This window comes from Ruegeria sp. CDSA033 (assembly GCF_059612305.1).
The window spans coordinates 1-57,671 of sequence record NZ_JBXWQI010000017.1; the positions used below are offsets into that span (position 1 = coordinate 1).

At 53.5% G+C, this 57,671-nt stretch carries 55 protein-coding genes, 2 tRNA genes and 3 pseudogenes (1 of these 60 running past the window's edge); 15 read left to right on the plus strand and 45 right to left on the minus strand.

Annotation, left to right across the window (positions count from 1 at the left end):
- Positions 1–51: 51 nt before the first annotated feature.
- The 4 genes from AC2FLA_RS17950 to dcm form a co-directional block, all read right to left on the minus strand.
- Entirely contained in the window at positions 52–498 is a 447-nt protein-coding gene (locus AC2FLA_RS17950) for a hypothetical protein (protein WP_496724074.1), read from the minus strand.
- Positions 499–805: 307 nt separating this feature from the next.
- Positions 806–2,041, minus strand: a complete 1,236-nt coding sequence (locus AC2FLA_RS17955; protein ID WP_496724076.1) for a type II restriction endonuclease — start codon at positions 2,039–2,041, stop codon at positions 806–808.
- A 16-nt stretch (positions 2,042–2,057) separates the two neighbouring features.
- A complete protein-coding gene (locus AC2FLA_RS17960) occupies positions 2,058–2,561 on the minus strand; it encodes a very short patch repair endonuclease (protein ID WP_496724078.1) in 504 nt (167 codons plus the stop codon).
- On the minus strand, positions 2,506–3,738 hold the full coding sequence (gene dcm, locus AC2FLA_RS17965; protein ID WP_496724080.1) for a DNA (cytosine-5-)-methyltransferase: 1,233 nt from the start codon (positions 3,736–3,738) through the stop codon (positions 2,506–2,508). The genes AC2FLA_RS17960 and dcm overlap by 56 nt, the downstream gene beginning before the upstream one ends.
- A 230-nt stretch (positions 3,739–3,968) precedes the next feature.
- On the opposite strand from dcm, the gene AC2FLA_RS17970 reads away from it, so the two are divergent.
- Entirely contained in the window at positions 3,969–4,223 is a 255-nt protein-coding gene (locus AC2FLA_RS17970; RefSeq protein WP_496724082.1) for a hypothetical protein, read from the plus strand.
- Between the two features lie 777 nt (positions 4,224–5,000).
- A complete protein-coding gene (locus AC2FLA_RS17975) occupies positions 5,001–6,623 on the plus strand; it encodes a DUF6798 domain-containing protein (protein WP_496724084.1) in 1,623 nt (540 codons plus the stop codon).
- Here the strand turns inward: AC2FLA_RS17975 and AC2FLA_RS17980 are convergent.
- The 13 genes and pseudogenes from AC2FLA_RS17980 to AC2FLA_RS18040 form a co-directional block, all read right to left on the minus strand.
- The gene (locus AC2FLA_RS17980; RefSeq protein WP_496724086.1) at positions 6,605–6,994 is read right to left on the minus strand and encodes a GtrA family protein; all 390 of its coding nucleotides are present in this window, start codon (positions 6,992–6,994) and stop codon (positions 6,605–6,607) included. The genes AC2FLA_RS17975 and AC2FLA_RS17980 overlap by 19 nt on opposite strands.
- A complete protein-coding gene (locus AC2FLA_RS17985) occupies positions 6,991–7,731 on the minus strand; it encodes a class I SAM-dependent methyltransferase (protein WP_496724088.1) in 741 nt (246 codons plus the stop codon). The genes AC2FLA_RS17980 and AC2FLA_RS17985 overlap by 4 nt, the downstream gene beginning before the upstream one ends.
- Positions 7,731–8,741, minus strand: a complete 1,011-nt coding sequence (locus tag AC2FLA_RS17990) for a glycosyltransferase family 2 protein (RefSeq protein WP_496724090.1) — start codon at positions 8,739–8,741, stop codon at positions 7,731–7,733. Before AC2FLA_RS17990 ends, AC2FLA_RS17985 begins: the two co-directional genes overlap by 1 nt.
- A gap of 124 nt (positions 8,742–8,865) precedes the next feature.
- Positions 8,866–9,030 (minus strand): annotated as a pseudogene (locus AC2FLA_RS17995) (transposase); the annotation flags it as partial.
- A gap of 469 nt (positions 9,031–9,499) precedes the next feature.
- A pseudogene (locus tag AC2FLA_RS18000) lies at positions 9,500–10,002 on the minus strand (IS5 family transposase); the annotation flags it as partial.
- 358 nt (positions 10,003–10,360) lie between these two features.
- The gene (locus AC2FLA_RS18005) at positions 10,361–11,512 is read right to left on the minus strand and encodes a trypsin-like serine peptidase (protein ID WP_496724092.1); all 1,152 of its coding nucleotides are present in this window, start codon (positions 11,510–11,512) and stop codon (positions 10,361–10,363) included.
- A gap of 35 nt (positions 11,513–11,547) precedes the next feature.
- Complete coding sequence (locus AC2FLA_RS18010; protein WP_496724094.1) at positions 11,548–12,861, minus strand: trypsin-like serine peptidase; 1,314 nt, start codon at positions 12,859–12,861, stop codon at positions 11,548–11,550.
- A complete protein-coding gene (locus AC2FLA_RS18015) occupies positions 12,858–15,077 on the minus strand; it encodes a S8 family serine peptidase (RefSeq protein ID WP_496724096.1) in 2,220 nt (739 codons plus the stop codon). The genes AC2FLA_RS18010 and AC2FLA_RS18015 overlap by 4 nt, the downstream gene beginning before the upstream one ends.
- 47 nt (positions 15,078–15,124) lie before the next feature.
- Positions 15,125–16,981, minus strand: a complete 1,857-nt coding sequence (locus AC2FLA_RS18020) for a di-heme-cytochrome C peroxidase (RefSeq protein ID WP_496724098.1) — start codon at positions 16,979–16,981, stop codon at positions 15,125–15,127.
- 126 nt (positions 16,982–17,107) lie between these two features.
- On the minus strand, positions 17,108–18,271 hold the full coding sequence (locus AC2FLA_RS18025; protein WP_496724100.1) for a helix-turn-helix domain-containing protein: 1,164 nt from the start codon (positions 18,269–18,271) through the stop codon (positions 17,108–17,110).
- Positions 18,255–18,530, minus strand: a complete 276-nt coding sequence (locus AC2FLA_RS18030) for a hypothetical protein (protein WP_496724102.1) — start codon at positions 18,528–18,530, stop codon at positions 18,255–18,257. The genes AC2FLA_RS18025 and AC2FLA_RS18030 overlap by 17 nt, the downstream gene beginning before the upstream one ends.
- Positions 18,531–18,742: 212 nt before the next feature.
- Complete coding sequence (locus AC2FLA_RS18035; protein WP_496724104.1) at positions 18,743–19,165, minus strand: phage integrase SAM-like domain-containing protein; 423 nt, start codon at positions 19,163–19,165, stop codon at positions 18,743–18,745.
- A 507-nt stretch (positions 19,166–19,672) separates the two neighbouring features.
- Positions 19,673–21,778 (minus strand): ATP-binding protein, encoded by a 2,106-nt coding sequence (locus tag AC2FLA_RS18040; RefSeq protein WP_496724106.1) that lies wholly within the window; start codon positions 21,776–21,778, stop codon positions 19,673–19,675.
- A 952-nt stretch (positions 21,779–22,730) separates the two neighbouring features.
- Between AC2FLA_RS18040 and AC2FLA_RS18045 the strand changes: the two genes are divergently transcribed.
- Positions 22,731–23,450: a hypothetical protein gene (locus AC2FLA_RS18045; protein ID WP_496724107.1), complete on the plus strand. Its 720-nt coding sequence runs from the start codon at positions 22,731–22,733 to the stop codon at positions 23,448–23,450.
- 144 nt (positions 23,451–23,594) lie between these two features.
- The gene (locus tag AC2FLA_RS18050) at positions 23,595–24,569 is read left to right on the plus strand and encodes a reverse transcriptase family protein (RefSeq protein WP_496724109.1); all 975 of its coding nucleotides are present in this window, start codon (positions 23,595–23,597) and stop codon (positions 24,567–24,569) included.
- 77 nt (positions 24,570–24,646) lie between these two features.
- Here the strand turns inward: AC2FLA_RS18050 and AC2FLA_RS18055 are convergent, their stop codons facing one another.
- Complete coding sequence (locus AC2FLA_RS18055; RefSeq protein ID WP_496724111.1) at positions 24,647–24,991, minus strand: hypothetical protein; 345 nt, start codon at positions 24,989–24,991, stop codon at positions 24,647–24,649.
- Positions 24,992–25,444: 453 nt separating this feature from the next.
- Complete coding sequence (locus tag AC2FLA_RS18060) at positions 25,445–26,377, minus strand: hypothetical protein (protein ID WP_496724113.1); 933 nt, start codon at positions 26,375–26,377, stop codon at positions 25,445–25,447.
- Positions 26,378–26,724: 347 nt separating this feature from the next.
- On the opposite strand from AC2FLA_RS18060, the gene AC2FLA_RS18065 reads away from it, so the two are divergent.
- Positions 26,725–27,369, plus strand: coding sequence for a recombinase family protein (locus AC2FLA_RS18065; RefSeq protein ID WP_496724115.1), 645 nt, complete (start codon positions 26,725–26,727; stop codon positions 27,367–27,369).
- A gap of 39 nt (positions 27,370–27,408) precedes the next feature.
- Here AC2FLA_RS18065 and AC2FLA_RS18070 read toward each other — a convergent pair whose 3' ends face one another.
- The 4 genes from AC2FLA_RS18070 to AC2FLA_RS18085 form a co-directional block, all read right to left on the minus strand.
- Entirely contained in the window at positions 27,409–28,452 is a 1,044-nt protein-coding gene (locus AC2FLA_RS18070; protein WP_496724117.1) for a hypothetical protein, read from the minus strand.
- Between the two features lie 92 nt (positions 28,453–28,544).
- Positions 28,545–31,223 (minus strand): DNA polymerase, encoded by a 2,679-nt coding sequence (locus AC2FLA_RS18075; protein ID WP_496724119.1) that lies wholly within the window; start codon positions 31,221–31,223, stop codon positions 28,545–28,547.
- 312 nt (positions 31,224–31,535) lie between these two features.
- Entirely contained in the window at positions 31,536–32,429 is an 894-nt protein-coding gene (locus AC2FLA_RS18080) for a hypothetical protein (protein ID WP_496724121.1), read from the minus strand.
- A 1,371-nt stretch (positions 32,430–33,800) separates the two neighbouring features.
- A complete protein-coding gene (locus AC2FLA_RS18085; protein ID WP_496724123.1) occupies positions 33,801–34,292 on the minus strand; it encodes a hypothetical protein in 492 nt (163 codons plus the stop codon).
- A 54-nt stretch (positions 34,293–34,346) separates the two neighbouring features.
- On the opposite strand from AC2FLA_RS18085, the gene AC2FLA_RS18090 reads away from it, so the two are divergent.
- Together AC2FLA_RS18090 and AC2FLA_RS18095 are read left to right on the plus strand one after the other, a co-directional pair.
- Complete coding sequence (locus AC2FLA_RS18090; protein WP_496724125.1) at positions 34,347–35,051, plus strand: ArsR/SmtB family transcription factor; 705 nt, start codon at positions 34,347–34,349, stop codon at positions 35,049–35,051.
- Positions 35,052–35,133: 82 nt separating this feature from the next.
- Positions 35,134–35,577: a YqfO family protein gene (locus AC2FLA_RS18095; RefSeq protein ID WP_496724126.1), complete on the plus strand. Its 444-nt coding sequence runs from the start codon at positions 35,134–35,136 to the stop codon at positions 35,575–35,577.
- Positions 35,578–35,630: 53 nt separating this feature from the next.
- Here the strand turns inward: AC2FLA_RS18095 and AC2FLA_RS18100 are convergent, their stop codons facing one another.
- From AC2FLA_RS18100 to AC2FLA_RS18130, 7 genes are all read right to left on the minus strand, one after another.
- Complete coding sequence (locus AC2FLA_RS18100) at positions 35,631–36,812, minus strand: tyrosine-type recombinase/integrase (RefSeq protein ID WP_480704865.1); 1,182 nt, start codon at positions 36,810–36,812, stop codon at positions 35,631–35,633.
- Between the two features lie 99 nt (positions 36,813–36,911).
- Positions 36,912–36,986 (minus strand) — tRNA-Phe (locus tag AC2FLA_RS18105).
- Between the two features lie 79 nt (positions 36,987–37,065).
- Positions 37,066–37,248, minus strand: coding sequence for a DNA gyrase inhibitor YacG (locus AC2FLA_RS18110; protein WP_496724129.1), 183 nt, complete (start codon positions 37,246–37,248; stop codon positions 37,066–37,068).
- Entirely contained in the window at positions 37,245–38,267 is a 1,023-nt protein-coding gene (locus tag AC2FLA_RS18115) for a ribonuclease E/G (protein ID WP_496724131.1), read from the minus strand. Before AC2FLA_RS18115 ends, AC2FLA_RS18110 begins: the two co-directional genes overlap by 4 nt.
- The gene (locus tag AC2FLA_RS18120) at positions 38,264–38,842 is read right to left on the minus strand and encodes a Maf family protein (RefSeq protein WP_058279387.1); all 579 of its coding nucleotides are present in this window, start codon (positions 38,840–38,842) and stop codon (positions 38,264–38,266) included. Before AC2FLA_RS18120 ends, AC2FLA_RS18115 begins: the two co-directional genes overlap by 4 nt.
- 11 nt (positions 38,843–38,853) lie before the next feature.
- Positions 38,854–39,072, minus strand: coding sequence for a translation initiation factor IF-1 (infA, locus tag AC2FLA_RS18125; RefSeq protein ID WP_005978431.1), 219 nt, complete (start codon positions 39,070–39,072; stop codon positions 38,854–38,856).
- A gap of 91 nt (positions 39,073–39,163) precedes the next feature.
- The gene (locus AC2FLA_RS18130) at positions 39,164–40,039 is read right to left on the minus strand and encodes a carbon-nitrogen hydrolase family protein (RefSeq protein WP_496724133.1); all 876 of its coding nucleotides are present in this window, start codon (positions 40,037–40,039) and stop codon (positions 39,164–39,166) included.
- A gap of 443 nt (positions 40,040–40,482) precedes the next feature.
- Between AC2FLA_RS18130 and AC2FLA_RS18135 the strand changes: the two genes are divergently transcribed.
- A complete protein-coding gene (locus tag AC2FLA_RS18135) occupies positions 40,483–40,896 on the plus strand; it encodes a CHAP domain-containing protein (RefSeq protein ID WP_472723014.1) in 414 nt (137 codons plus the stop codon).
- A 138-nt stretch (positions 40,897–41,034) separates the two neighbouring features.
- On the opposite strand, the gene AC2FLA_RS18140 is transcribed toward AC2FLA_RS18135, so the two are convergent.
- The 10 genes from AC2FLA_RS18140 to AC2FLA_RS18185 all read right to left on the minus strand — a co-directional run bounded on the left by AC2FLA_RS18140 (position 41,035) and on the right by AC2FLA_RS18185 (position 47,740).
- Positions 41,035–41,628 carry a GNAT family N-acetyltransferase gene (locus AC2FLA_RS18140; RefSeq protein WP_496724135.1) on the minus strand — a complete coding sequence of 198 codons (594 nt, stop codon included), beginning with the start codon at positions 41,626–41,628 and terminating at the stop codon, positions 41,035–41,037.
- The gene (locus tag AC2FLA_RS18145) at positions 41,621–42,019 is read right to left on the minus strand and encodes a ketosteroid isomerase-related protein (protein ID WP_496724137.1); all 399 of its coding nucleotides are present in this window, start codon (positions 42,017–42,019) and stop codon (positions 41,621–41,623) included. Before AC2FLA_RS18145 ends, AC2FLA_RS18140 begins: the two co-directional genes overlap by 8 nt.
- Before the next feature lie 2 nt (positions 42,020–42,021).
- Positions 42,022–42,474, minus strand: coding sequence for an arsenate-mycothiol transferase ArsC (locus AC2FLA_RS18150; RefSeq protein WP_058275393.1), 453 nt, complete (start codon positions 42,472–42,474; stop codon positions 42,022–42,024).
- 3 nt (positions 42,475–42,477) lie between these two features.
- Positions 42,478–42,957: a UPF0262 family protein gene (locus tag AC2FLA_RS18155; RefSeq protein ID WP_496724139.1), complete on the minus strand. Its 480-nt coding sequence runs from the start codon at positions 42,955–42,957 to the stop codon at positions 42,478–42,480.
- Positions 42,958–43,042: 85 nt separating this feature from the next.
- Positions 43,043–43,840: a hypothetical protein gene (locus AC2FLA_RS18160; RefSeq protein ID WP_496724141.1), complete on the minus strand. Its 798-nt coding sequence runs from the start codon at positions 43,838–43,840 to the stop codon at positions 43,043–43,045.
- A 123-nt stretch (positions 43,841–43,963) separates the two neighbouring features.
- Positions 43,964–45,265, minus strand: a complete 1,302-nt coding sequence (gene hisD, locus AC2FLA_RS18165; RefSeq protein ID WP_496724143.1) for a histidinol dehydrogenase — start codon at positions 45,263–45,265, stop codon at positions 43,964–43,966.
- Between the two features lie 60 nt (positions 45,266–45,325).
- A complete protein-coding gene (locus AC2FLA_RS18170; protein WP_496724145.1) occupies positions 45,326–45,793 on the minus strand; it encodes a GNAT family N-acetyltransferase in 468 nt (155 codons plus the stop codon).
- 43 nt (positions 45,794–45,836) lie between these two features.
- Positions 45,837–46,313, minus strand: a complete 477-nt coding sequence (locus tag AC2FLA_RS18175; protein ID WP_058275388.1) for a DUF2948 family protein — start codon at positions 46,311–46,313, stop codon at positions 45,837–45,839.
- Positions 46,310–47,578: a UDP-N-acetylglucosamine 1-carboxyvinyltransferase gene (gene murA, locus AC2FLA_RS18180; RefSeq protein WP_496724147.1), complete on the minus strand. Its 1,269-nt coding sequence runs from the start codon at positions 47,576–47,578 to the stop codon at positions 46,310–46,312. The genes AC2FLA_RS18175 and murA overlap by 4 nt, the downstream gene beginning before the upstream one ends.
- 6 nt (positions 47,579–47,584) lie before the next feature.
- Positions 47,585–47,740, minus strand: coding sequence for a hypothetical protein (locus tag AC2FLA_RS18185; protein WP_199520031.1), 156 nt, complete (start codon positions 47,738–47,740; stop codon positions 47,585–47,587).
- 83 nt (positions 47,741–47,823) lie between these two features.
- Between AC2FLA_RS18185 and AC2FLA_RS18190 the strand changes: the two genes are divergently transcribed.
- The 3 genes and pseudogenes from AC2FLA_RS18190 to AC2FLA_RS18200 all read left to right on the plus strand — a co-directional run bounded on the left by AC2FLA_RS18190 (position 47,824) and on the right by AC2FLA_RS18200 (position 48,577).
- Positions 47,824–47,898: transfer RNA gene (locus AC2FLA_RS18190), tRNA-Thr, on the plus strand.
- Positions 47,899–48,022: 124 nt separating this feature from the next.
- A pseudogene (locus tag AC2FLA_RS18195) lies at positions 48,023–48,166 on the plus strand (DUF6538 domain-containing protein); the annotation flags it as partial.
- Positions 48,167–48,199: 33 nt separating this feature from the next.
- Positions 48,200–48,577, plus strand: a complete 378-nt coding sequence (locus AC2FLA_RS18200) for a hypothetical protein (protein ID WP_496724149.1) — start codon at positions 48,200–48,202, stop codon at positions 48,575–48,577.
- A 94-nt stretch (positions 48,578–48,671) separates the two neighbouring features.
- Here AC2FLA_RS18200 and AC2FLA_RS18205 read toward each other — a convergent pair whose 3' ends face one another.
- The 3 genes from AC2FLA_RS18205 to AC2FLA_RS18215 all read right to left on the minus strand — a co-directional run bounded on the left by AC2FLA_RS18205 (position 48,672) and on the right by AC2FLA_RS18215 (position 51,996).
- The gene (locus tag AC2FLA_RS18205; protein ID WP_496724151.1) at positions 48,672–49,229 is read right to left on the minus strand and encodes a VPLPA-CTERM sorting domain-containing protein; all 558 of its coding nucleotides are present in this window, start codon (positions 49,227–49,229) and stop codon (positions 48,672–48,674) included.
- A 926-nt stretch (positions 49,230–50,155) separates the two neighbouring features.
- Entirely contained in the window at positions 50,156–50,659 is a 504-nt protein-coding gene (locus AC2FLA_RS18210; RefSeq protein WP_282153846.1) for a hypothetical protein, read from the minus strand.
- A gap of 386 nt (positions 50,660–51,045) precedes the next feature.
- Positions 51,046–51,996, minus strand: a complete 951-nt coding sequence (locus AC2FLA_RS18215) for a GlxA family transcriptional regulator (RefSeq protein ID WP_108862113.1) — start codon at positions 51,994–51,996, stop codon at positions 51,046–51,048.
- Positions 51,997–52,133: 137 nt separating this feature from the next.
- Here AC2FLA_RS18215 and AC2FLA_RS18220 point away from each other — a divergent pair, with 137 nt between their 5' ends.
- The 4 genes from AC2FLA_RS18220 to AC2FLA_RS18235 are packed head-to-tail and all read left to right on the plus strand — an operon-like array spanning position 52,134 to position 56,606.
- Positions 52,134–52,844, plus strand: coding sequence for a GntR family transcriptional regulator (locus AC2FLA_RS18220; protein WP_282121123.1), 711 nt, complete (start codon positions 52,134–52,136; stop codon positions 52,842–52,844).
- Positions 52,845–52,851: 7 nt separating this feature from the next.
- Entirely contained in the window at positions 52,852–53,769 is a 918-nt protein-coding gene (locus AC2FLA_RS18225) for a dihydrodipicolinate synthase family protein (RefSeq protein WP_496724154.1), read from the plus strand.
- A 3-nt stretch (positions 53,770–53,772) separates the two neighbouring features.
- A complete protein-coding gene (locus AC2FLA_RS18230) occupies positions 53,773–55,269 on the plus strand; it encodes an aldehyde dehydrogenase (RefSeq protein ID WP_496724156.1) in 1,497 nt (498 codons plus the stop codon).
- Entirely contained in the window at positions 55,266–56,606 is a 1,341-nt protein-coding gene (locus tag AC2FLA_RS18235) for an NAD(P)/FAD-dependent oxidoreductase (protein ID WP_496724158.1), read from the plus strand. Before AC2FLA_RS18230 ends, AC2FLA_RS18235 begins: the two co-directional genes overlap by 4 nt.
- 4 nt (positions 56,607–56,610) lie before the next feature.
- Here the strand turns inward: AC2FLA_RS18235 and AC2FLA_RS18240 are convergent, their stop codons facing one another.
- Both AC2FLA_RS18240 and AC2FLA_RS18245 read right to left on the minus strand, forming a co-directional pair.
- Complete coding sequence (locus AC2FLA_RS18240) at positions 56,611–57,345, minus strand: SDR family NAD(P)-dependent oxidoreductase (protein WP_496724160.1); 735 nt, start codon at positions 57,343–57,345, stop codon at positions 56,611–56,613.
- Positions 57,342–57,671, minus strand: partial view of an SDR family NAD(P)-dependent oxidoreductase gene (locus tag AC2FLA_RS18245; protein WP_496724180.1) — the 3' end only. It continues 402 nt past the right edge of the window; the window shows 330 of its 732 coding nt (coding positions 403–732); its start codon lies beyond the right edge, outside the window; it ends in the stop codon at positions 57,342–57,344. The genes AC2FLA_RS18240 and AC2FLA_RS18245 overlap by 4 nt, the downstream gene beginning before the upstream one ends.

A 57,671-nucleotide genomic window follows, 5' to 3' on the forward strand; every position in this document is an offset into this window, starting at 1 on the left:
CAGGTGCCCGAAGGTCTTCCTGTCAGCAATCGCCCTCGCAGCACTCGTTATCTATTGGCTATGAGTCCTGACCCTAGGCCCTCTTTTAGCGGTGCTGGCTGTCGAGGCGCATCCCAATCTTGGAGCCAATCGGTCGACAAAGTATTTACCGTCGCAAAAACTGACGAGATTGAGTGCGCCGGCCAACAGATGCAAAGACATCCCCATCCCAAAATCGTCCGACAAAATGGTTTTTTGGTGCGGGTCCAATTCGGCAAAATCGTGGTGCAGTTCGAAGTTGTCGCTGGCCGACAATGCCCCGAGATACCTGACCCACGCCCACAGCGAGTTGATGGAGTGCTTGGCTGCGTGAGCCGGGACAGTGCAATATCCTATTGTCAGTAGGAACTGGAAGATATCTACGTCATTTGCCCCATTCAGGGCTTTAGTTAGCGTTTTCGGTGGGGTGTTGTTCGGCCAGGTATGCCGGAGGATTTCGCAATTGAGTGTCTTTTGCATTCGTCTTTTCAATCTTCTTTTTTCCCGTGGGAGCAGGTGTAATTGAACGCAAACAAAGTTTTAACGGGTCCTGATTGCTGCCCGGTTAATCTGTGGCAGTATCATCACCCTATTAAGTTGCAATGTTTCCAGACCCTGCTGCCAAAGGTAGAAAAGTGACCCCTTACCCGCCCTGTTTTAAGCGTCGACCATGGGCAATAGAGCGGTTTGAAGCCCTCAGTCAGACCCAAGCTGGCTTCAAGCCGTCTCAGCTCCTGATCCCACTCATCTCTTGTGCGTCCAGCGTTGGGGGCTTCTGGTGAACCCGTCATAGCAATACATCTCCGGATCCGCGTTCCCGCACCAGATCAAGAAAGTCGGTGACACTCAGCAACCAGGGTTGCTGGTCCACGCGATATGTCCCGTGCAAACCTTGGGGCAAAACAAGGCGCAGGTTCTGAGCCTGCATTTCTGTTGTCTGAGCGCGGGAAATCGCGGGCTCGAGCGTCAACAAGTGTTTCTCCTTGATGCGGTCCGCCTCAGCGAGAACCTGACGCCAGCGATCTTTGCAGGTCGTTTTCACGCCCAACATTGTCAGCCCGGTCTCAGGGTAGCCGGTGTTTTCATATTCAGCCTCTCCGGGGAAAAGGAAATCAGCTGCATTGCGTTTTTCAGTGGTGGCTTCCCGAACGTAGCGCACACCCGCGGCTTGGAGAACAGCCTCGGTATGGTGACCGAATGCATAACCGGCACGGGATTTTCTGCGATTTTGTACGCTTAGCGAGAATTTAAGGAAACCATCAACGTCGGCCTGACCCCTTTCCAAAAAGCCTGACGTCAGTCTTTCCGCTACAATCTGCCGTTCCAAATGTCTAAACAAAGCCTCTTCATGTTCCATCCAGGCCATCAAAGCGCTGTCAGGATCATCTGTCGCATTAACTCCTGGTAATGTTTCTCTGGCAAAGGCAGAGAACTCAGAAGTCCCGGGAAAGCTCAGGCCAAACCGGCCAACGAGAGCATCAAAAGCCCCCGGTTGTTCGTCCTCAACTTCGATGCCGAGATCCGCGAGAACCACCTGTGCAGGCAACCCGAGTGCGACTGTATCGTGCCTCGATAGGCGTCTGGCGTCAGGTTGATCATTGAATAAATCCAACCCAAAAAGCCACAGCAACTGCTGGCCGATAGTGGAACCGTTGGGTGTCAGGATCACCATTAGGCTCCCATCACGGCGTTGGGCGACGATTAACTGATCTTTTGCTCTTGCTGAATGCACCAAATTGCGAGCTTTGGCTGAATAATACAGATGAAACTCGGTTTTGCGATTAGGGTTGTTCTTTCTGTATGGCGCCCAAGTGCAACTGGCGTGAAGGGGACCCAAACGCTGGTCCAATTCGTCAGTTATCCAGAAGAAGTCTGCGTCGTAACTTTGCTTTTGGTCCGGTTCGCCGAGAAAAGCGCGAAAACTCTTCACACCCTGAAACTCGTGCTGCTTCTTGAGTTCATTCGCAGTAAGAACCTTGGCTCCTGCGCCCTCAAACAAATCTGAAAGAACACCAAACTTCAAAAGCGCCTCCGCAACCTCAACGGCTACCCTCAATATCAAGCTCCGCGTCGCCACAGGACAACCATTGCGAGAGCGTGTCAATCACATCCACAACTTTTTGCCTGCCTAATCCTTTCAGAGCACATTCCCACACGATTGCTACGCGCCAATCCGCTGTCCGCAGGGCAACATGGTTTTTCTGATCCCGCTCCACGTTCCCGCCGATCTTGCCTCGCCAGAACTCTTCGCGCGTTTTTGGCCATTTGAACAGCGGGCATTGATGACCATGCCAGAAGCACCCGTTTACAAAGATCACGGCCTGATATTTTGGCAGCAGCAGATCCGGCCGTCCCGGCAGTTTGCGGTCGTGCAGGCGATAGCGGAAACCCCTGCCATGAAGCCCACGCCGGATGATCAGTTCCGGTTTGGTATCCACACCCCGGATTGCCGCCATGTTGCGGCTGCGGGTTTGCCGGTCGTGGACGTCAGCCAGTTTTGCGAACAGGTATAGTCCCCTGCCCTTCCAGGATTGCACGGACATGCGGCTCCATAATCCGCGCCACCTCGGCAAATACCGGCACGGCCACCGAGTTCCCAAACTGCTTGTAGGCCTGTGTATCCGAGACCGGGATCCGAAAATCTTCCGGATACCCCATCAGGCGGGCGCATTCACGCGGTGTGAGCCTGCGGGGATTTTTGCCTTCGCCGCGGCTCACGAGGATTTCCGATCCATCCTTGTAGTAGCGGGCGGACAGAGTTCTGGCGATGCTGACGCCGTCTACAAGGCCAAAGCCAAACCCGTTGCCTTTGGCTTTGTGTTTGGCGGCGTAGTCCTGCAGGTATTTCCAAAGCTTGTCGGACAGGGTGTATTTGTCACTGACGGTGGCATCATTGCCGAGCGTGAAATGCCCTTCAGGATTCTCCAGGCCGTTCTCCGGGTGCAGGATATCCCGCATCCGGCGCTCCCGATGGGGTGGCAATAGAAATTCATCAAAGCTGAACGGTACGTTTTCGCGGAAGCCGACAATAACGATCCGCTCCCGGTGTTGAGGCACAAAGTGGGCTGCATCAATCACCCGGGGCTCGGGCACGTAATAGCCCAACTCATCCCGGAGCTTCCGCATGATGACCTCAAAGGTCCGGCCCTTGTCGTGGCTGCGCAGGTTTTTCACATTTTCCAGCATGAAGGCTGCAGGACGGTGATGTTTCAGGATGCGCAGTACATCGAAGAATAGTGTGCCCTGGGTCTCATCGTCAAAGCCATGAGCGCGGCCCAGTGCATTCTTTTTTGACACCCCTGCAATGGAAAACGGCTGGCAGGGAAACCCGGCAACTAGAACGTCGTGCCCCGGGATGTCTTCGGCTTCAATTTTCGTGATGTCGCCGGCGATGGGGCGATTATCCGCGAAGTTGGCGTCGTAGGTTTGCTGAGCGTATTTGTCCCATTCCGACGTAAATACGCAACGCCCGCCCGCGCTCTCCATCGCCTTTCTCAGGCCGCCGATCCCGGCGAACAGGTCAATGAACGAAAATGCGGCGCCGGAGGTATCCGGCTGGCGCGCCTCGGCCTCCATTCGCAGCAGGTTCATGACCCCTTCACGCGGGGTTTCCTCTCCGCGTTTCCAGCGGTAGATGTGACTTTCAGAATAACCTAGGAATTCCGCGGCCTCAGAAACCGAATGGCCGGTTTTCTGCAACAACAATTCAAATTCGGTCATTCTGCTCGCCCTCTGCTCCCGCGTTTCCGATACCCGCGGGGAATTTTTCTGTCACTATGGCGACCGGAGTCCCGCGAAGCAAGAACATTCTGTAAACATTTGAGTGAATCTAATGTTAACGCCGGCTGGGATTTGAATTTCATCAGGATGCTCAGCGCGTTTTGGCGATACACCCAAAGTTGGCGCAGAATTCGCTCGACTTCCATGGCCCGGCAAGCGGTACTGCTGCCATGGACGACGCAACCCGGGAACAGCTCAATTTTGTTTTTGCAGAGCTGACCGGTAATCTAGAGGATGCGACCTCGCTGGCCCTGAAGGGCCAGCACCCGCAGACAGATGCTGAAGATGCCGAAGAACTGATACGGTCCATTCAGGCCCTGCTGAGCCACGCTGACGCCCGCATACGGGCCATAGAGCGACTTGGCTGGCCGGTATCGCTGACATCCGATCGGACACCATACCGTTACCCCTGGCCCTATTTCTGACAGGGGCAGCGGGCACAACAGCGCCGCCCCTGATCCAGGTCGTGTCTGGACGCTAAAATCAGTGGTGTATCCTTTCAGCTGGTATCAGCAGATGCGCGTCGGGCACCACTGACATCGACACCCAGTTATTCCAGCTTTGCCAATATCTCTTCGCGGCGCTGTGTGGCCTGGTTTTCTCTGGCATCCATTTCCCGCTGCACCACCAGCATGATATTGATCGCTTTGATCAGGGACTTCGACAGCACCAAATCGTTTGGCTGTGAACCTCCCCCAAAGAAGTGGTCGTCCCTATGTGACAGAAGCGAAGTGTGCCTGTACTTGGCGATTGAATGTCTCCGAGCCGCTCTTGATCGAATGCAGACTACCGTCGACGAAATCATGGGGACAGAAACCTATGCGAAATAGCCATTTCCTGAATGCCATTGGGTTTTGACTGAAAGGTCGTAAGGTTTTCCCTGTTTATGGGTCTAGGGAACTCCCCCACAGGGCACCGATCTAACTACGCATTTCGGAACCTCAGGCACCAAAAAGCGCAAAAACGATGCGTACCCGCAGGGTGGGATTGTCCCATTGGCGTGGATCAACAGACCTATGCCTGTGTCGTGACAATGGGATGGATCGGTTGCCTGCATCGTGCAAACTCAAACCGCTAAGCCACTGTAACTGGTCCGTTACCCTCAGTATCGCGCAACACTTCGGTTTTCTCCCGGTCTAGCTGGTTGTATCCGGCTGCTTGTCGCGGCAAAAAAGACAAAGAGCATTATCGGTGAGATCAATATGAACACGAGCAGGGTTTTATTCGCGACGTTGCTAGGGCTGTTTATTTCTTGCCTGATTGGATATGAGGCCTTTCCGGTCGGGGACGATTTTGCCTATGGGCCACTTACTGAACACCGGATCGACCCAGCACTCTATGTGAATGACGATCAGCTGCGGCTTTTTAAGAACCACGCCTATGTCTACGAGTGGGTGTATCGGACAGGAAGGGCAACAATTGGAGTCGAGCCCGCCTTTCGATTGGGTGTGTGGCTTTTGGCTATGATAACGACGGTGGTGATTGGGTCGTTGCTGCGCGGGCTTGAAGCGCCGGTGGCGGCGCTACCGATTGTTCTTGGCCTCAGTGTGGTTGTTAAACTCGACGGTATGGGGCGGGGAGATTACGGGGGGCTGACATCCGCATTTTTTCATCACCATAATGTGGCTTTGGCGTTGGTAATCGGAGCCGTCGCAGCGGCATTTTTTCGCAAGAATTGGCTGGCAGGAATTTTCCTGGGGCTGGCAGCCTATGCGCAACCAATGACTGCGTTTCACGGCGCAATCGTGATCGGTCTTGGTTCATTGGTCCGTAATCCACTTGATGCGATGAAGCTGGCCGTTGCCGCGGGTGTTGTGGCATTTCCTGTAGCCGTCTGGCTCTTTGAGGCAATCCTAAAAGCGCCTGACACTATTGTGACGTTTGATCTGATCACGGATGCCTATCGGTTCCGGGCACCAGCGCACTATGACCCGCCGTGGTTCGATATCTTGATCACCACACTTTACTTGTTGGCGGGCTATGCTGGTGCTGCTTTGTTGCATCGCGAGAAATCGAGCATAGCGCGTTTTGCGGTAGGGTTGCTGCTAGGGTTTACGCTACTCCATTTTGTCACACTGGTTGTCTATAAGGTTGCCATTGCTGAGTGGGTTGGGTTTTTCATTCTGGATGCCAACCGCTCTACGCCAGTTCTTTTTGCCGTCAGCACATCTTTGGCCGTTGCGGGCATGTGGTTCGCCAAGACTGGTCGCGGGGTTTGGTTGACAGGGATTCTACTGGCGACGCTTCTGCTCCTCAATATGACGCCGGCCGGGCTTGTTCTCATCGCAATCGGTGTTGCGATGATGGCGGCAGGCAACGTACCGCGGACTCAAACCGCCGCTTTATGCGGCGTTGGGGCTGCGCTCTTAATATGGTTTCCTGCCCAGTCGCGCCCGCCTTATCTGCCTGATTCGACGCTTCTGGCGTTGGAACAGATCCGAACCGAAACACCGGTTGATGCCTTATTCGTCATTCCTGTGAGCTTGATAGAATTTCGTCAATATGCACAGCGGAGTGCTTATGTGGATTTCAAGCTGTTCTCAGTGGCGCAGCCTGATCAAGCCTCATTGACGCGCGCGCGACTCGAACAGGTTGCGCGCCCGGCACCTGAACATATCTCTTTGCAAGGTTGGGGTGCGGCGTACCTTTGGGATTACGAACAAAACCGTCAGGCGACTTGTGCCAATATGGCTGAAATGTTGGCGAAGACGGGCGCGCAATATTATTTGCGCCGCGTGTCATCAGACGAAACAGCGCCCGAGTGCCCTGACTTACCGCGTCCGATCCTGACGAAGACATTGGCGCTTTACGGGTCGGTGGAATGAGGGTGGGCAAAAACCCAGAATTTGCATAGCAAGAAGGTTGAAAAGGGCACGGCTAAGGCAACAATCGCCATTGCGAGAACGAAAGGTCCGCCAAGTTGTACCGCTATCAGCTCGGTAATGGCTGTGGAAAGTACAAGGCCAACACCGGACACGGTCAAAAACCGTGGCGCGTGAAAACGATGCTCGAGTGATGTGTCAAAGGTAATTCTGCCGTGTCCCAGATATGACAGGCTAAAGGCGGCGGCAAATCCGGCACTGTTTGCCAGCAAGGGTGCGATGCCGAAGAATTTCAATGCGACAATTGCAACAACGACATGCAATATGGTTGCCAAAACGCCAACCCCGGCAAAGCGCGAAATCTGCCCAATCATTGAGAGGCTGGATTGGTTGTTAGCACGGCGCAGAGAGAGAGGCCGACGGGCAGGCTGAGACGGCCAACAAGGTGTTTTTCAGCCGCAAAAACAGCGCGGAGTGCCGCATTGACATGTGGCGCAGGCAGTGTGTCATCAGCCTTTTCGATCCGGAACAGTGACTTAATTGCCCGACTGGCTACGGCCAGCGGAAAGAGGGCTGTGTTGAAATAGAACCCATACTCCATTTGCAACCCGGCCTTCGCGGCAACATTTGCGAGATGCGCACGGGTATAGCGGCGGAAATGGTGATGGCGTTCATCGTGGCGCGACCAAAGCCATTGGAAAGCTGGCACTGTCATCACAATACGCCCGTCTGATGTAAGGCGGTTTGCCAAGGCACCCAGAGTGGCTTCGTCGTCTTCGATATGTTCGAGTACGTCGAAAAGCCCAATAAGGTCAAATTTTTCGGAAGCGAAGGGCACCGCGTCAGGTATTGAGCCCTCGGCAATTGCAATACCGCTTTTGGCTTCGGCAGTCCGGCGCGCATCGGCATCAAGTTCGAACGCGCGAATATGGCCGAATTTCGCCAGCATGCCAAGATTTCCACCCGTACCACATCCTGCTTCGAGAATGCAGGCGTCGTCTGGCAGTTTTACGAGCCTAGAGATGACTGCGGATAGGATTTCGCGGCGGGCGACAAACCACCATTGCACTTCTTCGAGTGCAGCCATGCGGTCAAACACAGCACGATCCATTAGCTGTCGTCCTGCCCTTTGTGAACCGATCTAAGCACGTAAAGCGGTCGATCTTGGACTTCTGAGTAAATGCGCCCAATGTATTCGCCGAGAATGCCGATCGCAAAGAGGTTGAGCCCCCCAAAGAGCAGGATCAGAATAAGAGTCGAAGCGTAACCTGGTACAACTACGCCAAAGATCAATGTCTGCACCAAAATGCCGACTGCGTACAGAAACGACAGGGTCGCAAGAATGGCACCTGCATAAGTCCAAATATGAAGCGGGGCCGTCGTTGACGAAAATATCCCATCTAGCGCAAATTTCCAAAGGCTCCAAAAAGACCAAGCGCTTGTTCCATTTTTACGTTGTGGGCGTGTGAAGGTTACTTCGACGGCATCAAAGCCTACCCAGCTGAACATCGCCTTGCTAAAGCGCACCCGTTCACCCATGTCGCGCACCACGTCTACGACCTGGCGATCCATCAGGCGGTAGTCGCCGACATTATGTGGGATTTGGTGATCCGACATGGCGTTGAAGAGGCTATAAAATCCATCTGCTGTTTTACGTTTGAGCCAGGTGTCGCTGTCACGGCAAATACGTTTTGCATTAACCACCTTTGCGCCCTGACGCCAATGATCAAGCATCTGCGGAATAATCTCGGGCGGATCCTGAAGATCGACATCCATTGGTATGCATGCGTCACCTCGAGCGTGTTCAAACCCGGCTGAAATAGCGGCTTCTTTGCCGAAGTTTCGCGAAAGATTCACAAGACTGACCTGGCAGTTTTTCTGCATTCGACTGCGAATGGCAAACTCTGTTGCGTCGCGGCTGCCGTCATTGACAAAAACCACCTCGTAGAGGTGATCGGGCTCAAGCGGGGCGAAAACTTCTTCGATCTTGTCAAGAAAAGGCCCGATGGCTTCTTGCTCATTGCAAACCGGCACCACAAGCGAAACCAATTTTGCTTTGCTGGGTCGGGAGGCGTTTGTTGCTTCTCCCGTAGTCTGCAACGTTTGTCTGTTCGCTACCATTTCGGCTCCTGAGGATATCTGTCGTAAACCCAGATTGATATGGGCAACAATATCGGCGCAATCAGGCAAAACTTAGGCGTATCAAGTGGGAAATTTTTCTTGTTTGCCTGACTAGGGTCAGGATTCATAACCAATAAATGACCAGAGCCGCGAGAATGATTGCTGACAAGAAGACTTTCGGACACCTATCGCAACATGCGGCTACTCGCCTCCAGTCTTTCAGACGTCCGAACGTGATCTCGATTCGATTACGTCGTTTGTAGCGCCTCTTATTGTATTTCACAGGCGTATTGGGGCGCCTTTCCCACCGACTACCAATACAACTCCACCCTTCGATAAACCCTGTTGTCCAAGCATCAATTCGAATAATCAGGTCGGCAGGATAACTCTGTGCTGTATCAGCCTTGGAACGGAATTCTGAAATAAGCCTACCGAAAAGTTCAGGTGGCCTATCCTGACCCATTGCCACCACGATATGATACAGTATTGCCGAGATAAGACTTTCTTCGATGGCGATAGCTTCGAGCGGAAAGTCGGCCTCTAGAGCCTGCTTTGCGCGGTTCATGGCTGCAAGGAAACCTGCGTTGCGGGACTCAACTTGACTTCGCGCAGTGTCTAGGTCTTCACCTTCTTTTTTGGCATAAAACCAAACCTCAAAGTTAGAGTATCCGCTCTGCTTTGAAGCTTTCACATCAATTTCCCTGATCATCGACCAAAACTGATTATGGAACCGGTTCAACAGGATGTTGGTGAGCACCCAGTAGCCAATCAGCCGATGGAAGGCTATTCACCAAAGCTCTGGCCCCCGTGTAATCGCTAACCTGCCCAGCCGATATGAAGAAGCGGATGGGGCGTCCGAGGCTGTCAGTAACGGCGTGCAGTTTGGTATTCATGCCACCCTTGGTGCGCCCTATCAGCCTGCCACTCCCCCCTTTTTCAACCGCAGGCTGGAAGCCGTGCGGTGCGCTTTGAGGTAAGTCGCGTCAATCATGATGGTCTTATGATCGGTTCCCTCCGCAGCAAGCCCTGTCATGATCCGAGCGAACACACCCATGTCGCTCCACCGCTTCCAGCGGTTGTAGAGGGTTTTTGGCGGCCCATATTCACGAGGTGCATCAGACCACCGCAACCCATTGCGATTAATGAAGATAATCCCGCTCAGAACACGCCGGTCATCAACTCTCGGCTTGCCATGGCTCTTCGGAAAGTAAGGCTGAAGACGCTCCATTTGTTCGTCAGTCAGCCAGAATAGATTGCTCATTTCACACCCCTGAAATTCAGGGGCTTGAATCACGCAGTCGAGATCACGGCAACCAATTAATGGGTCCAGAACCTAAGCAGACGCAGCCGCAAAGCGCCCATACAGTGAACCCGGCCGTACCAGAGGTGGCGCGGATACTATCTATTCGGCCACTTACAGCCTTCCGCCATGTCAGGCCAAAGCCCGACCAATATCTTGGCGACCGGTTCTTGCACTCTTCCCCGCCACCCTGACATTTTATTAGGGCCGCAGTTTTTCCAAATGGAAATTGACCGTTCAGAGCGGCGAGGGACCATAGAATTGGAACCCTATGGATAACAGACCACCTGGTCTGACAAGACGGTCCAAAGGATTGATGTCAGCAGTTACCTGCCTGATGGTTGCAGGCAAGGTTCAGAAGATCCAGAAACTCATCGCCAAGCCTGGAGCTTCCCTGAACTTTTGGTGCAGTATCTCGGAATCCATAAGAGGTAACGCCGACTATTCGGTTCGGGCTGTCGTGCATGGCGCCATCTTGCCCTTCGGCTTTGACACCGAAATTCTCAAACCAACCACCGCCAGACGAACCACCACGCATGTCAGATCCGTAAAGAACCGTGTTCTCGGACGCGCTTCTGTGGAAGGCACTATCGACCTGGTGCATCACTTCACCGCTGTCGTGGTTTCCGGGGTAGCCAACCTTTTTTGTGTGGTTCGGGCTGAGCGCGTTGGTGCGGAATCCTGCCCAACCTACCACTTCGCCAATGCGCTTGGTCTCTCCTTCAAAGTCACGGTCCTCTACCTCGATGATTGCAAGATCGCCGGCATTGGGGACTCTGCCATCTGATTGCAGCCACGAGCCCGTCGTTGCAACCCACGTCCAGTTCCAGGCCTGATACGGGGCGTTTCCTCGATGGTACGCGGGTATGAAAATGAAGTTTGAAAAGAACCCACCATTTCCATTGGCCCCCTCGTGAACACAATGGCCCGCTGTAAGGATCAGCCGGGGCCTGATGACAGTCCCCGAACAAATGAAGTCGCCTACACCAGGCTTAGAGAAGAAAATCTTTCCGTTTACGCGATAGGGATAATGCAGCCGCGCATCTTCCGGTATCAATCTTGAGCTCGTGAAATAGGCCCCTTCGGTGCCCGCAGCTTCCGGAACAAATGGTGCTGTCGTGTCGATCGGTTTTGTGTCCGGGAAAAGCATGTCGTTGGCATTGGCCTGAATTTGGTCACTTGCAACCGCGTAACGCCCACTTTCAACAACCTTTGGCAATTCTGCATCGGATTGAATCTCGGCGCCTTCCACCAAGGCCTCGAACGAAGCTTCGGGAATTGGAATGCCTTGGCTTTGAGCATCGGCAAACGCCTGAGGCGTCCAATGTCCCAGCGGATCACGGTCTTCGGTCGGTTCGAAATCCGGGTTTTCTATTCCCAATGGCTCTTCTTGCGCTAAGGCGTCAGAGGAAAAGACAATCAGGGCAACCGAAAAAAATGTACTCAATAGTGGATAAGAATTGTAATGCATGAAAACTCTCCTTTTGTGAAATTCAAAGCGATCAGTTAATCCGTGTCCGGGGCTATCGTGTCAGACCCTCCCGATCCCGGAGAAGAAATACTTGGTGCATCAGATACCGGTGGTTCCTCTGGCGCAGTGGGCTCATCCGGAGCGATCGGCAGAGGTAAGGGAACCGCAGTGCTTGGGATTTCGGAATCCTGCCCGCCGGGAGCAGCTTCGATGCCAACAGGGGCCCCATCTTGCACCAATCCAACCGAGTCAATCCGTAAGAGAGAGCCGAATGTGGCAAGGTTGGGCTTGTCCGTTACATCCGGATTTCGGTGTCCGGCACGCTGTTGCCCGACCACACGCCCGGCGAGGTCAAACACCGGCGCCCCGGAAGAACCTGCTTTGGTGTCACAACTGTGCCCAAAGCCGTGCAGAAACGCCTCAGTTTCTGCGTTGTCAAAAACAGCACAATCTATGATCGAGACTTTCTTGGTTTCCCCGCCCGGGTGCTGAACAATAAAAAGCGGTTCGTCGTCATCGGTATCATGGTCGCGGAAATCTACGATCTCATACTCATCCTTGGGCGCTGGGGTAACGCGCAAAATGGCGGTGTCCGCGCTCTCTTCGCCTTCTTGGGCGACAACTTCGACGCACCGAACACTTTGTCCACGATCAAAGGCGCCGAATGCGTTTTTTTGAAATCCGAACTGGACAATTGTCGTGGCGCACACGTTTTGCGTTGCAACGCAATGTGCACTGGTTTGTACCAGATCGGCACCTATTCTGAACGCCGTGCACGTATCGCCGTGACCACCAACGGCATAGTCGACTTTGGCAACCGATGTTGCAACGGCTTTGATCACATCCGCCTGGTTCCCTTGATATTCTACGATATCCGTCAATTGACCTTCCCCAAAAAATGACTCAACCGCGACGGTTGTGAACGGAAACAGCACCCTGTCGACAACGAAGGTAAATCCGTCAGTTGCGTCCTGACCACGGACGCGAAGGCTCGCCTGTTGCCCTGGGATGAACATGGACCAGATGTCTTCCTGACCCTCTAACCTGTCTCGGTCCAGGACATCATGAACCTGACCGTTGCCGTCGGCGATCTCGATCCTGACGTCATCCCCGTGCGGTAAGTTCACCCCTGAAATTCGAATACGGATCTTTGTGTTCGCTCCGGCACTTATCGCGACCGGCGGTGTGACCGTGTGGGCCCAAACCAGATCACCGGGAGCCAGAGCAATGCCTTCGGGGGGATAGCGTACCAAAACTTCGGCGACACGCCCGCTGACATGCGGTTCAGCGTCTAATTCTGAATTGCCAAGCACAAGGAAAGTTACCAAAACTGTAGTGGCAATCCTCATTGCATTCTTGAGATGAAATCCGCGATCTCCGACAGTTTGATCGTGGCAAGGTCATCTACAGCGAACCTGTCCGCGCATTCATCCGAAAACGACTTAACACTCAGCCGTAACAAGTGCTTTTCAGGATTGTTGGTGAATGTCGCGATTTCCCGTTTAAGTGTCCCGTTCAGGGTGTGAAAGAATATCCCCTTGTTATTTCTGAAAAACATACGCCGAACGTCCCTGAGCCGAAGACTAAGCTGTGGTCCGCTGAGGAATGTTAGGTCGAAACTACCCTGATCCAGATTTCCACCAACCTCTCGCCGTAAGTCCAGTGCAGAACCCGTGATCCGGCAACCGTCAATCAGTTGCACCTGATCCCTGTCCTTCATCAGCGTGGCAGTCGCATCCAGTGCGCCGCCGTTGATTTGATCAATGGTATCAAGCGACAGTCGGGATGAATAAATCAGGCGTTCCCGCACCTTCTTGGGTGAAACATTTCCCCTGCTCATCAACAGGACCGCCGCTGCGGTGACTTGCGGAGCCGCCTGTGAAGTACCGGTTGCGGGCCCGAAAGACGACGTGCCAACGGTTGAGACAATGTTGCGTGCAGGTGCGCCCAACATAAAATTCTTGTCGCCAAAATTCGTCAAGAACTTGCCAGGTTCATCAAGATTTTCCAACAGCGCGACGGTGTCCGGGACAGTTTCCAGACCAACCACGCTGATTACATTTTCAAGCGATTCCGCGAAGCAGGCCGGACGCGTTTCGCACGGCCCTTCGTTGGCATCATCGCCCTCTTTACCGCCCGCTACGACAAATAGCGCGTGATCTTCCCATTTTTTGATGCGGTCACGGATTTCATCTTTCCCTCCGTTCTGGGGGGGGCTGTAACTGAAACTGAGGTTGAAGACTTTGACCTGTTCAAAAATTGCTGCATCGATCGCTTGCGCGATATCGATTGCAAAGTTCGAATCCCCCTGATCGGCGCGAACGCTATCAAAGGGTATGACGACGAAAGACAGGTTGGGCAGACCGCTGAGCAGGCCACTAATACCGCGATTGTTCCGCTCTGCAGCAAGCATGCCAAGAACGTGTGTCCCATGATGCTCGGGCAGCACTTGATGCGGCAAGACGACTGTGCTGCAATCAAAATTCGGATCATCTAATCCGGCCTGATGTTCCAACACAACGCGATCCGACAAGCGGATGATCGAAACCTTTCCAAGATCGCAGTGTGAAAGTATCAGTTCGTCATCAACAATCGGCACCTGATCGACAATTGCGACGGCCATAGACGCCAGCCCATCAGTGTTGATAATCGGGCATTCGCCATGCACGGCACGATTGCAAAACGAGTCAAAGACGTCCTTTGTGTGCGGCGCCAATGGCTCAGATTCAAAACCGGACAAAGCGCCGGTGTCATGTCCGTGCTCCAGACGAAGCTGTACGCCACCGACGATGCCGCGGGACAATGATTGATTCAGCTTCTCGAATTGGTTGTCGTTGAAATCGAACCTGATCGCGCGGTCTTTGACAATTTCCTCGTAATCCGCCAGAGGCGCTTCTGATACGGACACAACCGCATTCAACTGCGGTACAAGGCGCAATGCCAGGCCACTGCCATCTGTTGACCGGGTGGCGACCTTGACGCCGCGAAATCGACCCAAACGGTCGTTGGCCCCCTCTTGGGGCACATAATCATCAATGCAGATCCGATCCGTCAGGCAATTTTGGATAATTTTGATGCCGGTCGCCTCGACCTTGGCGCCTTTGTCGGCAGGTTCCGGTTTCCAGACCTGAGCAATCCTCAAGTCGGGGATACGTACCGTCTCGTCCTTGCCAACCGTCCAGCGCAAATCAGTGCTGCGTGTTCCGCCGACATGCTTAGACTGGTTTGCCAGGGTATTCGCTTCAACTTCTTTGCTGTCCTGATCGCAATGGTCGCGATTTACCTCACACAGCATGCTGGCGACTTGCTCGGTCATCGGTCCGACCCAGGCCCCCTCTGCTCGCATGACCTGTTCGAGTGTCGTTCGGGTGTCCATCGGAACTTCTTTGAAAGGGAGCCGCCCGGTGTTGAACAAAGTCAGCAGAAATTGTTCCTGTGCGAGCTGCGCCTGCACGGTGCTTTCAGCACGTTCGGTCCAGACGATTTCACGATCCTGCGCAGATGCGGAACCACCAAATGTGGCAAGCACCAAAACCAATGCACATGTACCAACCTGCGTTTTCATGTCCAAGCCCTACCTTTCAAGAATGGTAAAGGACTAAAAGAAAGTCATCATAGTCCTTTCAAATATTCAACGATTGCAAGGCGTTGTTCATCTGTAAAGGATGCGTTTCCATAGTCATGCCCTGCATTCGAGTTGCCAGCGATGATGTTTCCGTCTTCATCCCGCACATTGTAAACCCATGGGCTTTGCCCGGTATCGGTCATAAATCCGACGTTCCTGGTATCGAATTCCCGTGAACCGACACCAAAGCTTTCGGGGCGCGTTGGTCCTGTTGGTTCAGGATCCGCAGTGGCGATGTTGCGGGCCTTCGGCGGGAGCAAAAGGTCATATAACGTGGGTACCGAGCCGTTGTGCAAGTATGGCGCTGTAGCCCAAATTCCGTTGAGTGGGCGTGACTTGTAGGCCAAAAGTGGATCGTCCGCCGATAGACATTCCCGGGCCCGGTCCTTTCGGACCCCTTCCGGCACGCCCGGTAAAATCTCTCCGGCGGGCAACGCCATGGCAACCGCTTCGCGCGATGGTTCGATATCGGAAAACAGCGCCACGAGTAACTCGCTTGCCTTACCAAATATAGAGCCGACAGCCGCATTGACCAACATCTTTCGTGTCAGGTCAAATTCGCCAATCCGATCTCCGAAAACTCCGAAAGTCCACTGACCGCTCATGTTGCCTGCATCTGTCGTGCGCAAAAAAGTGTTGCAGGCCAGAAAGACGTCCGTGCCAGATTTAAGAAGGTTGACCATCTGATCACCTGCGGGCGTAGCCAGATCGCTTGACGCGAGATGCGCGTGGCATGCGCGGCAATTCTCTTCGAAAAGTTGCCTTCCTTCGGCGGCCAGGGTCGGATTGATCGGACCAAGAATGTCTTGGGGCCATTCAGGTGACCGGAGTTGGGCCAACAGGCGTTCAAGTCCCACCATCTCGGTGACGCGCACACTGCTATCATATCCCAGCGCAGCCCAACCTCGGTTGGCTTCGACATGGGCGAAAACGCCGATGACTTCGGACACGTTGCGGATCAACGCCCCAATGTCCGTGGTGCGACCAAATATAGGAACATTAAGGATTGCTCCGACAATCCCGTTCCACTGCAACTTCTCTTGCTGATGAGTATTCCAAATAAACGGATAACTCGCCGGCGCATCCGAGGAGAACTCGGCTGAGGGTGATTGCGCGCCGTTAATCATCGAAACTTTGGTAAGGATGTGCCCCTGGGCGTCAAGGCGCGCAGGGCCAGCCGCCACATTGCTGTGATTGAGAAGGCGTAGTTCTTCCATCCAAGCCAGTTGCTCAATGATCTGAAGTTCAAGCGACGCGACTTTGTCGGGGTCGAGTGAACCGCCCAATACTTGTTTGGCAAACAGGCGATACCGCTGGCCGTCCGCTAAGGTGGCGCGCAAAGCGTCCTCGGTCCCATTCACCAAGCCATCAAAATTGGCGAGCGTTGGCGCGCCATCTACCCTGAAACGCGTGTCTTGGAATGTGATTTCGGTAGTGTGACAAGCCGAGCAGTTCAATCCGACCCACGGCTCTCGCATGGTGCGGGACTGGCAGATTTCGGGGAATCTGTCGCACATCAAATCCGCGTGCCTGCTGTCTTCGTGGTCAACAACAAAACCGACGGGAAGGCCGTAGGGATTATCCCGCGAAACCGGGTTCGTCAAATATCCCAGTCCCTCAAGATTGGCCGACCCGTACATCGCCGTAGAACCATCGGCGGTCTTTAGTGCCAATGCCCAGGACAACGGTAGCAGACGCGATCCTTGCGTTGTAGTGTACCACCACGATCTTTGTTCTTCGTTCCATCCCTGCGTGAGACACGTCACTTCACCAGACGTGCAGGCGGTTTCAAATTCTGAGACAGGTTGTGACCAAGCCGGAAAGGCTGCGGCGAGACCACTCACGAGAACTCCGCCCCTCACCAGTTGCGAAAATAACTTGATGCTAAAATAAATCACCTGGCATCTCCCTCCCAACTTGGCCGCTTTGAAAGTGGCACACTTTGGAAATCGGGAAATCACCCAAATGGGTTAACTGGATTTCACGAAATGTGCTCCAACATTTGCCGCGCGTCTAATCAGTTGTGTCCGGTTCGCACAATTTGTCTTTGCAAGCAGGCCCTTGACCTGAGTATTAACTGTTTCGATCGATCTGTCGCGTTTTTTTGCAATTTGGCGATTGCTCAGCCCATCGGCCAGCATTTCGATCAAGGAACCTTCGGCGACACTCAACCCCAACACTTTTCCAATCAATTCGGAATCCATCTGCAGGCCAAGTGCCGTGTCAAGGCTGCATACCATAAAGCCCTCAGCCGCCGAGTCTCCGATCGCGTATTTTCCTTTTATCGGAACGACTTCCACTGCAAGCTGAGGCGGATCGTCAGACGCTGCCGCCATGGCTTCTTTCCTGGGTCTGGCACCAAATTGACCATGTTCGGAGACGCTTGAAGTGAGCTTTTGGAACCAATTGCGGTCCTCGTTGCGTGTCGGTTCCAGCCGTCCACGCGGATTAATCCGAAAAAGATGGTATTGCTGAATTTGTCGCAAAAATTCTTGATTTTGGGTTATGACGGCGCCATCTGCACGCAAAATACAGATTCCAATCGCCATATTTTCCAACGATTCGGCCAGCAAGGCGCCCTTTAAATCAAGTTGTCGGACGGGACGTGCCAGCTCGCAGGCCTTGGCCAAATGCGGCAGAATGGTTCTCAGAATACGGCGTTGGTGCGGACTTAGCGGCCCTTGTTTCTGTGAAAACTGCAGTGAGAATCTGTCACGCAACGGTTGGTCTTTGCTTAAGAGAGCTCCGGCGCGATGAGCGATACCAAAATCCGCCATTGCGCGCGAATTTGGTCGAGCATCAAGAATTTCCTTGGTCTTGGCAAGAACATCGTCACCGACGATATCTACATTGTCTCCCATAACCGAATGACGGGCGAATACTCTTTGGTCCTCCAGCTCAAACTGCTGAAAGTTGTGCAGATAAGTCGATACCTGATCCGGATCGTAATTGGACGACATGTAAGGTGCAAAAAGCCGCGGCAACCCGTCGTCCCCCTCGTCAATTCCAAAAACTATGGCACCTCGGGCATTAACCGATTTGGCAATACGGTCAAGTATAGTAGGCCAAGCATCCGGCACCACCACAAGATCATAAATATCAACAAGTATTTCTGGGTCACTCAACTCCGGCACAAGGGAACTTTAGTTGAAACACGGGGCGCGCGGCAACAACTAATGACGAGGTCTCCAAGTATCCTTCGACGCAATCCCTCAGTAACAGCAACCCATTCTCCGTGCGCACCGGCAGAACCAGATATTGCACGTCGTCCGGAAACTCAAAGTCTACATTGGCAAAGGCCAGGTCTTCGACAGTCAATCCACCGCCAAGCAATTCATCAGTGCCGGAGATGTGCGTGATTGTTGACCAGTCCGGCTCGCCGATAAGTGCCATGGCCGATGGATATGGACGAAGACAATCCCAATAGGTTTTGGAACGGGCAAGCCGAAGAGTGGGTGCCGAAGGAACACCGGTAGCCCAAGAGACAGGGATGCAGTGAAGCCAAAGCTGGGCATTACACCGCCCAGCTTCACTCCCTGTGCTGCAAGTTCTCGATGAGTTCCTTTGTCGGAGCCATGTTCTTCAGATAGAACCGCTCCAACTGGTCAACGGACGTTCCAGCATCCGTGGCAAGGGTGCCTTGGCGTATCAACCGTCTTTTGCTTCGGCATCACCGGCAGCACGTCCAACAGGCCGTCCTCGACTGCCAGCGTCAGGACCTTGCGGATAATGATTGTGTGCTTACCCTTGGTCGATTCCGCTAGCCGCTTTGGCCGGTTCTCATCAAGGTGAATCAGATAATCCCGAACCATTCCCGTAGTGAACTTGCTGACATCGTACTTTCCCAAGTAGCAGATCAGCCCGTCCTTGGAGCGGTTCTGCAGCTTGTTGTCGCCATCTGACCATTTGGACTTGCCCTTCTGCACTCCCATCAGCTTCTTGGCATAGTGCTCAAAGCTGGTGGCTTTCTTCTTGGCATGGTCACTGTTGGCCTTGCTACGGAACGTGTCGGCAAACTCATAAGCCACTTCAATAGCTTCCAGCCGTGATTCTTCCTTGGATGACCGATGGACGTAATTTCCCGCTATCGGGTCTCTGTACCGAATAAACCAATAGGGGCTGCGGCCTGTCCGATAGATCGCCAGACCCTTTCGGAGATGTTTCAGCTTGGAGATTTGGTTTTTTGAATCTTTGGCCAAGGTCAGCCCGTCAGAGGAGTGTATAACTGTGTATAACTTTTACGGCTGAAAATACGAACTCTCAACGACCGAAATTTACCAAGTAATTCAGTGATTTAGTGGTGCCCGGGGGCGGAATCGAACCGCCGACACGAGGATTTTCAATCAAGTTACCAGACGTGATTTCAATGGGTTGCATCAAAGTACATCACTTCGTGTATAACTATTGAAAATAGATGAGGAGATGAGAGTTTAAGATTTTAAAAATATAAATATTTTTACTGCAGTGCACTGCACTTCTAAACAGCCTTGCTGCAACCATTTTGGAAGGCAACGAGAACAGAATACACAAGGCGATCACTGTGGAGGCAGCTTTAACCGCTCTCGGTAAACACCAATACGTTTTCGAGCCCGATCAACAACATCGTCATAATGCAATAGCTCAGAATACAACTGGCCGATCGAATATTGGGTCTTCGGCTCCTTTATATCCGTCGTATCGAACCAACCTTTGGCTCCTGGCAAAGGTTTGTAGTTCCGCAAACGTATTGTGTTTATGGTATCCCCGATCAGGTACCCGTAGAACTTCTTGAGCTTCCCTTTTGACTTTGCAGCCAGAATTGTGGCGTACTCAATTAGGTCGTTGTCGTGTTGATCGAGGCTCACCCCAGGAGCCTTAAACTCCACGATTACAACCGAACCTTCCTCGTGGAACAATGCTATATCTGGTCGACAGGCTCGGTTTTCGTCACTGATCCGTTCGAGTAGTGCGTCGATTTCTTCGTCAATTCCATCTTCGAACAGAGCGCCATCACCCCACTTAATTTGGCTTAAAGGCTTGTCCGAAGCTATGTAGTCGTAATAGTGATACTCCTCACTCAACAACCAGACATCGTGATCTGCGACCTCTTCACTGTCTTTGCGCATCGGGAAAAAGATGTTGTGGATCAGTGCTTCATTTTTTCGCCTTTGACCATCATCCAAGTCCGTTTGAACCTTAAGACCCTCCGTGACGGCGAGATCGAGCACGTCAATCAGATTTGATCGGCGCACTACAAGTTGTGAGAGGTTCGCCATATCTACAGTCTTGAGGGAAGCAGTGAATTGCCACGACAAGTCGTCAATCTTTCGGCGGAAGTCATCACTATCCGGCTCCAATTCAGAAATGGCCTGCTTCATCATGAGAAGGCTAGCCGTTTCGTCTACAACCTTTTCCTGCAATTTCGTCAGAGCTCGCTTAGCGACACTGGTCGGTGTATCGCCAAACTTCACCCGGGTGTTGGAATAGGAGAGCATCTCTTCGGAAACGCCGAAATCTTCTGCAAGGTCCGTGACGATTTTGTCGCGGGACCAATCTGGGGGGGTGATTAATTCCTGAACCTTGTCATCAAGGACGGAGAAGATATCTTCGAATGTTATTTGAATGCCATCAAACAGGTCGTCCGTGCCATTTTCCTCTGGAATCTTGTCGAAGCCATCGCGCTGTTCATTTACTCCTTCGTCAAGAATGTCTCCCTCCACCAATATGATGTGAAAGAACCCATTGATTGCGTTGTTTTCCAGCGTCTTGGTTCTCAAGTAACGGCCTGTGATGAGTTCCGCAATTGCTGACTTTGCGCACAAGCCAACAACGTTACTGGGGAGCGGATAGACCTTTTCGTCAAGCTTGTAGTGTGTGACGGTCAGTGTTGTCGAAATCGTCTTGTCTTGTTCTACGTGTTCAACCTCAAGCGGAGTGACCGACGTGTGTTCAGGTATGTCAGAAGCCTGCAAAATCGACTTTGAAATTTGACCATCTAAGTCACTTTCGAACCTAATGCGGAAGTCACCCAGTTCGCTTTTAAGGCTAACGAAACGTTGAAGCACACTGAACAGAACATATTGCTTCAACGCATCAGCCTGCATCCACTTTAGGACATTAGTGGTTGTGAATACAGACTCGCGAATCTTGGGGAGCACGCTGGAAAGTCTCACCAGCATTCCAACTTCCCCGTCCTCTTGGTGCTCAATTGTAAAATCGCTCTGGTCGATTTCCTTTCGATTGTCTTTTGGGGGAAGGCTTATGTGAAATTTTCTTCCTTCGTCTTCATAGATCGAAGAAACCGAAACTTCACCAAAATGGTGAAAAAACTGAACTCGACCCGTCCCCTTACACCGACCAATCCCCGATATTTTGAGGTCGTCTTTGTATGAAGTGTCTTTGGTGAGGAAGGCCTTTTGTTGCTCCGGACCAAGTCCGCAGCCATTGTCACGGCACTCCACCTGAAGGTCATATTCCTCACCAATCAAGTCAGCTTTCGTTGCCTTTATCGACAACTTAACATCTAGAGACAAGACATCCTGAGTAGTTGCTCGTCTGATCAAAAAGGCGTCGATTGAATTGGCCAACAACTCGTCAATTACGACGTGTGTGTTCTTGCTTTTTCTAGTATTCTTTAAACTGCCTCGAATATCCAGCGTCATGCTTCAACCTTCACTGCGCTGATTATAAATACAAGCACTTATCAGCCCTCTGGAGAGTGACGTCAATGTAGATTGGCGGGTACAGTTCACCAGTGGTTGGCCAGTGAGGCTACTTTTCCGGCCTAACGTCGCAAAAGCACGAACCTCACGTCGTCAATACCAGCACACCAGAGGCTGTGACAACATTCACCGCTTTGAAAGTTGGTTTAGGTCAAGTCGCCAATTATGAAGAAAATCATAGAGTGTAAACTCGGAGAGGGTTGAATGTCATGGTACCATAGGAAAAAATCGGCACCAACCTTAGCGCGAACAATGCAACAGGGCTCTCTCAGAGGTCGCCCCTAAGTTGCTTGCATCTTCGACATTTTGTGCCAATCATCAAGGTATTGACCCGCGGAAGCTTTAGTCTGCAGTTGTTGAGCCCAAGACTCATGTATAGGTAGAACTGAACAAATGGCATTTGAAGGAGGTATCCACGCAGTAGGGCTTCATCTCCAAACTTATGCGCATAACTTTGAAGGGGCGGAGCGGGACGCATATGCTCGCTCTGCGTTCAATAGATATTACTACAGCATATTTCTCAAAACTCGCGAACTCTTCAGATCGTTAGATCCTGCTTGGTCTCGCAAGCCTCATGCTGAGTACCCAATCACCTTAAGAAAGCCAGTGCGAAAACAACTTAAGGCAGGCTGGACACGTGCCCGCAGAGACGATGACACCAAATTGATGAGAGATGTCGAGGCAGCCCTCAGAGCCGTTGATGCGCTGAGTGGTTTGTTGGAGAAGGCTTACGCAATCAGAGTGGTTGCCGACTATGAGCCAGAACGGGAAGTAAAATTTGACGGCGCGGACCGGTTCTCACTCAATGAAGTCGAAATAACGTCCGCACATGGTTGGCGTTCTAAGTGTGATACATTTTGCGCTGAAATAAGTGTAGCTTGGAAACAGGTAAATGTTTGATAAACATAAAATAAATTCGGTCACAATGGAACTTGGTCTTTCGCTCATTGGTGACCCAATCGACGATCCTGACGTGGACGGCGGCGCTATTATTTTCATCCGATCCGATGCGGGCACTTCAGCAGCTACAAACAGGTTGGTCAAAAAGCTAGAAAGCAAGTTGGCGGCCGAAGGGGTATTGGCCAAGATCGTAGCCCCAAATCAAGGTGTTGAGAAGACTGAAGCTTTCCTTGTCGCATCTCTTAAGGCTGCCCTGCCTGAGTTAGAATTAGATGTGACATTGGCAACAGGAACAAACAGCGCCGCCGCTTGGGTAAACCTGCCAGCCGAAGTCGACGAAGACACTAAAAACAAAATCGAAGGTACAGTTCAAAGGTTTCTCAACCAATTGGAAGTCGACGATGCCATTGTCAAATTCAGCGCTGAGAAAAATTACCCTTCGCCAACGGCCTGCTTGCGTGTTTTGCGACGTAACGCGCCATGTAGTGTCGAGGAGCTAACACAACACTTACACCTTCCGGGCTTCGACCCAATCGGCTTAGCAGACGTAAAGAGGTTTCTAGAGACAGCAAGGCGTAAAGGTCAGGTTATTCGTAGAGAGGATGGAAAATATATACTTACATTGCAGTCCCTTATGACCTTGGGGAGCAAGCGGAACCGGTTCAGTCCGGATGTTTCACGGGCACTTGCGTTGCCGCGTCTTGGAACTTAGATTTGTGACGTGGGAACCTCGGGCGAAGGTGTGTATCACACCTGTTTGCCGAGGCTAAACGATAGAAGGTTCCGCCATCTTCGATTGGCGCTCCTTCAGATCGCCAATCGAAGATGGCGGTACTTATGAAAGGTTACTTTGCTAATGAGGTTCCCACACCCCGATTTTTCAGAGCTTTGCCTATTCGCGCAGAATCCCGGCACTTTAATCAAAGCGCTTGGCAGTTATGCGGACGAAGATGAGCGCAAACTAATAAATGAGTACTGCGCAAAAGGGTTGCCACCAGTTACTTCTGTTGCGTCATTGTCAGTTATGACAGGGTTCAATCCGGGATTCATTTGGTCGATAACCTCAAGACCTAACAAGCACTATAGAACTTTTTCGATTCCAAAAGGAAAAGGACTGCCTCCTCGCACGATCAATGCTCCAAAAGTTGGGTTGAAGGCAATTCAAACTTGGCTTTCTAGGAATTGGGTAAAAAAATTTGATCATCACCCAAATTCATTTGGCTTTATTCCAGGAAACTCACACGTTCATGCCGCCAAGTGCCATCTGGGTGCAGAGTGGGTCATATCAGTTGACGTCGAGAATTTTTTCCCTTCGATTCAGAAAGATAGAGTTTTGAATGCTCTACTTAATCTTGGGTATGAAGCGGGCAGCGGACCACAACTTTTGTCCGATATCTTGTGCTTTAATGAAGCATTATCTCAAGGATCACCCGCCAGCCCTGTTTTGTCGAATATTGTGCTCCAACAACTAGACGAACGCCTATCGAACCTCTCTGTGGAAACCGAGACGGTATATACTCGGTACGCGGATGATATAGTGTTTTCGGGCAAAGGGAGCCTTCCCGAGGAATTGTTGGCACGCATAGTCAACGAAGTCGCCAGTGATGGATGGGCTGTATCGAACGACAAAGTTTACTCTGCCACCCTACCTAAAAGGCTAAAAGTTCACGGTCTTTTGGTTCACGGTGATTCAGTCAGGCTCACGAAAGGATATAGAAACAGAATTCGTGCCTATAGACACCTTTTAGCTCAGGGGAAGATTTCAAACGAAGATTTGAAATCAGTACTCGGACACATCTCTTATGCAAACTATGTCGAGAACCTTAAGTGAGGAAACATAGTACCCATCAGATATTGGGCAAATGCAAATCTGTTAAACGAAACCTGAGCTAGACCGCCTAATTTTTCTTAGCGCAGAACCGAAGTCATCTTAGCATAACCATGCTCTTCCGGGGCAGCATCCAGGTAGGCCGTGAGGTCTTCGGAGTTCTGAAAATACCGAGTCATCATTTTGTGCTCTAACTCTTTATTTTTTATTATCTGAGCAGTTTCGGGATCTCGCTTCATCTCTTCTAAAACGGTTAGAGCAGCATCAGTTGGTTTAGTGTGGTAGCTGTAATGTAGCTGTCCCGGTTTTAGTGTTTTTCCAAGAATTAAAAGGTCCCCAGGGGGCTGCCTAATTGCAGGGTAGGTTACAACTAATGTCAAATCTGATATTAGCCCCTGATACTCAAGCCAAGCGTGCGAAATCATTACGTCATCAGTACCGTCATTAACGTAACCAACTATTGGTAGCGTTGGGATACCTAGCCAATTGAAAGGTATCGGTGAAGTGTTGCCGTAATCTGATAACACCCCCCTGAAAATTTATTAGGGAAAACAAAGCGGTCAAATAATTTGATCGCAGTTTCTCCAACAACCCGAGCGTCACCGCTGGTCGTCTCCAAAAAAGCAGCTTTCGCCCTTTCATACGCCTCAGCTCGTCGTTTTGCTTGACCCATTCCTAACCTCAAAAAATCCTGGCATCTCTCCGGAAAGAACATCTAGCCTGATTGTTCAAGCAAAAATAACCCCTAAACATCTTAGATCTATGCTCAGGATTCTTGTGCAGAACCACAGGCTCCAGCCAAGGCCGCAGGACCCGTATTGTCACAAATTACTTGCCAGACCGTCTTATTGCTGGTGATACCAAGAGAACATAAAAACCTAGGCAACCACATCGTCCTCAACCACAAAGCTTCGTTTAACCAGAGCTTTGAGTTCTGGCGTCGCTTTGACCCCAGGTATACCTAACTCGTTAAAAATTGCGGGAATATTCGATGTAGAAATAGCAGGCAGATCGGACCGAACCTTTAATCTGCCAAGAATGTGTTCTTCAGAGTTTCCCCCTCTTGATAATTCGGCATCTAGGGTAGTCACGATCCTCAAGATAACTTCGGTAAAACCCAAAACGCCATTGAAACTTAATCTGACGGGCTCGTCCAAATTTGCACGATGGTAGGTTGGCACAAAATCCATCCCAAGAGACGCTTCGTTTGCGAGTGGGATAAAAACAGATTGAGCGCCGAAAAGCTTTCCTTCACAAAGCTTACCCCGGTGTAACAAGACATTGCGTAGCTCCTTAAAATACCTAAAACATTTCAATAAGTTATCCAATTTTTCGAAGGAGTACTTTTTCGAGCTTACCAGTGATGGATAGATTGCGTCTCGAATAACTGAGCTTTCGTCAAACGCCATTTCGGCCACTGCGTATCGAACACCGCTTGTTTCAGATGGGTTAGTAGGAAATTGAAGTTTGATCGCAAGATCTGGGCGCTCCATTGTTCCCGTTATTCTCTCGCACCAGTATTCATAGATCGAAACTATTCCAATTAAGTATAGCTCTGCGACATTGTGCAGTTGTTCGCTCCAACTTGTTTCCTTAAATGCCTTTAGCAAATCCGCAGAACTCCGCGTGTTAGGAGCATCATTATATTTCTCCCTCAGGTAATTTGGAGAAACATTACAATTTGTTGCAACTTCACCTGAAATCGTCTTTCTGAAGTTCCACAGGGCACTACACATAGGAAGGGCAATGTCGTTCAGCCTGACAATCTCGCTGTGAAGATCGTTTGAGCACTCGAAGAAGTATTTTTGCATAAGACTATGTCGGCCCGTTTCCAAGGATGTCAGTTTTCTTCCACCTAAACGAGATCATCTTTTCACCCTAGGGGGTGTAAAAATAAAGGAAAGGTTGTGTTCTTACAGCTACAACAACCAAAAGTAAGGTAAGTATTTGTGCTCCGTACCTGCGACTTCACGGACAGGGCCGAGAACATCTCCTTTTTTTGACAAGAATACATTGATGAGGATCAACACCAGGCTCGGGTCCCTCGTTTTTTTCCATTCCTAGATTGCCGCACTTTTCCCTTCCGTTGCCCACCGATCCGAAAAATCCGACCCCTTCTACGACAAACCAACGTTTGTCGGTGACGGAGGGATGTGGCATGGCCGAATATGTTGTCTATTATCGGGTTTCGACCGAACGGCAGGGACGCTCCGGTCTCGGGCTGGAAGCACAACGGGCAATGGTCGAGCAATTCCTAACACCCGCCGATCAAGTGATAGCGGAGTTCACCGAAATCCAATCTGGCAAGCGTGACGACCGGGCCGAGTTGTGGAACGCCATCAACCTTGTGAAGAAGACCCGGTCCAAGCTGCTGATCCCGAAACTGGACAGATTTTCCCGGAAGGTGTCGTTCATCTCCGGGATCATCGACCAAGGAATTGAACTGGTCGTCTGCGAACACCCAAACGTCTCAACGTTCTTCCTGCACCTGTTGGCCTGCTTTGCCGAGGAGGAACGCCGACAGATATCAGAACGCACTAGAGCAGCACTCAGAGCGGCAAAGAACCGAGGAACCGTCCTTGGTCGAAATGCGCAGGCGTTGGCCGCCCAACGGCAGTCAGAGAAACGAGAATTCTTCAAAACGATCCGCCCCGAGTTCGAACGGGCGTTGACCGAGGCTGGATCGTTTTCAGGCGCGGCACGACTGCTGAACGAACGTGGGGTTACAACGTGCAAGAGTGGCCGCTGGTATCCGCAGACCGTGAAGAACTATGCTGTCTTTCTGAAAATCCATGAATGCTGATAACCAACACCATGCAACCCATGGATATTTCGGATAGTTCTAATGCAGTGTCCCGCCCGGCAGTTCGAAATCCTCCTTAAAGAAGAACGCAGCCTCGTATCGCAGCCAGTCCACCAACTCTTGACAAAGCGTGTGACCTGCCCGACCAGCCTCCCGTGCGTCATCCAAGAAGGAATCCTGCCCCTTTCCAATATTTTCTGGTCGAATGGCCACAAAACGATGCAGCGCTTCGTTGCGCTTGAGCCTCCAAGCATCAATTCGATCAATCAGATCGACAGGATAACTCTGTGCTGCATCAGCCTTGGAACGGAATTCTGAAATAAGCCTACCGAATAGTTCAGGTGGCCTATTCTGACCCATTGCCATCACGAAATGATACAGTATTGCCGAGATAAGACTTTCTTCAATGGCGATAGCTTCGAGCGGGAAGTCGGCCTCAAGAGCCTGTTTTGCGCGGTTCATGGCTGCAAGGAAACCTGCGTTGCGGGACTCAAGTCGACTTCGCGCAGTGTCTAGGTCTTCACCTTCTTTTTTAGCATAAAACCAAACCTCAAAGTTAGAGTATCCGCTCTGCTTTGATGCCTTCACATCGATTTCCCTGATCATCGACCAAAACTGATTATGGAACCTGTTCAATAGGATGTTGGTGAGCACCCAGTCAGCTTTCGGCCAAGAAATGTAAGCAGGACCGCGATCAGTGGCACGATCAGGCAGCAGTTTGCCAAGTTCGCTAATCCATCTTTCATGCACGTAAAGCAGAGTGTTGACATGAATAATCGTCGCCTGCTTGTCCGGATAAAGGTTGGCCATATCCGGTGTCCAATCAATGACGGGTGTCTTTCCCAGTTTAGATGCACTTTCAGGCAGAGTATCGCTTGACCGCTCAATCACATCTTCCAGCAGAAGCTCCATTTCGGGAACGTACGGCGACTGCCTTTTCCTGTCACTCGCCAGACACTGAAACAGGTGTCCACAAAACCAAGTCACATTGAAAATGCCGTCCGTAAAATCAAACTCAAGCTCCTGAAGATAATTGGCATAGACCTCGATCTCGGCCAACACCTCTTTTGAATACGATGTCACGACTATGTCCTTTGGTGGAATGCGGACCGAAACCTATAAACATCGACGCACCGAGAGCAAGAGAGCCTGCAAGATTAGGGACGACGAACTTGTTAACGATCCACAACGCCACCATGAGCTTCCGTCCGAAATCCCGTATCAACTTCTTCCACTGCCAGATCGAACGCAGCTTTCGGCGTTAGGAACTGTTCCACGTCCAGTTCGGGGAATAGCGTCTGCTTGATATCATTCAACACGGCAACAGATTGGGCCGTCCGTGGCACCTGATGCGGCACAAACACTTTTTTCTTCCGGGTGTTGTCCACGTCCATTTTGGTGCATGGAATGTCAAAGCCGTCATTCAGGATTTCGGCCAATTGCTTTGCCTTAAGCTTGAAGTCAGAGGAAATTCCATTGTCGCCCGAAGGATCAAATGTCGCCACGTTGATCTTGTGTGTCCCTGCTTTCCGCAACTTGTGCGCTATGATCAGGTCCCGGCGCAGACGTTTCAGGACACCATCCTCTTTGGCAATGTAAGCACCAGCCGGACCTTGAGCAGCCAGCTTGCCCTCAAAGTACGCCGCCCATGCCCGATAGTCGCTCACGCTTTTGAGACAATGCGCAGCCTGCTTGTTGTAGTCTGCCCAGATCGCCCGAGTGGTGTTGAACTGATCCACAGTGTCCCATGGCTGCGTTGAGAATGCCAAGTGATCGCGGCTTTGCTCGCCTTCGGTTGTGACAGACACGTCGCCCGCTGCCGCTGGTCGCCGCTTCCAGTCAAACTCCATGGACAGCCGCTTGGTCATCGTCTTGTCAACGAAGTCCATGCCCTGTTCATACATCTCCCGGATGCCAGCCCCCATCGTGACGGTCATCGTGTCGGTGGGTTTGCGGTCAAAGAACAGATCGACGATTTTGCCATTCTGCTCTGCCTTGGACAGGATAGCGTCCAGCTTAATGCCGCCCTTGGCCAGTACAACTGTCTCATCCTCTTTGGGCGCCATACCCGTTTCGTCCCAGTCTTCGGGTGCTGACGGCACCAATGTGGCCTGCCCCCGTGTACGCCACCCCACTGGCTGACGGATGATATGCTTGACCTCATAGATGCCCCATTGCCCGGCCAGACCAATTCGGGAGTTCAGGTACTTCCGGCCCAGCGTGCCTTTCGCAGCCTCCCGCATCTGCTCATCCGTGGCCGTGGTCAAAAAGCCATCCGTCGTGACGCTGAAGATTTGCACATCACGAGGCAGAGCATTCATAATCTCACTCAGCACACCCCGGCAGAAGGCCGTAATGAAAGCAGCATAGACCGGGTTGGTGATTTTGCTGGGTTTCAGGGGCTTGGTTTCAGCATCCCTCAGATCGTATATCCGACGTTCCCGAAGACCCTGAGCCGTCTTGCCGTATGTGGAATTGACCAGTTCCTTCCAGAACAGGTTGTGCAGTGTCTTCTTCGGATGCTTGGCCCGCTCCTCAATGCAGTGACGGGCAAATTTCAAAAACGGTTTTTCAGCATGGCCGCCGTATTCCCTGCCGCCATCTTCCCTACGGCTGATAACACGGTCAGAGTTAATCCGCCGCCCCTCAACCAGTTCGATCTTTGCCCCTAGTTGCTTGGCGAGCAGGATTTCACTGATATGGGTGGTGCTGTTGCCCTTGCGGGGGAACAACAATCCATTTTCAGTCCGCACCGGCAGAACCGGATAACGCACATCATCCGGGAACTCAAAATCCACATTGGCAAAGGCCAGGTCTTCGACAGTCAATTCACCGCCGAGCAGTTCTTCGGTGCTGGTGATGTGCGTAATTGTTGACCAGTCCGGCTCGCCGATAAGCGCCATGGCTGATGGATAAGCGCTGGTCAGATCATAGTCATACCAGACCCCCTCGGGTGCCGGACCAAACCAGAACTGCTCATTGCGGCCCCCATGATAACACTCGGTGAAGAAATCTTCGCTCCAAAACAGTTTTTGAACCGTCTTGGCTTCAGTCTTTGTCACATAGCGGCTGTTTTTGTTGCTCCAGTACTTTTCAGTCACTTTCTCCTTCCCGACGATTTCCAGCGGATCGAGCCCTTGGGACAGCCAGTGCTTCTGAATGAGGTCAACACCAATCGAGGTCAGCGTGACAGGCAGCTTGAACTTACCCGTCTTCTCAAAATAGAGCCGGATCATGCGGATGGTGTATTGGGCACAGACCTCTGCATCCCGAATGGCATAATCTCGAAACAGCGGCCAATTGGCGTCCAGCAGTTCTGACATGTTCTCTTTGTAGTGCTGTTCCTGCTTTGGATCGTCGGACAGCTTCATCTTCTCAAAGCCAAGGATTTCCCCCAGCTTGGCAAGGCTTTTGGCACCCGTTGGTGCAAGGGCAATTGTGTCCCGGATTTTGACGTGCAGCCTGATTGGTTTGAGATTTTTACCCCGTTTCAGGCTAACCTCGATATCGTCACTGACATTCATGAACAGGTTACGGACATTCTCCAAGTTCATCGCCTTCCGGGACTTCTCGTCTTTGAAGTCAGAGAACCCCGGCACGTCTGCACGGGTGAAGTGGGCCACCAGATAAACATCTACGGGCAGTTTCAAATTGGGGTGTTTCGTAAATCCATCCCGCAGCGCATGTTCCACGAACTCGGCCAAGGTCAGCCGGTCGTCGTCTGCTGGCCCCTTAGGCAACACAATGCCTGACCAGTGCTGTTCATCCCCTGCGTTGTCCGGTGTGATGACATGACAACTGTATTGGTAGGACAGCACCTGATTGCGAACCTCAGCCAGATCATCTGCATTCACAAATCCCTCCCGCTGGTACTCGGTGTCAAAGCCAATGACGAGGTAACGAATGTGCCGGGAACTTGGTCTGTTCTTAGGATAAAAATGATAGGGCTGAAAAGTGAGTTTGGCTTGCATGGGACCCCAAGTTCAGATCATGATGCTGGAACGTGCCACGATGCCATAACGCCAAAAATGGTAATTGTTAATCCCCTACACCCATACGGCACTTTTACTATTTTTTGAGCTCAGGCGATGGATGCCGCAACCAGCACAAGAAACCGGTTGATTGCCTGACATCCTTGACGGCTCGCCACACAGCCGTTGAACCAATCATTCTTTTTCGATGGACAATCCGAGTGTCTTCGCCACCTGAACAAACCGATCAATATTGCCAACACCCCACTGATTTGAGATGGCAATTTTTGCATCGGCTAGCGCAATGACTTCATCAGGCCTCAAAAAGTGGCGCTTTCGACTGGTTTCAGAAACGATTTTGTTGGCCTCGTCCAGAGTTGCAAACACCCCTGAAGAACCCTGACAGCTCCTTGGAAAAGCTTTCTCCAATATCGAGTACGTTATATCGGGGTTCATTGAGACGTACTTCTTCAATGCCGCCAAAACCAATCGACCCTTCCCGTAAAGTTCACCATCGAACAGATATTTACTGGTATCTTTGATTGAAGCCGCACTTTTGAAATAGCTTTCTGTGACGACGTAGACATTGCCCTTTTCACTTCGAAAACGCTGGATAGTAAGTGCAGCAATCGGAATGTCGTCGTCTTTCGTTGTGTATCCGTTTGCGATCTTGCGAGCCAAGTCTTCGTCGATAGAGCTGCCCACCAATACACCGATCCACTTTGGATTCGGTGAAATCTCATTCGGAATGATGTTTGGGTAGTCGTCTAGAATCCTATCTTTGGTTCCAAGGTAATCCTCAAGCTGATCAAGGTGCACATCCTTAAGTTGGCCGAGCTTGAGTTCTACAACACCAATGTATTCCTGTGCGTAGGTGACGAGCAGATCAATTCGACCATCCGTATCTTTACTTTTCCGGCCTTGCTTCAAAGTTAGCTCTTCGGCAACAACATCGACATCAACGAACGGCTCGTCGAGAGCTAAAACACCCTCATTCTCAACAAGGTAAGCCTCCATTGACAGTTCTCGCCGAAAGTTAAAACGCTCAAGCTGCTCTTCATTGGCAGTGAAGTGCCTAAGAATTTTCATCGAATTTCCTTTGCTTCCAATACCTGTTGAACACTGGTCAGTGTGTTGCTCAAATGACAACTGACACCTGAATTATCCAGAGTGGCAAATCGACCTTTTTACTGGAACGTGCCACACAGCCATATTGGCAAAAATGGTAACTGGTAATCCCCCACACCCATACGGCACATTTACTATTCTTGCTTATACCCGATTGCACTGCCGTGGGAGTATTTGCCCCGTTTCTCGTGTCTTAGGGGGTATTTTCCCGAAGTTGCCGTAAACCCAAATATCTCTCAGAATTCCGACCAAGTTTCGATCTGCGCCCCCTAAATAGACCATACGCAGACACACACCGCACACGACAACACACATCGCCACATTACACACAGCTCGTAGCTCTCTTGTATCAGGAACGCGATACAAACCACATATAGACAGCCCGAAGCGTCATGCGATCAGAAGGTACTTTCCGCCGGATGGTGACGAACCGAATTCAGTAGGCCAGCAGACATGACGTCATCGAATAGTAGGGTCAGGAGACAGCGAAAGCGGGGGAAAGATGAAAGCCCCCATGAGAGAGCCAGAGCAAATAATTGTCATTACGAGACGGGGTAGTGCCGTCGCCGAGCTAGCCCAGCTGCTATCCACGCAAAGCTAGCATATCGGTCCGCTGTTTAAGCAGCACGTAGGCTGAGACCGGATAACCGCCAGCCGTGCTTTGAAAAAGCAATCGTGTGTGGATGGTATGACAGAGCCCACGGGTTCGTCGGACTTCTCCTCAACGGATAGGAGAAGTATGTCCAAAATCCAAATTGATCAAAAAGGATTAACATTCGCGCAGCGAATGTCTTGCGAAGCAAGCGATTGGCCAAACATTAATACCCATCGCAAGCAGTTGGATAACAGGTCGCTGGACAACTTCACTTCGTGAAGTACTTCGTAAGTGCTAGCTTGATTCAACTGGTTGGTTGGGCTGGCCGGGGTAAGTATTTGGTCCCATGGCATTCAATCTGGTGGTTGTCAGGACCGTGATGGAATGATGATTGCCGTCCATTGCTACCATCCGGCTACTATTTGGCTAACCAACTTCACTTCGTGAAGTGCTTCGCATGTGCCTGGTGATCTTGGATCAATGGTAGCTGGCTGGATGATGATCTTGATCCCATTGCTATCCATTCTGGACCTGACAGACCCCGGTGGGATCAACACTTGCCACCCATCGCTATCATCTAGCTAACGCTTGGCTGGCCAACTTCACTTCGTGAAGTGCTTCGCATGATTTGGGTGTTGTCGCTCGTGAATTGGACCGCATGGAAGGTAAAAAGTCCCGTTGCGTTCAAATCGAATGCCAACGGGACCAAATAAAGTTCTCAAAGCAACCGGCAGATGTCACTTTCCGAACCGGCTGCGGATGGCTGTTGCAGCGGTCTCAAGGACAGCATCCAACTTGCCGTCGCTCGTCAGGCTTTTCAGCTTTTCGAGGTTTTGTACTACGTCTTCTGCATCCGTGCATTTGATCGCTGACAGTCCCGGAGACAGTTCCAGCGAGGCTTTGCCGTACCTCGGCGAGATGAACCAATCCCCTTTACTCGACTGCCAAACCCAAGTGCTCTTCGCCGGGTTGCTGCCTTCCCCTGCCGCCATTCCGGCCAACTGCTTGTCGATGGCAGCGATGAATTTCTGACGACGCTGATGGGACGGCTGGGTCGTCTTGGGCTTTTCTGCTGCTTCCAGATTGAATTGTTTTTCAAGTGCCATTGAGGTCTCCTTTGCTACCCCAACGGTGTCCCTTGGTTCACTATTGCAGACAACAGGGCTTGGAAACTGAGCACAGCGACTTGGTGGAACGACAAACTTGAAGCAAAGCAACTCTTCGTTCATTGGCGAACTGTTCCGTCAGTGTGTTCAGATGTGAATTGGGCTAAGCTCGTTTTCATGACCATCGAACCCAGACTGGACATTATCGGCGCTGCACTGGCCGACCCCAGCCGCTCACGCATTCTGTGCGAGCTGATGGATGGCCGGGCATTCACAAACAAGGAGTTGGCCTGTGCTGCCAGTGTCAGCCCGCAAACAGCAACCGCACATCTCAAGCAACTTGAATCGGCTGGATTAACGTCTTCATTGCGCAGTGGACGGCACGTGTATCACCGGATCGCCAATGAAGACGTTGCTGGCGTTCTTGAAAAACTGGCCAGCCTGTCACCAACCGATCATCTCCACCGGAACAGCAAGGCTACTTGCGACACACGTCAGGCCCGCAGTTGCTATAACCACATAGCAGGGCGGCTCGGCGTTTTGATGACGGATCGCTTGATTGCCATGGATGTACTGATCGTAAACGCCGACAGTGTTTCTTTTGGCCCCAACTACCACAGCTTCCTAGACAAAATCGGGATTGAGGTTCCGGCCACATCACCCAACAAACCAACTGTAAGACTGTGCCTCGATTGGACAGAGCGGCGTCACCACATCTCGGGTCCATTTGCCACCACGATAATGAAAAAAGCTCTTGATGCAGGATGGCTTGAACGACGTACAGGCAGCCGAGCATTGACCATTACTGATAAAGGATTTGGCGCTTTCAAGCGTATTTTCGGCCTGAGCAGAACGGAACTGCAAGCCTCAGCCCAAGTATGATTGTTCGGTCGATACCGAACCGTCTTTTGTCCCAGATCGAATAAAAGCGGATATCCCGGAAGCCTCATAGCCGGAGAATTCCATGACACTTCCCAAGCTTCACAATGATCGGTTTGTCCCAGAACAAGGATTGAGGGTTATCGTCCAAGTGCCCGATACCCACGTGCAAAGGATCGTCGATTCTGTTTTGGCCATCGACACCCTGAAATACGGTGATTACGACAGCGTCACATTCAAGACAGCATCCGGAATACAACAATTCAGGTCGCTTGGCAGTGGACGAAACATTGCAACCGACAACACTGTCGAAGTGCCGTGCGTCGAACTGTCATTCTTTCTTACCCACGATGAAGAGCAGGCTGTGCAAGTGCTCAAATCAATTTATGCATCACACCCCTACGAAGAACCTGTTGTTTTTGTGGAGCCGTGTCTGAGGGCAACGCACATCAGGGGCATGGACGAAGACAATCCCAATAGGTTTTGGAACGGGCATGCTGAAGAGTGGGTGCCGAAGGAACACCGGTAGCCCAAGAGACAGGGATGCAGTGAAACCAAAGCTGAGCATTACACCGCCCAGCTTCACTCCCTGTGCTGCAAATTCTCAATGAGCTCTTTGGTCGGGGCCATGTTCTTAAGATAGAAACGCTCCAACTGATCAACCGACGTTCCAGCGTTTGTGGCAAGGGTGTGGAGGTTGACCTTCCCATTCGACCCTCTGAGCCGTGCTTGGATCGCATAGTGCCTCAGAGAGTACGGTGACAGCTTCCGGTCCTCATCCAGCAGATCGGCCTTCTCCAAAATATGGTTGAAGATACGTCTGGCCGTACTGATGGCCGTTCGACGATTTGGATATTCCGGCATCCAGACATAGGCATTCTTGTCGGGGCCGCTCTCTTCAAATGGATTTATGGTGCCTTGATACATAGGCACTGCTATCGGCATAGTGACACTTTTCCGGCCACCTGTCTTGCCGCCCCGTACATTCAGTTCCAAATGCGCAGGATTACCCTTAATCTGAATGTCTTTGTGCTTTAGGCCGAATAGCTCTCCCTCGGTCGGACGCAGAAAGGTGTGAACCACAAAACTGAACATCTTGGTATGGTGGCCAGTGATCTGAACACCACGAACTTTTTCTCTTTTCTTTACACATTGGTTGGCTGCTCTAATGAACCGTTCGTATTCATCGTCGGTGAAAGCATGTCGGGGTGAATCAACGGTTTTCTGCTTCGGCGTCACCGGCAGCACATCCAGCAGACCGTCTTCCACAGCCAGCGTCAAAACCTTACGAATGATGAAGACGTGCTTCGACTTGGTTGAATCCGCCAAGCGCTTTGGCCGGTTCTCATCAAGGTGAATCAGGTAATCCCGAACCATCCCCGTGTTGATCTTGGTGACATCGTATTTGCCGAAATAGCAGATCAGACCGTCCTTGGATCGGTTCAGCAGCTTGTTGTCACCGTCCGACCACTTCGACTTGCCCTTCTGTACAGCCATCAGCTTTTTGGCGTAGTGCTCAAAGCTGGTGGCTTTCTTCTTGGCATGGTCGCTGTTGGCCTTGCTGCGGTAGGTATCAGCAAACTCATAAGCCACTTCAATGGCTTCGAGCCGTGATTCTTCCTTGGACGAGCGATGGACATACTTACCCGCTATCGGGTCTCTGAATCGAATATACCAATAAGGGCTGCGGCCCGTCCGATAGATCGCCAGACCTTTTCGGAGATGTTTCAGCTTGGAGATTTGGTTTTTTGAATCTTTGGCCAAGGTCAGCCCGTCGGAAGAGTGTATAACTGTGTATAACTTTTACGACTGAAAATCTGAACTCTCAACGATCAAATTTTACCAATTATATCAGTGATTTAATGGTGCCCGGGGGCGGAATCGAACCACCGACACGAGGATTTTCAATCCACTGCTCTACCCCTGAGCTACCCGGGCACGGGAACGGCGTTTGCCGTTGGGTGGAGGCCTTCTATGACTTGCCACAGGCAGTGTCCAGAGGCTTTTTCACATTTTTTCAATGTGAACGTTGTTGCTCTGCTTCGGGATCGGAAACTTCTGTTTCAACGTCCTCTTCCCGCTGCGATGGAACCGCGTAGGACCCGTTCAGCCACTTGGCCAGATCAATATCAGCACACCGTTTCGAACAGAATGGCCGAAACTCGGTTACAGACTTTTCTGCGCAGATCGGGCAGCTCATTTCAGCACTTCCGACAACGGGATACGGCCGCGTTTGCGCTGTAGCTCGTAGTGGCCAAGAGGGGTCCAACCTGCCAGCGTGGTTTCGACCGAATCTGCCTTCAACGCAGCGCGCAGAGAGGCCTCGAACCCACGGCGATCCTTTTTGGGCATTGGTGCCAGATCCAGAGTGATTTGCCCCCCCAAACCGCGAACGCGCAGGGCACGTGCAAGCCCCTTGGCGCAGGCGAAATTGACCTTGGTTCCGGCCGCCATCGACGTGTCGGACCCGGTGTTGACATCCACAGCAACCAAGGCCCGGGTGGGCTGAATATATAGATGGCCGCCTCCGGGCAGTGGCTCAGAAATACCACGCGCCACGTCCAATGCGTCCAATACACCATGCGTTTTGAAACTACCCGGCTGTGTCACAACCTCAGCCGGGTCGGTCCAGTCGCGCCAGGCCAGAACATGGGGTCCATCACCTTCCAGCAGCAGCTCGGGCTCAGTTCCCGGCTCGTTCAAAACCTGATCCGCATGGGCCAGCATCGCACCGATATCTTCGGCGATTTCAGCCGCACCTTCGCCCTCACAACAGGACCGCAGGATCAGGCCATAGCTGCTGCCCTCCATGCTCTCATGAGCGATTTCAAGAAGGCGGTTACGCTCATCTTCGTCGTGGATGGAACGTGAGATATTCAAACCGGGCGCATCAGGCGTGACGATCGCATAGCGGCTTTTGAACAGAACCCGATCGGTCACTGGCAGCGCCTTACCGGGTTCGGCATAGCCCGTCACCTGAACCAACATCAGTGCACCGGGTGCGAGCCCTTTGACCTGTCGTAAAAAGGCTGGACCGTCAGGCGTGGTCAGGAACATGCCACCCTGCCCTTTGACCGGTCGGTCGGCACGGGCACGATAAATCGTACCCGGCGCGGGCGCGTCAGCTGCAATCAGGAAATCGTCCAGCTGACCGTCGACCATAAGGGCGGCAGCTTCGCGGTTTTCGATGTGATCCAGAACAATGGTTCGACCCTTCATGACACCTCACGATACAGGGGATAGCCGATGCCTTGCAAAAGCGCGGCAGTCTCGGACAGGGGGAGCCCCACGATGCCGGTAAACGAACCAGAAATCCAAGGGATGAAAGCCCCGGCGGGGCCTTGAATGGCGTAAGCGCCCGCTTTGCCCTGCCAGTCTCCGGTCGCCAGGTAAGCGTTGATTTCTACGTCTGACAGACGTTTGACCTTGACCTGAGACACCACATCACGTTGCAGAACGCGGTCCCCGCACCGTACAGCGACCGAGGTGATTACGCGGTGCCGCCGACCGGACAAAGCATGCAGGAATTCAGCCGCCTGGCCCGCGTCTTCCGGTTTTCCCAGAATACGGCGACCCAGTGCGACAGTGGTATCCGCGCAAAGAGTTACATCGTCGCCATCGGCCTGTACCGCCTGCACTTTTGCCCGCGTAATGCGATTGCAATAGGGCACCGGCAGCTCACCTTTCAGCGGCGTTTCATCAATGTCGGGTGCACGGATGGCATCGGGCTGCACGCCAAGCTGGGCCAACAGGTCCAACCGCCTTGGGCTGCCCGATCCTAAGATAAACGCCATTGCGGCAGGCGTTACTTGAAGCGGTAGTTGATCCGACCCTTGGTCAGATCATAGGGGGTCATCTCGACCTGAACTTTGTCGCCGGCCAGAACACGGATGCGGTTCTTGCGCATCTTGCCTGCCGTATGTGCGATGATCTCATGGCCGTTTTCCAGCTCGACCCGAAACGTCGCATTAGGCAGGAGTTCCTTCACGACACCGGGAAATTCGAGCGTATCTTCCTTGGCCATGTTGTCTCCACATTTAAGTTGCACCCGCAGAATCTGCGGGGATGTGCGCCTAAATGAGCCTATTTTGGCCCTATTTCAAGGGCGGAATCACCTATAGGGCGGATATTGTGACCGAATCGACTCGGGGTGATTGCTCATCCCAATGAGTTCGGTTGAGGACATGGCCATCGGAACGCACACAGGCGATGGCCGACATGTCGACCTCAGCATAAGTCCAGCCGGGTTGGTTCAGGGTGCCTTCGGCCAGCACTCCGGTCGCGGGAAAGCCCTTGTCCGGTGGACCAAATATACCGCCAGTGCCGGTATTCATATCAACGGCTTCGGACCAATCATTAGCGCCAACCAAGGACGACATCACCGTAACGCATTGATTTTCTAATGCTCTGGACATCGCGCCGATACGCACACGCCAATAGCCTGACAACGCCTCGGTGCAGGATGGGACAAGGATAAGTTCTGCCTCGCTGAGAGCACGACCCAACAGCGGGAACTCACTATCGTAACAGATCAGCACCCCGATTTTGCCCAGCGCAGTATCGAACAGCTTCAGCGGGCCGCCAGGGGCAATATCCCACGACTCGCGTTCGAACCGGGTCATGATCTGTTTGTCTTGGTGGTCCTGTTTGCCATCTGGGGCATAGAATGCCGCCCGGTTCACAGGTCGACCGGGGCCATCCACAACCGGGGCCGATGCGCCCAGAATGTACGCCTTGTACTCCTGTGCGAGGCGCTGGTGCAGGTTTTGCACTTCCTCCATCCGATCCGAGACCGCGTGGATTGACCGCTCCAGATCACCCGCCACCTCGGCCCCGTCGAGCGTAGATAGCTCCATCGCGCCATATTCAGGAAAAACCAGCAGGTCCGCCCCCTGCCCCGCAGCGTCCGAGACCCAACCATCCAGCTTGTCCTCATACTGCGCCCAACTGTCGAGCCAATCGAGGTTATAGGCGGCAGTAGCAACTTTCATGGGCTATCCTTGCGGTCCAAACTCGGGCGAATTTAAGTGTGAGTTCGCGGTCTGTATAGCCCCATCCTGTCAACATGTGTATTGAACGAACAACTCCACTGTGAGCCCAGCGCTGACTTCTTGTTCAAGCGCAACATCCATCACAACGAGTGCATATGCGACTTCCATTTAAGCCACTGGGTTAATAACGGCACAGGGAGCTGGCAAAATCTTGCGTGAGAATTGGCAGGCCCCTTTTCATTTTCGGTCAAATCATCGTAGAACCCCGTTAGTCTTCGAACCGGCAATGAAGCATCTTGGAATACAGCGCCCACAAAACAAACACGATTTGGCCGCGCCTGTCCGGCACCGCCCGAACCGCGATTGCGGTGGGAATTTGTTGTATTGTCTCCGCCTGCTCCGAGCGTCCAACCGATGCGGACCTCAATCCGGAACGTCAGTCAATGGCTTTGCGGGAGGTCGCGCAAAAGCAAGCCCGGGGGCAAAGGGTGTGGTGCGTTCCCTACGCACGGAACCTCAGCGGCATCCAAATTCGTGGCAACGCCAAGGATTGGTGGGGAAGGGCGCGCAGTACATTTGAACGCGGCAATGAACCAGCTGTCGGTGCTGTGATGTCGTTTCGGGCAACCCGCGGAATGCCCCTGGGTCATGTGGCTGTCGTGTCGGATATTGTCACGGACCGGGAAGTTATTGTGAATCACGCCAACTGGCACCGAAACAAGGTATCGTTGAAAATGGGCGTCAGGGACGTATCCAAACGCAATGATTGGACCTTGGTCCGTGTTGAAACCCAACCGGGCCGGTATGGCAATTTCTACCCAGTGAACGGGTTTATCTATCCGAAAGATGACGGGTAGCTCAGTTTCTCTTCGCGTCCACCGCGAGGCATCGGAATGCGCCACGAGCGTTTCCTGCTTCGGCCGTGAATCGCGGGCACTTACCGTTTGCGCGGGGATGCAGAACGTCGATATCGTCCACAGAGAACAGAAAACTATCTATAAATCCCGCATCCAAAACTGCAGTCGCTTTGCTGTTTCGCCCTCTTCGCCAACATCCTTCCAAGAAAACTGCGCGATCACACCACGTAGCGGTTCGTATCCACGCGCGTGCCAGAAGGCATCCAGGGGGCGATAGTTTTCCGGACGCATCGGGTGATCAACAGGGCGCTGCACGCTGCAAAAGGCGCATTTTCTGAAGCCCAGCTTGCGTGCGTGTTCCTCGCGAAGGTCAAAGAACTTATGGCCAACTCCCTGCCCTCGATAATCCGATAAAAGGACAGACTCGGCGCAATAGAAGACTTCGTTCAGATCCAGACCAGAGCCATCAAAGGCGGCAGCGAAATCATCAGCGTGGTCGGTCAGTGGGGCACCGGTCGAAGCGCCTATCAGGCGGTCTCTATCAAATGCCCCGACCACGATAGCCTTATCGCTGTCCCGGTAGGACTGAAGGTACTTCCGCTCGTATTTTATGTCGCCGTCATACAGATATGGCCACGCCCGAAACACCTGGATCCGCAAACGCGCCACGTCGTCCAAGGCATCCGTCAGCGCCGCCCCGGTCAGGGAACGAACAGACGTGACCTCAGCCATTTGAAACCTGCTTGGTCCAGTCGGCAAGGTTGTAAAAGGTGGTGACGCGGGTGATCTTGCCATCCTTCAGGTCAAAGAACGATCCGGCCGGCAGGCGATAGGTCTGGCCATGCGCATCGGGCAGACCTTCGTCGGTTTCCAGATAGGTGCCGTTCACAGTGAACTCTGCCGCAGCACGAGTACCGCCTGCGGCCTCAAACACCACGATATCCGTTAGGTGTTCCTTGTAGCAGCGGTTCATATGGGCGCAAAAGGCCGTGAATTTTTCCTTACCGGTGCGGATCTGGCCTTCGTTCACGTGATGCGCCACATCATCGGACAGGCAGGCCAACATGCCGTCGACGTCACCGGCGTTGAAAGCGTCGAAATAGGTTTTGACGGTCTGGTTCATGGTCACTCCGTAGGTTCGCCCCAGCGGCCTTTCAGATGCTGAATGATCTGGTCGCGGGTCTGTCGGTAGTGAATTAACTTGTCCGCGCGGCTTTCGCCCAGTCCGGTAGGGTCCATTATTGGCCAATAATCGACATCCAGGTGAAAAATTCGCGTCAATTCCAGCGCCTGGCGTTGACTGGCCGGCGACAACGCAACGATCAGGTCGAACGAGCTGAGGTCGTCGCCCCATTCCTGCATTTCATCAAACGAGCGTGACCGATGACGGGACAGTTCAACGCCGACTTCTTGGCAGACGGCGATGCAGAACCCGTCAATCTCAAGGTCATTTCGCACACCGGCGGATTGTACGTAGGTGCCGGTGCCGTAGAACTTTTTCATGAGCCCTTCGGCCATAGGGGACCGAACCGCGTTATGGTCGCAACAAAACAGGACCGACTGCGGCAAAGGCTTCACGCGTCAGCCCCCGAAATGCAGCACGCAGATCAGCGTGAACAAACGGCGTGCGGTATCGGTGTCGATGTCAGCCTTACCTTCAAGACGTTCTTGCAAGACGCGGCTGCCTTCGTTGTGGATGCCGCGACGGGCCATGTCGATGGTTTCGATCTGGCTGGGCGGCAGAGTTTTCACCGCGTTGAAATAGCTTTCGCAGATCTGAAAATAATCTTTGACCACTTGCCGGAACGGCCCCAGCGACAGGTGAAACTCAGCTGCCTTCTCCTCGGCCTCGGTGGCGATGTCGAAGACCAGCCGCTTATCGCGGATCGACAGCTGCACACGGTATGGTCCATCAGGCGCCACTCGGTCATCGCGCGCCGGCAGCGCAAAGCTGTTTTCTTCCAGCAAATCATAGATCGCAACCTTACGCTCCTGCTCGATCTCGGGGGTCGGCGGAGGCAGGTTTCGGTCGTCTAGTTCGATGTGCGAGATACGAGTCATGAGGCGTGGTCCGTTCAGGTCGGCACAGACTTATAGCAACAAAATTGAATGGGCAACGCACACGGACCAATTCCTGACAAACTCGCTACAAAGGGTGATCCGAAGGGTCAATTCCGTGCTTCAACAACAATGTGTCGACAAGCGAGCCTTTGGCGATTTCACGATCCATAAAAATCTTCCGAAACCAAGATCCAAAGAAATGCACGGACATCTTATTCTGCCAGTCCAGAAACTCGAGCGCCGACATATCCGGATCATTCCAGTACTTTCTGTACCTGAGAGGGATCGCGTAAAGCTCGGCGCGGGCAGAACACATTTCATGTTCCGGCGTGTCATAAATGTAGTGGAAGAACAAAGGTGGCCCAAAGGTCGAAAGCGGCAAACTCCAGACAGTTGATCTGCCGAATATGTCGATGTAGCTCTTTCGCCGATCCTCTGTCCACCAGGGCGGAACAAGGTCACTGTCGAAAGCGAAATCACACATTTTTTTCAAGGCCGGACTGTCGCTTGGCAAGGCAACAACACCATTCATCATACGTCGGCGTTTCAAATTCGCCTTTGGAAACAAGTAACCCTGGTTGGTCTCGAATGGTCTGTTTGCGTAAGCATCGGCATCCACCCAGATGTAGTCAGTATCCTGCATAAGCTTAAGACGGAACAGATCCGCATGAACGGCAACGGATCGGGCGACCGGGTCGCGGTAAATCTCGGACGTATCAAAAATTTCGCGTGCGTCGCGCGCCTCGATGTAATCGGGAATATCCTCGAGGTCGCCATAGTGGTAGACGATCGGCTTCTGGTCCACATCCGCGAAGGACTTCAGGCACAAATGCTCCAGAAAACTAAACCGTTTGCCGATCCAGAGTGTTGCCACGCGTTCCAAGTCTGGCTCCTTTGTGCCGGGTCGTCTTGCGGCTAGGGCGCCGTTGAACACCCATTTTTTTCAAGCCCAATCCCTGAAGCCAATACAGGTTCACAGCAGGTGTGACCCCATAGCCATAAACCTTCAGCCATTCAGGCGCTTCAGCCGCGCCGTGACAGACAGCCCATGCGCCTCAAGGCTTTCGGATTGTGCCAGTTGCTCAGCTGCTGGTCCAATCGCACGCAGGGCCTCCGGCGTCATCTGGCTGAGCGTCGTGCGCTTGAGGAAATCCATCACACTGAGACCGGAGGAGAAGCGGGCCGAACGGGCCGTCGGCAGCACGTGGTTGGGGCCGCCAACATAGTCTCCAATGGCCTCGGGCGTGTACTGGCCCAGGAAGATCGCACCAGCGTGGACGGTCTTGGCGCTCAGCGCGACCGGGTCGGCCACGCACAGCTCAAGGTGTTCGGGCGCGATGCGGTTCGACAATGCTGCTGCCTCGTCCAGATCACGCACGGTGATGATCGCGCCGAAATCACGCCAACTGGCCCCCGCGATGGCGCGGCGTTGCAGGGTTTCGAGGCGTTTGTCGACGGCTTTGGCGACGGCCTGTCCAAACCCGGCGTCATCTGTAATCAGAATCGACTGCGCGCTTTCGTCATGTTCAGCTTGGCTAAGCAGATCCAACGCGATCCAATCGGGATCATTATCCTTGTCGGCAATCACCAGAATCTCGGACGGGCCAGCAATCATGTCGATGCCAACCTTCCCGAACACGCGGCGCTTGGCAGCGGCGACAAAGGCGTTGCCCGGCCCGGTGATCTTGTCTACGGGCGCGATACTTTCCGTTCCATAGGCCAGTGCGGCAATCGCCTGTGCACCGCCAACACGATAGACCGTATCCACACCGGAAAGCCGCGCCGCCAGCAGGACCAGCGGGTTCACCTGGCCGTCCGGCGTTGGCACAGCGATGGCCAGACGCTCGACCCCGGCAACCTTGGCCGGGATCGCGTTCATCAACACTGATGACGGATAAGATGCTAGCCCACCGGGCACATAGAGACCGGCAGCCGACACTGCAGACCAGCGCCACCCAAGCGTTGCGCCTGCTTCATCGGTCCACGCGTGATCCTCAGGCATCTGCCTTTCGTGATAGGCCCGGATACGGGCAGCAGCCAATTCCAGCGCGGCCCGATCTTCGGTCGAGACCTGATCCACAGCCTCAGTGATCTGTTCTGCGCTGAAGGCCAATGTTTCGGGCGTCAGTTCCAGCCGGTCAAACTTGGCGGTCAGCTCGATCACCGCAGCATCGCCACGGTTCCGCACGTCATCGATAATCCCGGCGACGACGGCATCCACATCCGGGCTGTCCTCGCGCTTGGCGGACAATAGTGTTTTGAAGGCGGTCTCGAATTCAGACGACGTCGTGTCGAGGAAAACAGGCATGTTCTGGCACTCCGGAGCGTTTGATCGGGACATACCGCCCAGATGGGCCGGCCTCAACCCTCAGTCCTGTAGGTGCAGCGATTTGCGCATACTCAGACAGGACACGTCATTGCGCTGACTGCATCTTCCGGTGGCTTCCCAGCCGTGCCGCGCATAGAAACCCTGTGCCGTTCGGGTGGCTTCAAGCCGTCCCTCGGTACAGCCAAGAGCGATAAGTTCCTGCTCAAGCGTCTTCAACAAAGCACCGCCAATACCGCAACCAATGTGACCTGGATCGATATACAAAAGCGTGATTTCTCCGGCTTCGGTCAGCCCACCGGCTGCCGCAGGCTGTCCATTATTCTCAGCAAGCCAGATTTGTGCGCCGTTCCTGATCCAACCCCTGATCGTCGCCGGATCTTTGTTTGCGACCCATTGTGCGATCAACTCAGGATCATCCTGATGGTCCGCCGTGCAAAGCTTGGTAATTGACCGAACCAGAACACGGCTCAGATCGAACACGTCGAAAACGGTCGCACGGCGCAGCACCAGACCCTGGGGGGGTCCGGTGAATGCCTGCGCTATGCCGCGCTTATTCCGGATGGTGCGGTGCCTGACCGGATGGGGCCTGATACGGCCGGGTCACGTCCTTGAGGGTGACATCCAGCGCCTCGACCGACAAGCGGATCGTACCGTCTCCCGCCAGTGTCAGCATGATCTGCCCGGCACCGTCTTCGCCCGCTTCGAAATCAATCGACAGCAAGGACATCACCATTTCCTTGTCGCCGCGTTCGACCCCTTGGCTCGCCACAGACAGCACTGAATCGAAAACCAGAACCGACTGTACCCGTTCAAACGGGCGGTCGCGGCGGGCGGCGGCATCCTTGTCTTCCCAGCGGAACCGGTTCAGCAACAGGCCAAAGCGACGCTCAGAGGGCCGCCACGTCATCTCGGTGATTGGGAAAATCGCATCCTGCGCTAGGGTCGAGATCACCTGAAGGTCATCGGCGTCCTCGGCCCCCAGATTCAGTGGGGCTTCGCGTCCGTCTTCGAAACTTGCATCTGTCATTGGCCTTTGATCCGTTCAATCTTTGCGCCCACGCCTTCCAGCTTACGCACCACATGTTCATATCCGCGGTCCAGATGATAGACCCGACTGACTGTCGTTTCCCCTTCAGCCGCCATTCCGGCCAGAATCAACGAGACTGAGGCCCGCAAATCCGTCGCCATTACCGGCGCGCCCTTCAGGCGTTCAACCCCGGTCACGGTCGCCGTACCACCGTGCACTTCAATATTCGCGCCCATGCGTACCAATTCCGGGGCATGCATAAAGCGGTTCTCAAAGATACGTTCTTCCAGAACTGAGGTACCTTCGGCCGTGCACATCAGCGCCATCATCTGCGCCTGCAAATCCGTCGGGAAACCGGGGAACGGCTCGGTCACCACATCCACAGCGTTGACACGTCCGTTCTTACGGGCAACCTTCAGGCCATTTGGGGTTTCTTCGACATGCACTCCCGCCGCATCCAACTTGGCCGCAAAAGATTCGACCAAAGCCATCCGACCACCCAGCAGCTCAACTTCACCGCCGCACATGGCCGGGGCCAACATATATGTGCCCAGTTCTATCCGGTCGGTCACCACCTGATGCGTTGCTCCGTGCAAGCGATCAACGCCCTGAATCTCAATGGTCGAGGTCCCCGCACCCGAAATTTGCGCACCCATCTTGCGTAGACACTCAACCAGGTCGACAATCTCAGGCTCGCGCGCGGCGTTCTTCAGAACGGTCGTGCCTTTGGCCAGCGTGGCGGCCATGACGATGTTTTCGGTCGCGCCCACCGAGGCGAAGCGCATCTCATGCACTGCGCCTTTCAGCCCACCGGGGGCTTTGGCGTGCAAGTAACCGTCTTTAAGCTCGATCTCGGCGCCCAGCGCCTCAAGACCTTCGACATGCAGGTCCATCGGCCGCGCACCGATGGCACACCCCCCCGGCAACGACACAACGGCCTGTCCAAAACGCGCCAGCAAAGGACCCAGCACCAGATTGGACGCCCGCATCTTGCGCACGATCTCATAATCCGCCGTCTGGCTGGTCAGGTCATGGCTGGACATCGCCAGAACCTGCCCATCCTGCAGAGAGGACACTTCGGCCCCGAGCGATTGCAACAGCGCAGTCATTGTTTTGATGTCACTAAGTCGCGGTGCATTGGTCAGCGTCAGCGGTTCTTCGCTGAGCAACGTTGCGGGCATCAGCGTCAGGCATGCGTTCTTGGCCCCCGCAATCGGTATCTGACCGTTCAGCGGCCCGTTGCCCGTTACCAAAATCGAATCCATCTGCTCTTATCCCTCGTCCTTGCCGGTCTTGTCCTCGGATGCCGCCCGCGCCTTGGCCTGCGCCTTGCGCCGCGCCATATTCGCCTTAAGCGCGGCCTTAAGCCGTTCTTCGCGCGCGTCCCCGGATTTACCGTCTTTTTTAGGTGAATTTTTGTCTGCCATTGTCTTTCTCTACAGGAGACGAAAAAAACCGTCCAGACACCCTTGCGCCGCGTTTCGTTTGAGTCTAATCACCCGCCCACAGCGCTGCTGTAGCTCAGAGGTAGAGCACTCCCTTGGTAAGGGAGAGGTCGAGAGTTCAATTCTCTCCAGCAGCACCATGATTTCCATGTATTCCTCAAAAACTTAGGCCGAACCAACGGCTTGCGCTTGCAGACTCCTACACAGGTGTCATACGCAGTGACCCTTATCATGCCTACACCGGTCAAAGACAAAAAGAGTTAAATCTACTACGTCAGGGTGCGCGTTCCGGCGGGCCTTAAGGGAATCGTTGGCCGTGCTGAGGTGTCAAAGTCACTCCGCACGAGAGACCCAGCAGTCGCCAAGGAGCGATTTGCAGCTGAGTATGCCAAAATTCAAAAGCGATGGTCGTCCCTTCGGGCAAAGCCAGAACCTCTCCCATTGAAAAAGATCGCCGCACTTTCGGCGCGGGTGTATTTCCGCCTTATGGAAGTATTGGAAAATGAAACAAGAGAAGGCGTCCACAGCGGGCGTCCTTTTCATCGTCGGAGGAACATCATGAAGCTCACTGAACAGTCCCGCGAGGCCGACAAGAGGCTGCGCCGTATCAATTCCGATAAACGAAGGGCATTCACGAAACACTCTAAGTCAACTGAGCGTTCCCGATTGGGCGACGGCACTTCTGATGTTCAACTTGTATTTTGGGTCGACCGAACGAGCCAAGGAGTATTCATTAGTGTATACCCCGAAGTGGTTTCTACAGTCATTACTGTGCGTGAATTCATGGTCGAGCAATTGAAACATGAAGTCACTCAGTGAGAGAGTCGCCATCATATCTAGTTCAGTTTAGCGCACGTACCTTGACTAATCGAAACAAAACAGACGATTAGGGATATTCTGAGATTTTTCCTGTTCAGACATTGCGACGTCGACGCGCGACGGCGATTAAGCCGGCCAGGCCTATAAGGATTAGCGGTAGAGATGCTGGTAGAGGGACGGGCGCTATTTCCTTCCAATTTGCATATGTCCAATCATTGTACGCCAAACCGTCTGATAATAAGACGCCCCAGTTGGTTGAAAATAAGTGGCCCCCCCCAACATAATTGGCCGCTACCGCCCCGACAACACGCGTCGGTTCGAGTAGGTACGGTGTGTAGACTAAGCAACCGGAAACTCGACATCCGTTCGTCAGCTCCGGATGAGTATCGTATAGGCCAACGAATACCTGCGACAAAAGCGCATTTGAAGCAGCTGCGGCATCAGCTTGTGTTTGGAAGACAAGGTCAGACTGAGCGGCGCAACCAGCATAGAAGTCAGCGCAGGTACCTTCCCCAAATGAGACGTCGAACAAAGTTCCACCAACATCTACGCCACTGGCACCACTTAACTGCCCACCAGATAAATGAAGTGTCGCCGCGTTCGCACCAGTCACAAAGAAGGCCGCTGCAGCAGCCCAAACCAAGAATTTCATTTCAAGCCCCCAAAAATTACAATTTGGGGATACTACCAAAAAAATAGAGATTCTGCAAAAACTGTAGCGAAAGCGCCACACCTCGCTTAACTTGTAGCCCGTGCATTTAGGCTGGATCTTTGATAACCTCAATAAAAAGCTGCCGAGCCCTAGGCCGATTGTGCTGGGGGAAAGCGCTCTCTGATTTCAGTAGTGGTCGATGTCGTGGGGTTTCACCGCCCTGCATCAACATTACGGTTCCCAGTGTTACCCTGAAAACTTTTTTGCGGATTATTTGAGTGATCTCGGAGTTGTCGAGGTTTACTGACGAGACTTCATAGTTAGGGATTGGCCATAGGAAAGGAAACAATCCAATGGACAAGCTAAAGGCCAGCTTTCTCACCCCACTTCATGAACTCCCTCAATCGAGCCGCGCGACCACCATATGTGTTCTCAGCGACAGACTGAGCGGAATGACCTGGATAGCTCCGCAGTAGAGACGAAAATCCCTACACATGGCTTATACACAGTGATTGTGCTCAAATAATTTTTGTGCAATAAAATCAATATACTGCAACATCCATACGAGAGTTCAATTCTCTCCAGCAGCACCATCCAATCTCCATTGAATAATGCGCCCGCTGCTTGATTGAGAGCGTGGCAGTCCTGTACCCACTTGCATGTGCATTGGACGCATCAAGCCGCGGTGGTGCGGTTCGAATTGCGCGTGAAGTATTGAATTTACTTTAGACCATTCGGCTCAACGCCTTGTTCGCGGAGTATGAATGCAACCGTCCTAAAACGGGGGGTTGGAACTTGGCGTATTCAAGCCCCACCCGCCGGGCGAAACTTGAATTTGTCGATCCACTCTCCCATTGAGAAACCGACAGTGCGTTGAATTATTTGTTGCCGAATTTAACCAGCGCGTGACGGGATCCCCGGTCGCGTCAGATGCGCCGTTCCGACGCCGACAATGCGCCCGCAAGCGAGCTTTTGATCTCTGATGGGATGTCCCGACCTTGCTGATTCAGCTTTGCGGCGATCCAGCCCGCGGAATGTCCGCGGCATCCGATCTTGTTCAAGCGCGCCGCGGCCGGTGTTGTCACTTCACCCTGAGCCAGGGCCATGGATGCCTCAACCTCAGTGTCCGGCAGAACCATTCTAACGGCGCTGAACACGTCCATCGAGACCTGTAAAGTCTGACGCTCTAGCCGATGGGCGGCGTTGGTCAGCAATCGCGTGCAATAAGCCGACAAGAAATACCAACGGAACACCTGAAAAACCTGACCGTTGGACGCCGTCATATCCGGCGCGCGGTCCGCAACAGCGGTCAGTTCGGAAAAGGCAGCTTCGGCCAATTTGGCCGCATCGCAAATCTGACGCTCGCGACTGGCACGAGAAACCGCGCCGTTGGCGAAGCGGGAGTCAGATTTACCGATTTCCAAGTGCATTGATATCCTCCACCGTCAATTTGTGATGAAGATATAAAATCTGACGGCATCGCCGGCATGGGAATTGCGGTCAGAATTTCCCGATTTGTCGTCTTTTTTGGCCAACTTCCGAGTCTGTCTATACATTTCACCCTATAAGTTGGCCTGTTTTGAGCCATTTGGTCAACTGGTGAACACCGCAAACGTTAATGTTTTAAACAAAAAGCACACATATCTGACACGATCTTGTAATAGTTATGCCCACTTCGATATGTATGAATACTCAATCCTGCTGTCCAGTTTACCAGTAAAGTTTTAACGAGGGGGTACGAAGCAGGATCAGGGGGTGAGCGCCTGTTCAGCCAGGCTCGCCTTAGGACAGAGACGCTCCCCCCGTCCTTTATCACTTAGTCTATCTTGTTCTTTTGGGCATGTGGCGTCACACCAAAACTCGACCGGTAAACGCGCGAAAAATGTCCCGGATTTTCGAATCCGCAGGCCATTGCCACTTCGGTCACGGATGCCTCGGTTTGCAATAACAGCTTCTGGGCGCGCTCCAGCCGAAGCTCCATAAAGTACTTCTTGGGCGACGTGTTGAGGTATTTACCGAACAACCGTTCCAACTGGCGTGTTGAAATCCCCAGATCCCCGGCAATATCAGATGGGGAAACCGGTGCCTCGATGCAGTCCTGCATGATATGAATTGCCTTGGCGAGATGCGCGTTACGCATCCCGTTGCGCGATTGAAGGGACACGCGCTGTTTGGCTGTGGCATTGCGCACGGCGTTGTAGACCATCTGGTCAGCAACCGCGATGGACAACTCTTCGCCGTGGTCCCTTTCAATCAGGTGCAACATCAGGTCGGCGGTCGCCGTGCCACCCGAGGCGGTGATGTGCTTTTCATCGGCGACAAAGACACTGCGCACCAGATTCACCTCGGGAAAGGCCTCCATAAAGGCATCGTGGTACTCCCAGTGAATGGCGGCCTGCATCCCGTCCAGAAATCCTGCCTCGGCAAGCAACCACGCGCCCGAACACAAGGCGCCGATGGCCGTACCTCTCGCCCGCTCGCGCCGCAGGGTTGCAAGCAAAGGGCGCGAGACATGGTTGCGCATATGAATACCTGACAGCACGAACAGTTGGTCGGTCTTTGGCAACGCGTCCAGTCCCCCATGAACCAAAGTCACCGACCCGTTGGAACAGACGGCCTGCTTGCTGTGTTCGGATACAAAAGACCACTCATACAGATCTTGACCGCTGACGAGGTTGGCAATGCGCAGCGGCTCGACCGCGCAGGAAAAGGCGAGATGCGAGAATTCCTCAATCAGGATGAAAGTGATGTGGCGGGGTTGGCGCATAGACGTCCGATTCAGTTTGACGTGGTCGACGGCCTATGCTGCACGATTCTTTTCTGTATACAACTTGTATTTTTTTAGAATACAGAGAATGAACGAATTAGCCGACACGATTCGCGCAGCGACTGTTGGAGGAACGGATGAAAGACGACGCCAAATCCCGTAAGGCAGAGTTGATGGAGCACCTGAAGGTGTCGATCCTGACGCTGCGCTTGCAACCAGGCACAGATTTGGACGAAGCGCATCTGTCCGACGCTTTCGGCCTGTCCCGCACGCCATTGCGTGAAGTGTTCCGGCAACTGGCGGGCGAAGGCTATCTGGACTTGCGCACCAATCGCAGTGCCCGGGTGTCCGAGATGTCTTATACCACCCTGCGTGACTTCTTTCTGGCTGCACCCATGGTCTATGGCGCGGTTTTGCGACTTGCCGCGCAGAACGCCACACGAACTCAGATCAACGACCTGAAAGACGCGCAACAGGCGTTCAAGGCTGCGTTGCAATCCGGATCCGCCGAAGATCGGGCGCTGGCCAATAACCGCTTTCATGATGTGACCGGAGAGATGTCAGGCAATGTCTACTTGCGGCCATCATTCAACCGGTTGCTGATCGACCATGCCCGGATCGGGATGACCTTCTATAGACCCCAATCCGTGCACAAGACCGAGAATCTGTCTGAAGCAAGTCGCCAGCATGACGCCATCATCGCCGCCATCGAGGCGGGCGATGAGGCGGCGGCTGCGCAGCTGGCCGAGGATCACTGGAACCTGTCACGCGATCAAATCGAATTGTTCGTGATGCCTGCTGCGCTGGATATCCCGATGGGTATCCCGCCCCTTTCGAAACCTGCATGAGGACGGAATGAACCCGATTTTCAGATTTGAGGGGATCTATACCCCGGTGGTCACGCCCTATCACCAAGATGGCCGCGTGAACTGGGATGCCCTGTCCCACGTGATCGAATACCTGATCGAGAATGGTGTGCACGGGCTGATATCGGGCGGATCAACGGGTGAGAACTATGCCCAGACTGTCGAAGAACGACTGGAACTGGCGTCGTTCACGCATAAACAGTTGCAAGGCCGGTTGCCTCTGGTTGTCGGAACTGGAGCGATGCTGACGCCGGATTCCATCGCGCTGGCCTCGGGCGCGCGTGAGATTGGCGCGGACGCGATCCTGCTGGCCAGCCCACCCTATTCTGTGCCGACCGATCGGGAAAACGCCCTGAACGCGCTGGCTATCGACAAGGCCGCTGGCTTGCCGGTGATGTTGTACAACTACCCGCACCGCACCGGTACAATGATGGGGGAAGAATTCCTTGACCGCGTGGGGCGCAGCCGAAACTTCTGCGGCATCAAGGAAAGCTCGGGGGATATCAACCGGGTGCATTTGTTGGCGCGGGATTACCCGCATATCCAGCTTGGCTGCGGCATGGATGATCAGGCGCTGGAATTCTTCGCCTGGGGCGCACCGTTCTGGGTCTGCGGTGGGTCGAACTTCCTGCCAGCCGAACATGTAGCACTATATCAAGCCTGCGTTGTCGAAAGGAACTTCGCCAAGGGCCGCCGCATTATGTCCGCCATGATGCCGTTGATGCGGGTGCTGGAACAGGGCGGCAAGTTCATCCAGACCATAAAGCATGGCGTCACCATGAACGGGATCGACGCAGGCGCGATGCGGCCCCCGCTTAAGGGGCTGAACAAGGATGACAAACGCGCATTGGAACAGGTGACGCGCGTGCTGAAGAAAACAATCGCAGATATCGTGGCGGAGGGCTAAGGCATGGAATTGCTGACACAAGACGAATACAAATCCATCGCTGCGGGCCTGACCTTGCCCACCGGGGCCTTCATCGACGGCGCTTTCCGCCCGGCTGTCTCTGGCAAGACCTTTGAGACGGTGAACCCCGCTACAGGTGAGAATCTGGCCGATATTGCCGCTTGCGACGCGGCGGATGTGGATTTTGCCGTCGAAAAAGCGCGCGAGGCGTTTGACGATGGACGCTGGTCCAGAATGCACCCCTCGGATCGCAAGGACATACTGATCCGGCTGTCCAAGTTGATGACTCGCAATGCCCGTGAATTGGCAGTGATGGAGAGTATCGACAGCGGCAAGACCATCTATGACTGCGAAACCGTGGATATCCCCGAAACGATCCACTGCCTGAAATGGCATGCCGAGGCGATCGACAAAATCTATGATCAGGTCTCGCCCGCCAGCGACGACCACATCGCCATGGTGGTTCGCGAACCCATCGGAGTTGTGGGGTTGGTGCTGCCGTGGAACTTCCCGCTGCTGATGCTGGCGTGGAAGATCGGGCCTGCCTTGGCGGCGGGCTGCTCGGTTGTGGTGAAACCGGCAACCGAAACCACGCTGACCGCCCTGCGCCTCGCGGAACTGGCGATGGAGGCGGGCCTGCCGCGCGGCGTTCTGAACATCGTTCCGGGCGGCGGTGCTGATGTCGGTGAGCCGATTGGTCGACACATGGATATCGACATGGTCTCTTTCACTGGCTCGACCGTCACTGGCAAACGGTTCCTGACCTATTCGGCGGAAAGCAACGCCAAGGAGGTTGTGTTGGAGATGGGCGGCAAGAACCCGGCCATCGTGATGGATGACGCCGAGAACCTTGACCGCGTGGCGGCCCATGTCGTGAATGGCGCGTTCTGGAATATGGGTGAGAACTGTTCCGCCTCGTCCCGTCTGATCGTGCACAAGGACGTAAAGGCCGAGTTGCTGGAGCGGATCGCCCATCACGCGAAGCAGTGGAACATCGGTGATCCGCTGGACCCGGAAACCCGAATGGGTGCGTTGGTCAGCGAAGGCCACTACAACAAGGTCTGCGGCTACTTAGAACAAGCCGAAAACGTGGTGATTGGTGGCGATGCCAACAAGGGTTTTGTCGAAGCGACCGTGGTCGAAGTACCCGGCAATCACTGCACTCTGGCGCGCGAAGAGATCTTTGGTCCCGTTCTGTCGGTGATCGAAGTGTCTGGCTTTGACGAGGCCATCAAGATTGCCAATGACACCGACTATGGCCTGTGTGCTTCGATCTTTACAGCTAACGCCAAGCGAGCCATCCGCGGCGCGCGGGCGATCCGCGCCGGAACCGTGACGGTGAACAGCTTCGGAGAGGGTGACATCACCACCCCCTTTGGCGGCTACAAACAATCCGGTTTTGGTGGCCGCGACAACTCGGTCCACGCCCACGACCAGTACACCCAGTTGAAAACCATCTGGATTGATCTGGCCGATGACGCGGACGAGGCGATCGATTGACGGCCTATACTGCCAAACGGCTGCCACGACAGATCGGGCCGGCGGGGTGGAACGCCATTCTGCCGCCCCAAACATCGCTACCCCGACTTGAACAGAACATCTCAGCCGATGTCACAATTGTCGGTGGCGGGTTTGCCGGGCTGAGCGCCGCGCGCAGGCTGCGCCAGCTTGACCCGGCGCTCAAGGTTGTACTGCTAGAGGCCGGTCGTTTTGCCGAAGGTTCCGCTGGCCGCAATTCGGGCTTCATGATCGATCTGCCCCATGATCTGGCCTCGGACAATTACGCCGGAGGCGGGCTGGAAGCGGACCGCGCAACCATAGCCCTAAACCGCCGCGCAATAAGATCTGCAACGAACGTGGCTGAAGAATGCGAGCTGCCGCAGGAAATGTTCGACCCCTGCGGTAAGTTCAACGCCGCCGCCACACGAGCCGGGGACAAGCACAACCGTGAATTCGCCGCACATCTGGATCGGTTGGGAGAGCCCTGCACGCTTTATGACCGCCAACAAATGCAAGAGATCACGGGCAGCCCGCACTACAGCTCGGGCCTTTATGCACCCGGCACAGTGATGATCCAGCCCGCCGGTTACATTCGGGCTCTGTCCTCTCACCTATCGCCGCAGGTTGATCTGTTCGAAAACTCTCCTGTTACCGGCTTTGAAAAACAAGGCGTGGGATGGCTGGTGAAAACACCTGAAGCGCAGGTTTCGACGGGCCGCATAATTCTGGCCAATAACGGCCATCTGGAGAGCTTTGGCTTTTACGAACGCCGACTGATGCACATCTGCCTTTACGCGTCGATCACCGAGCGTTTGACGCCTGAACAGATCACGGCATTGGGCGGTCAATCCCGCTGGTCGGTCACTCCGGCCGATCCGATGGGCACCTCAGTCCGGCGGGTCTCGGGCAGCTATGGCGACCGGATTTTGATCCGGTCCTGTTCAACTTTTCATCCGACAATCGAGACCAGCCCAATGCGCCTGCGCAATGCAGGCTGGGTGCACGACCGCAAATTTCGCGAACGGTTCCCGCATCTGCCCCAGGTGCAAATGGAGCATCGTTGGGCCGGAACGCTTTGCCTTAGCCGAAACGGATCAGCAGCATTCGGAGAGTTGGATGAGGGCGTCTTCTCGGCCTGTTGTCAGAACGGTTTGGGAATTGCCCGTGGGACATTGCAGGGCATAGCAGTGGCAGAATTGGTCACGCAGGGCGGATCGGACGTTGCGGATCATTTCCTCGCCCAACCCATGCCGCCGCGCCTACCACCCGAGCCGTTCGCATCTTTGGGTGCAAACAGTTATCTGATCTGGAAAGAATGGCGTTCGGGCAAGGAATGACCTGTCAGGGCAGGCTGAGCTTGGTCATGCGGCCCCCATCCACCGTGTAAATCTGACCGGTGACAAAGCTGGCCTCTTCAGACGCAAGAAACGCCACCACTGCCGCGACCTCCTCTGGTCGGCCAGTCCGGGCGGCGGGATGAATGCGGCCAATGTCGCGGCGAAATGCATCCGGGTCCGGCTGAGCGTCGATAAAATCCATGTTCAGTTCAGTGTCGATCCAGCCGGGCGCCACCGCGTTGCACCGGACCCCCTCCGCCCCGTGATCCACGGCGACAGCGCGGGTCAAACCGTGCAACCCGGCCTTGGTCGCACAATAGGCCGCATGGCCAGGATTACTGCCCAACCCTTCGATGGAGCCGATGTTGACGATGTTCCCTTGCGTCTGCCGCAGAAGGGGCAGCGCCGCCTTGATCAGCAGAAAAGGGGCCGTCAGGTTGACTGTCAGGTTGCGCTGCCATTCCTCTAGGCTCATGTCTTCGACAAGGACTTCCTGCATCATGCCCGCGTTGTTGACGAGGATATCCAGACGCCCTGCCCGCTCAACGACCTGATTTACCACAGATTGCGGGCTGCTCGGATCACCAAAATCTGCCTCGATCCCTTCGAACCTGGGATCTTGCCCGCGTTGCGCGGTAAATACTTGCGCCCCGTCCTGACGCAACCGTTCAGCAATGGCCCGACCGATCCCGCTGCGCCCGCCGGTGACTAGGGCGGTTTTGCCTTCAAATCGGGTCATGATACTGGCTTGCCTCCGTTCACCTCAAGCACCGCGCCGCAGATATAGCGCGACGCATCCGAGGCCAGAAACAGGATCACATCAGCAATGTCTTCGGGTTCCGCAATTCGCCCCAAGGGAACAGTCTGCCCCAGCTTGGCGACAGCTGTGTCCGGGTCGAAGCCACGCTTGGCAAAACCGGATCGCAACATAGGCGTGTTCACCTCGTTCGGGCAAACCGCGTTGATGCGGATGCCCTGATGGGCGTGGTCCATCCCCATGCATTGAGTCAGAGAGGCAATCGCGGCCTTGGTCATGCAGTAGACAGCGTGGTTTGGGCCGGGGCG

Coding starts and splice junctions, on each gene's coding strand:
- AC2FLA_RS17950 (WP_496724074.1), bottom strand. CDS start 498: ATGCAAAAGACACTCAATTGCGAAATCCTCCGGCATACCTGGCCGAAC.
- AC2FLA_RS17960 (WP_496724078.1), bottom strand. CDS start 2,561: ATGTCCGTGCAATCCTGGAAGGGCAGGGGACTATACCTGTTCGCAAAA.
- dcm (WP_496724080.1), bottom strand. CDS start 3,738: ATGACCGAATTTGAATTGTTGTTGCAGAAAACCGGCCATTCGGTTTCT.
- AC2FLA_RS17970 (WP_496724082.1), top strand. CDS start 3,969: ATGGACGACGCAACCCGGGAACAGCTCAATTTTGTTTTTGCAGAGCTG.
- AC2FLA_RS17975 (WP_496724084.1), top strand. CDS start 5,001: ATGAACACGAGCAGGGTTTTATTCGCGACGTTGCTAGGGCTGTTTATT.
- AC2FLA_RS17980 (WP_496724086.1), bottom strand. CDS start 6,994: ATGATTGGGCAGATTTCGCGCTTTGCCGGGGTTGGCGTTTTGGCAACC.
- AC2FLA_RS17985 (WP_496724088.1), bottom strand. CDS start 7,731: ATGGATCGTGCTGTGTTTGACCGCATGGCTGCACTCGAAGAAGTGCAA.
- AC2FLA_RS17990 (WP_496724090.1), bottom strand. CDS start 8,741: ATGGTAGCGAACAGACAAACGTTGCAGACTACGGGAGAAGCAACAAAC.
- AC2FLA_RS18005 (WP_496724092.1), bottom strand. CDS start 11,512: ATGCATTACAATTCTTATCCACTATTGAGTACATTTTTTTCGGTTGCC.
- AC2FLA_RS18010 (WP_496724094.1), bottom strand. CDS start 12,861: ATGAGGATTGCCACTACAGTTTTGGTAACTTTCCTTGTGCTTGGCAAT.
- AC2FLA_RS18015 (WP_496724096.1), bottom strand. CDS start 15,077: ATGAAAACGCAGGTTGGTACATGTGCATTGGTTTTGGTGCTTGCCACA.
- AC2FLA_RS18030 (WP_496724102.1), bottom strand. CDS start 18,530: ATGGCACTTATCGGCGAGCCGGACTGGTCAACAATCACGCACATCTCC.
- AC2FLA_RS18040 (WP_496724106.1), bottom strand. CDS start 21,778: ATGACGCTGGATATTCGAGGCAGTTTAAAGAATACTAGAAAAAGCAAG.
- AC2FLA_RS18045 (WP_496724107.1), top strand. CDS start 22,731: ATGTTTGATAAACATAAAATAAATTCGGTCACAATGGAACTTGGTCTT.
- AC2FLA_RS18050 (WP_496724109.1), top strand. CDS start 23,595: ATGAGGTTCCCACACCCCGATTTTTCAGAGCTTTGCCTATTCGCGCAG.
- AC2FLA_RS18055 (WP_496724111.1), bottom strand. CDS start 24,991: ATGATTTCGCACGCTTGGCTTGAGTATCAGGGGCTAATATCAGATTTG.
- AC2FLA_RS18060 (WP_496724113.1), bottom strand. CDS start 26,377: ATGCAAAAATACTTCTTCGAGTGCTCAAACGATCTTCACAGCGAGATT.
- AC2FLA_RS18065 (WP_496724115.1), top strand. CDS start 26,725: ATGGCCGAATATGTTGTCTATTATCGGGTTTCGACCGAACGGCAGGGA.
- AC2FLA_RS18080 (WP_496724121.1), bottom strand. CDS start 32,429: ATGAAAATTCTTAGGCACTTCACTGCCAATGAAGAGCAGCTTGAGCGT.
- AC2FLA_RS18085 (WP_496724123.1), bottom strand. CDS start 34,292: ATGAACGAAGAGTTGCTTTGCTTCAAGTTTGTCGTTCCACCAAGTCGC.
- AC2FLA_RS18090 (WP_496724125.1), top strand. CDS start 34,347: ATGACCATCGAACCCAGACTGGACATTATCGGCGCTGCACTGGCCGAC.
- AC2FLA_RS18095 (WP_496724126.1), top strand. CDS start 35,134: ATGACACTTCCCAAGCTTCACAATGATCGGTTTGTCCCAGAACAAGGA.
- AC2FLA_RS18110 (WP_496724129.1), bottom strand. CDS start 37,248: ATGAGCTGCCCGATCTGCGCAGAAAAGTCTGTAACCGAGTTTCGGCCA.
- AC2FLA_RS18115 (WP_496724131.1), bottom strand. CDS start 38,267: ATGAAGGGTCGAACCATTGTTCTGGATCACATCGAAAACCGCGAAGCT.
- AC2FLA_RS18120 (WP_058279387.1), bottom strand. CDS start 38,842: ATGGCGTTTATCTTAGGATCGGGCAGCCCAAGGCGGTTGGACCTGTTG.
- infA (WP_005978431.1), bottom strand. CDS start 39,072: ATGGCCAAGGAAGATACGCTCGAATTTCCCGGTGTCGTGAAGGAACTC.
- AC2FLA_RS18130 (WP_496724133.1), bottom strand. CDS start 40,039: ATGAAAGTTGCTACTGCCGCCTATAACCTCGATTGGCTCGACAGTTGG.
- AC2FLA_RS18135 (WP_472723014.1), top strand. CDS start 40,483: ATGGCTTTGCGGGAGGTCGCGCAAAAGCAAGCCCGGGGGCAAAGGGTG.
- AC2FLA_RS18140 (WP_496724135.1), bottom strand. CDS start 41,628: ATGGCTGAGGTCACGTCTGTTCGTTCCCTGACCGGGGCGGCGCTGACG.
- AC2FLA_RS18145 (WP_496724137.1), bottom strand. CDS start 42,019: ATGAACCAGACCGTCAAAACCTATTTCGACGCTTTCAACGCCGGTGAC.
- AC2FLA_RS18155 (WP_496724139.1), bottom strand. CDS start 42,957: ATGACTCGTATCTCGCACATCGAACTAGACGACCGAAACCTGCCTCCG.
- hisD (WP_496724143.1), bottom strand. CDS start 45,265: ATGCCTGTTTTCCTCGACACGACGTCGTCTGAATTCGAGACCGCCTTC.
- AC2FLA_RS18175 (WP_058275388.1), bottom strand. CDS start 46,313: ATGACAGATGCAAGTTTCGAAGACGGACGCGAAGCCCCACTGAATCTG.
- murA (WP_496724147.1), bottom strand. CDS start 47,578: ATGGATTCGATTTTGGTAACGGGCAACGGGCCGCTGAACGGTCAGATA.
- AC2FLA_RS18185 (WP_199520031.1), bottom strand. CDS start 47,740: ATGGCAGACAAAAATTCACCTAAAAAAGACGGTAAATCCGGGGACGCG.
- AC2FLA_RS18205 (WP_496724151.1), bottom strand. CDS start 49,229: ATGAAATTCTTGGTTTGGGCTGCTGCAGCGGCCTTCTTTGTGACTGGT.
- AC2FLA_RS18210 (WP_282153846.1), bottom strand. CDS start 50,659: ATGCACTTGGAAATCGGTAAATCTGACTCCCGCTTCGCCAACGGCGCG.
- AC2FLA_RS18215 (WP_108862113.1), bottom strand. CDS start 51,996: ATGCGCCAACCCCGCCACATCACTTTCATCCTGATTGAGGAATTCTCG.
- AC2FLA_RS18220 (WP_282121123.1), top strand. CDS start 52,134: ATGAAAGACGACGCCAAATCCCGTAAGGCAGAGTTGATGGAGCACCTG.
- AC2FLA_RS18225 (WP_496724154.1), top strand. CDS start 52,852: ATGAACCCGATTTTCAGATTTGAGGGGATCTATACCCCGGTGGTCACG.
- AC2FLA_RS18230 (WP_496724156.1), top strand. CDS start 53,773: ATGGAATTGCTGACACAAGACGAATACAAATCCATCGCTGCGGGCCTG.
- AC2FLA_RS18240 (WP_496724160.1), bottom strand. CDS start 57,345: ATGACCCGATTTGAAGGCAAAACCGCCCTAGTCACCGGCGGGCGCAGC.